This is a genomic window from Mesorhizobium sp. PUT5, from assembly GCF_052216645.1.
Classification (GTDB): domain Bacteria; phylum Pseudomonadota; class Alphaproteobacteria; order Rhizobiales; family Rhizobiaceae; genus Mesorhizobium.
Genome location: NZ_JBQOSO010000003.1, coordinates 3,346,510 through 3,400,011, shown reverse-complemented (window position 1 = coordinate 3,400,011; position 53,502 = coordinate 3,346,510). Strand labels below are relative to the sequence as shown.

General features: G+C 63.7%; 63 protein-coding genes, 1 tRNA gene, 4 pseudogenes and 1 other annotated feature (2 of these 69 cut by a window edge). Of the genes and pseudogenes, 43 read left to right on the top strand and 25 right to left on the bottom strand.

Going from position 1 to position 53,502, the window contains the following annotated elements:
- The 6 genes from ACTDI4_RS18190 to ACTDI4_RS18165 form a co-directional block, all read left to right on the top strand.
- Window positions 1-1,119: the 3' portion of a sensor histidine kinase gene (locus ACTDI4_RS18190; RefSeq protein ID WP_442842484.1), read on the top strand. Its footprint begins 261 nt before the window's first position; only the last 1,119 of its 1,380 coding nucleotides appear in the window; its start codon lies beyond the left edge, outside the window; it ends in the stop codon at window positions 1,117-1,119.
- Window positions 1,120-1,229: 110 nt separating this feature from the next.
- A complete protein-coding gene (locus ACTDI4_RS18185; RefSeq protein WP_442842483.1) occupies window positions 1,230-1,817 on the top strand; it encodes a hypothetical protein in 588 nt (195 codons plus the stop codon).
- A 1-nt stretch (window position 1,818) separates the two neighbouring features.
- Window positions 1,819-2,481, top strand: coding sequence for an ABC transporter ATP-binding protein (locus ACTDI4_RS18180; protein ID WP_442842482.1), 663 nt, complete (start codon window positions 1,819-1,821; stop codon window positions 2,479-2,481).
- Window positions 2,474-3,157 (top strand): ABC transporter ATP-binding protein, encoded by a 684-nt coding sequence (locus ACTDI4_RS18175; protein ID WP_442842481.1) that lies wholly within the window; start codon window positions 2,474-2,476, stop codon window positions 3,155-3,157. The genes ACTDI4_RS18180 and ACTDI4_RS18175 overlap by 8 nt, the downstream gene beginning before the upstream one ends.
- On the top strand, window positions 3,151-5,799 hold the full coding sequence (locus ACTDI4_RS18170) for an FtsX-like permease family protein (RefSeq protein WP_442842480.1): 2,649 nt from the start codon (window positions 3,151-3,153) through the stop codon (window positions 5,797-5,799). The genes ACTDI4_RS18175 and ACTDI4_RS18170 overlap by 7 nt, the downstream gene beginning before the upstream one ends.
- 177 nt (window positions 5,800-5,976) lie before the next feature.
- Window positions 5,977-6,291 carry a DUF1344 domain-containing protein gene (locus ACTDI4_RS18165; protein WP_442842479.1) on the top strand — a complete coding sequence of 105 codons (315 nt, stop codon included), beginning with the start codon at window positions 5,977-5,979 and terminating at the stop codon, window positions 6,289-6,291.
- A gap of 72 nt (window positions 6,292-6,363) precedes the next feature.
- Here ACTDI4_RS18165 and istB read toward each other — a convergent pair.
- Window positions 6,364-7,121: pseudogene (istB, locus tag ACTDI4_RS18160) on the bottom strand (IS21-like element helper ATPase IstB).
- A pseudogene (locus ACTDI4_RS18155) lies at window positions 7,118-7,924 on the bottom strand (Mu transposase domain-containing protein); the annotation flags it as partial. The pseudogenes ACTDI4_RS18155 and istB, both read right to left, overlap by 4 nt.
- A gap of 253 nt (window positions 7,925-8,177) precedes the next feature.
- On the opposite strand from ACTDI4_RS18155, the gene ACTDI4_RS18150 reads away from it, so the two are divergent.
- On the top strand, window positions 8,178-9,407 hold the full coding sequence (locus ACTDI4_RS18150) for an IS110 family transposase (protein ID WP_442841068.1): 1,230 nt from the start codon (window positions 8,178-8,180) through the stop codon (window positions 9,405-9,407).
- Between the two features lie 99 nt (window positions 9,408-9,506).
- Here ACTDI4_RS18150 and ACTDI4_RS18145 read toward each other — a convergent pair.
- Window positions 9,507-9,692, bottom strand: a pseudogene (locus tag ACTDI4_RS18145) (IS21 family transposase); the annotation flags it as partial.
- A gap of 51 nt (window positions 9,693-9,743) precedes the next feature.
- On the opposite strand from ACTDI4_RS18145, the gene ACTDI4_RS18140 reads away from it, so the two are divergent.
- Window positions 9,744-10,972 (top strand): IS3 family transposase gene (locus tag ACTDI4_RS18140; RefSeq protein WP_442843326.1). Its coding sequence is split into 2 segments (ribosomal slippage): window positions 9,744-10,032 and window positions 10,032-10,972, totalling 1,230 coding nucleotides; the frame shifts between segments, so codons are not numbered across the junction.
- Window positions 10,025-10,141: a sequence feature (AL1L pseudoknot), on the top strand. Its footprint overlaps the gene before it by 117 nt.
- Before the next feature lie 35 nt (window positions 10,973-11,007).
- Here ACTDI4_RS18140 and ACTDI4_RS18135 read toward each other — a convergent pair.
- Window positions 11,008-11,142 (bottom strand): annotated as a pseudogene (locus ACTDI4_RS18135) (IS21 family transposase); the annotation flags it as partial.
- Between the two features lie 111 nt (window positions 11,143-11,253).
- Window positions 11,254-11,871, bottom strand: coding sequence for a hypothetical protein (locus ACTDI4_RS18130; RefSeq protein WP_442842478.1), 618 nt, complete (start codon window positions 11,869-11,871; stop codon window positions 11,254-11,256).
- 210 nt (window positions 11,872-12,081) lie between these two features.
- Here ACTDI4_RS18130 and ACTDI4_RS18125 point away from each other — a divergent pair, with 210 nt between their 5' ends.
- The gene (locus ACTDI4_RS18125) at window positions 12,082-13,143 is read left to right on the top strand and encodes an acyltransferase family protein (RefSeq protein ID WP_442842477.1); all 1,062 of its coding nucleotides are present in this window, start codon (window positions 12,082-12,084) and stop codon (window positions 13,141-13,143) included.
- A gap of 282 nt (window positions 13,144-13,425) precedes the next feature.
- Here the strand turns inward: ACTDI4_RS18125 and ACTDI4_RS18120 are convergent, their stop codons facing one another.
- The 4 genes from ACTDI4_RS18120 to ACTDI4_RS18105 form a co-directional block, all read right to left on the bottom strand.
- The gene (locus tag ACTDI4_RS18120; protein ID WP_442842476.1) at window positions 13,426-13,872 is read right to left on the bottom strand and encodes a DUF6641 family protein; all 447 of its coding nucleotides are present in this window, start codon (window positions 13,870-13,872) and stop codon (window positions 13,426-13,428) included.
- An 88-nt stretch (window positions 13,873-13,960) separates the two neighbouring features.
- On the bottom strand, window positions 13,961-15,265 hold the full coding sequence (locus ACTDI4_RS18115; RefSeq protein WP_442842475.1) for a tyrosine-type recombinase/integrase: 1,305 nt from the start codon (window positions 15,263-15,265) through the stop codon (window positions 13,961-13,963).
- 290 nt (window positions 15,266-15,555) lie between these two features.
- Entirely contained in the window at window positions 15,556-16,794 is a 1,239-nt protein-coding gene (locus tag ACTDI4_RS18110; RefSeq protein ID WP_442842474.1) for a tyrosine-type recombinase/integrase, read from the bottom strand.
- A 1-nt stretch (window position 16,795) separates the two neighbouring features.
- Window positions 16,796-17,224: a hypothetical protein gene (locus tag ACTDI4_RS18105; protein WP_442842473.1), complete on the bottom strand. Its 429-nt coding sequence runs from the start codon at window positions 17,222-17,224 to the stop codon at window positions 16,796-16,798.
- Window positions 17,225-17,387: 163 nt separating this feature from the next.
- Here ACTDI4_RS18105 and ACTDI4_RS18100 point away from each other — a divergent pair, with 163 nt between their 5' ends.
- The 27 genes from ACTDI4_RS18100 to ACTDI4_RS17970 all read left to right on the top strand — a co-directional run bounded on the left by ACTDI4_RS18100 (window position 17,388) and on the right by ACTDI4_RS17970 (window position 34,400).
- Window positions 17,388-17,579 (top strand): DNA-binding protein, encoded by a 192-nt coding sequence (locus tag ACTDI4_RS18100; protein WP_442842472.1) that lies wholly within the window; start codon window positions 17,388-17,390, stop codon window positions 17,577-17,579.
- Entirely contained in the window at window positions 17,576-17,980 is a 405-nt protein-coding gene (locus tag ACTDI4_RS18095; RefSeq protein ID WP_442842471.1) for a hypothetical protein, read from the top strand. The genes ACTDI4_RS18100 and ACTDI4_RS18095 overlap by 4 nt, the downstream gene beginning before the upstream one ends.
- On the top strand, window positions 17,977-18,273 hold the full coding sequence (locus ACTDI4_RS18090; RefSeq protein ID WP_442842470.1) for a twin-arginine translocation signal domain-containing protein: 297 nt from the start codon (window positions 17,977-17,979) through the stop codon (window positions 18,271-18,273). Before ACTDI4_RS18095 ends, ACTDI4_RS18090 begins: the two co-directional genes overlap by 4 nt.
- Window positions 18,266-18,466, top strand: a complete 201-nt coding sequence (locus ACTDI4_RS18085; protein ID WP_442842469.1) for a hypothetical protein — start codon at window positions 18,266-18,268, stop codon at window positions 18,464-18,466. The genes ACTDI4_RS18090 and ACTDI4_RS18085 overlap by 8 nt, the downstream gene beginning before the upstream one ends.
- Window positions 18,459-18,689, top strand: coding sequence for a hypothetical protein (locus tag ACTDI4_RS18080; RefSeq protein WP_442842468.1), 231 nt, complete (start codon window positions 18,459-18,461; stop codon window positions 18,687-18,689). The genes ACTDI4_RS18085 and ACTDI4_RS18080 overlap by 8 nt, the downstream gene beginning before the upstream one ends.
- On the top strand, window positions 18,682-19,683 hold the full coding sequence (locus tag ACTDI4_RS18075) for a hypothetical protein (protein ID WP_442842467.1): 1,002 nt from the start codon (window positions 18,682-18,684) through the stop codon (window positions 19,681-19,683). Before ACTDI4_RS18080 ends, ACTDI4_RS18075 begins: the two co-directional genes overlap by 8 nt.
- Window positions 19,680-20,198 carry a helix-turn-helix domain-containing protein gene (locus ACTDI4_RS18070; protein ID WP_442842466.1) on the top strand — a complete coding sequence of 173 codons (519 nt, stop codon included), beginning with the start codon at window positions 19,680-19,682 and terminating at the stop codon, window positions 20,196-20,198. The genes ACTDI4_RS18075 and ACTDI4_RS18070 overlap by 4 nt, the downstream gene beginning before the upstream one ends.
- 135 nt (window positions 20,199-20,333) lie before the next feature.
- Window positions 20,334-20,627, top strand: a complete 294-nt coding sequence (locus ACTDI4_RS18065) for a DUF6074 family protein (RefSeq protein ID WP_442842465.1) — start codon at window positions 20,334-20,336, stop codon at window positions 20,625-20,627.
- Entirely contained in the window at window positions 20,624-20,845 is a 222-nt protein-coding gene (locus ACTDI4_RS18060; protein WP_442842464.1) for a hypothetical protein, read from the top strand. The genes ACTDI4_RS18065 and ACTDI4_RS18060 overlap by 4 nt, the downstream gene beginning before the upstream one ends.
- 298 nt (window positions 20,846-21,143) lie before the next feature.
- On the top strand, window positions 21,144-22,394 hold the full coding sequence (locus ACTDI4_RS18055) for a phage portal protein (protein ID WP_442842463.1): 1,251 nt from the start codon (window positions 21,144-21,146) through the stop codon (window positions 22,392-22,394).
- Complete coding sequence (locus ACTDI4_RS18050) at window positions 22,381-22,773, top strand: hypothetical protein (protein ID WP_442842462.1); 393 nt, start codon at window positions 22,381-22,383, stop codon at window positions 22,771-22,773. Before ACTDI4_RS18055 ends, ACTDI4_RS18050 begins: the two co-directional genes overlap by 14 nt.
- A 2-nt stretch (window positions 22,774-22,775) precedes the next feature.
- A complete protein-coding gene (locus ACTDI4_RS18045) occupies window positions 22,776-24,428 on the top strand; it encodes a phage major capsid protein (protein ID WP_442842461.1) in 1,653 nt (550 codons plus the stop codon).
- Between the two features lie 10 nt (window positions 24,429-24,438).
- Complete coding sequence (locus tag ACTDI4_RS18040) at window positions 24,439-24,828, top strand: hypothetical protein (RefSeq protein ID WP_442842460.1); 390 nt, start codon at window positions 24,439-24,441, stop codon at window positions 24,826-24,828.
- A 1-nt stretch (window position 24,829) separates the two neighbouring features.
- Complete coding sequence (locus ACTDI4_RS18035; protein WP_442842459.1) at window positions 24,830-25,186, top strand: endonuclease; 357 nt, start codon at window positions 24,830-24,832, stop codon at window positions 25,184-25,186.
- Between the two features lie 2 nt (window positions 25,187-25,188).
- On the top strand, window positions 25,189-25,677 hold the full coding sequence (locus tag ACTDI4_RS18030) for a hypothetical protein (RefSeq protein ID WP_442842458.1): 489 nt from the start codon (window positions 25,189-25,191) through the stop codon (window positions 25,675-25,677).
- A 4-nt stretch (window positions 25,678-25,681) separates the two neighbouring features.
- Window positions 25,682-25,831, top strand: coding sequence for a hypothetical protein (locus ACTDI4_RS18025; protein ID WP_442842457.1), 150 nt, complete (start codon window positions 25,682-25,684; stop codon window positions 25,829-25,831).
- A complete protein-coding gene (locus tag ACTDI4_RS18020) occupies window positions 25,831-26,097 on the top strand; it encodes a hypothetical protein (RefSeq protein ID WP_442842456.1) in 267 nt (88 codons plus the stop codon). Before ACTDI4_RS18025 ends, ACTDI4_RS18020 begins: the two co-directional genes overlap by 1 nt.
- 6 nt (window positions 26,098-26,103) lie before the next feature.
- A complete protein-coding gene (locus ACTDI4_RS18015; RefSeq protein ID WP_442842455.1) occupies window positions 26,104-26,421 on the top strand; it encodes a head-tail connector protein in 318 nt (105 codons plus the stop codon).
- Window positions 26,414-26,830 (top strand): HK97-gp10 family putative phage morphogenesis protein, encoded by a 417-nt coding sequence (locus ACTDI4_RS18010; protein WP_442842454.1) that lies wholly within the window; start codon window positions 26,414-26,416, stop codon window positions 26,828-26,830. Before ACTDI4_RS18015 ends, ACTDI4_RS18010 begins: the two co-directional genes overlap by 8 nt.
- Window positions 26,827-27,237, top strand: coding sequence for a DUF3168 domain-containing protein (locus ACTDI4_RS18005; protein ID WP_442842453.1), 411 nt, complete (start codon window positions 26,827-26,829; stop codon window positions 27,235-27,237). Before ACTDI4_RS18010 ends, ACTDI4_RS18005 begins: the two co-directional genes overlap by 4 nt.
- Window positions 27,234-27,548, top strand: coding sequence for a phage head closure protein (locus ACTDI4_RS18000; RefSeq protein ID WP_442842452.1), 315 nt, complete (start codon window positions 27,234-27,236; stop codon window positions 27,546-27,548). Before ACTDI4_RS18005 ends, ACTDI4_RS18000 begins: the two co-directional genes overlap by 4 nt.
- A 29-nt stretch (window positions 27,549-27,577) precedes the next feature.
- A complete protein-coding gene (locus ACTDI4_RS17995) occupies window positions 27,578-29,200 on the top strand; it encodes a terminase large subunit (RefSeq protein WP_442843393.1) in 1,623 nt (540 codons plus the stop codon).
- A gap of 8 nt (window positions 29,201-29,208) precedes the next feature.
- The gene (locus tag ACTDI4_RS17990) at window positions 29,209-31,932 is read left to right on the top strand and encodes a phage tail tape measure protein (RefSeq protein ID WP_442842451.1); all 2,724 of its coding nucleotides are present in this window, start codon (window positions 29,209-29,211) and stop codon (window positions 31,930-31,932) included.
- Window positions 31,929-32,708, top strand: a complete 780-nt coding sequence (locus ACTDI4_RS17985; RefSeq protein ID WP_442842450.1) for a hypothetical protein — start codon at window positions 31,929-31,931, stop codon at window positions 32,706-32,708. The genes ACTDI4_RS17990 and ACTDI4_RS17985 overlap by 4 nt, the downstream gene beginning before the upstream one ends.
- Window positions 32,709-32,719: 11 nt before the next feature.
- Window positions 32,720-33,091, top strand: a complete 372-nt coding sequence (locus tag ACTDI4_RS17980; RefSeq protein ID WP_442842449.1) for a hypothetical protein — start codon at window positions 32,720-32,722, stop codon at window positions 33,089-33,091.
- Window positions 32,992-33,417: a phage tail assembly chaperone gene (locus tag ACTDI4_RS17975; RefSeq protein WP_442843392.1), complete on the top strand. Its 426-nt coding sequence runs from the start codon at window positions 32,992-32,994 to the stop codon at window positions 33,415-33,417. The genes ACTDI4_RS17980 and ACTDI4_RS17975 overlap by 100 nt, the downstream gene beginning before the upstream one ends.
- 62 nt (window positions 33,418-33,479) lie before the next feature.
- Window positions 33,480-34,400 (top strand): hypothetical protein, encoded by a 921-nt coding sequence (locus tag ACTDI4_RS17970; RefSeq protein WP_442842448.1) that lies wholly within the window; start codon window positions 33,480-33,482, stop codon window positions 34,398-34,400.
- Between the two features lie 151 nt (window positions 34,401-34,551).
- On the opposite strand, the gene ACTDI4_RS17965 is transcribed toward ACTDI4_RS17970, so the two are convergent.
- Together ACTDI4_RS17965 and ACTDI4_RS17960 are read right to left on the bottom strand one after the other, a co-directional pair.
- Complete coding sequence (locus ACTDI4_RS17965; RefSeq protein ID WP_442842447.1) at window positions 34,552-34,734, bottom strand: hypothetical protein; 183 nt, start codon at window positions 34,732-34,734, stop codon at window positions 34,552-34,554.
- Window positions 34,735-34,934: 200 nt separating this feature from the next.
- A tRNA-Met gene (locus ACTDI4_RS17960) sits at window positions 34,935-35,011 on the bottom strand.
- A gap of 335 nt (window positions 35,012-35,346) precedes the next feature.
- Here ACTDI4_RS17960 and ACTDI4_RS17955 point away from each other — a divergent pair.
- Window positions 35,347-36,312, top strand: a complete 966-nt coding sequence (locus tag ACTDI4_RS17955) for a Gfo/Idh/MocA family protein (RefSeq protein ID WP_442842446.1) — start codon at window positions 35,347-35,349, stop codon at window positions 36,310-36,312.
- Window positions 36,313-36,319: 7 nt separating this feature from the next.
- Here ACTDI4_RS17955 and mnmA read toward each other — a convergent pair whose 3' ends face one another.
- Entirely contained in the window at window positions 36,320-37,525 is a 1,206-nt protein-coding gene (mnmA, locus tag ACTDI4_RS17950; RefSeq protein WP_442842445.1) for a tRNA 2-thiouridine(34) synthase MnmA, read from the bottom strand.
- 262 nt (window positions 37,526-37,787) lie between these two features.
- Here mnmA and sciP point away from each other — a divergent pair, with 262 nt between their 5' ends.
- Complete coding sequence (gene sciP / locus ACTDI4_RS17945) at window positions 37,788-38,063, top strand: CtrA inhibitor SciP (RefSeq protein WP_019173843.1); 276 nt, start codon at window positions 37,788-37,790, stop codon at window positions 38,061-38,063.
- Window positions 38,064-38,335: 272 nt separating this feature from the next.
- On the opposite strand, the gene ACTDI4_RS17940 is transcribed toward sciP, so the two are convergent.
- The gene (locus ACTDI4_RS17940) at window positions 38,336-38,713 is read right to left on the bottom strand and encodes a flagellar export protein FliJ (RefSeq protein ID WP_442842444.1); all 378 of its coding nucleotides are present in this window, start codon (window positions 38,711-38,713) and stop codon (window positions 38,336-38,338) included.
- 446 nt (window positions 38,714-39,159) lie between these two features.
- On the opposite strand from ACTDI4_RS17940, the gene ctrA reads away from it, so the two are divergent.
- The gene (gene ctrA, locus ACTDI4_RS17935) at window positions 39,160-39,855 is read left to right on the top strand and encodes a response regulator transcription factor CtrA (RefSeq protein WP_442842443.1); all 696 of its coding nucleotides are present in this window, start codon (window positions 39,160-39,162) and stop codon (window positions 39,853-39,855) included.
- A 271-nt stretch (window positions 39,856-40,126) separates the two neighbouring features.
- Here the strand turns inward: ctrA and ACTDI4_RS17930 are convergent, their stop codons facing one another.
- Window positions 40,127-40,495 (bottom strand): response regulator, encoded by a 369-nt coding sequence (locus tag ACTDI4_RS17930; protein ID WP_442842442.1) that lies wholly within the window; start codon window positions 40,493-40,495, stop codon window positions 40,127-40,129.
- A gap of 166 nt (window positions 40,496-40,661) precedes the next feature.
- Window positions 40,662-41,291, bottom strand: coding sequence for a histidine phosphotransferase ChpT (gene chpT / locus ACTDI4_RS17925; protein WP_442842441.1), 630 nt, complete (start codon window positions 41,289-41,291; stop codon window positions 40,662-40,664).
- A 383-nt stretch (window positions 41,292-41,674) separates the two neighbouring features.
- Between chpT and ACTDI4_RS17920 the strand changes: the two genes are divergently transcribed.
- Together ACTDI4_RS17920 and ACTDI4_RS17915 are read left to right on the top strand one after the other, a co-directional pair.
- On the top strand, window positions 41,675-42,211 hold the full coding sequence (locus ACTDI4_RS17920) for a DUF1134 domain-containing protein (protein WP_442843391.1): 537 nt from the start codon (window positions 41,675-41,677) through the stop codon (window positions 42,209-42,211).
- Window positions 42,212-42,318: 107 nt separating this feature from the next.
- The gene (locus ACTDI4_RS17915; protein ID WP_442842440.1) at window positions 42,319-43,512 is read left to right on the top strand and encodes a hypothetical protein; all 1,194 of its coding nucleotides are present in this window, start codon (window positions 42,319-42,321) and stop codon (window positions 43,510-43,512) included.
- A gap of 18 nt (window positions 43,513-43,530) precedes the next feature.
- Here the strand turns inward: ACTDI4_RS17915 and ACTDI4_RS17910 are convergent, their stop codons facing one another.
- The 5 genes from ACTDI4_RS17910 to ACTDI4_RS17890 form a co-directional block, all read right to left on the bottom strand.
- On the bottom strand, window positions 43,531-44,334 hold the full coding sequence (locus ACTDI4_RS17910) for a TrmH family RNA methyltransferase (RefSeq protein ID WP_442842439.1): 804 nt from the start codon (window positions 44,332-44,334) through the stop codon (window positions 43,531-43,533).
- A gap of 59 nt (window positions 44,335-44,393) precedes the next feature.
- On the bottom strand, window positions 44,394-44,762 hold the full coding sequence (locus ACTDI4_RS17905; RefSeq protein ID WP_442842438.1) for an ArsR/SmtB family transcription factor: 369 nt from the start codon (window positions 44,760-44,762) through the stop codon (window positions 44,394-44,396).
- Between the two features lie 162 nt (window positions 44,763-44,924).
- Window positions 44,925-45,710, bottom strand: coding sequence for a HugZ family pyridoxamine 5'-phosphate oxidase (locus ACTDI4_RS17900; protein ID WP_442843390.1), 786 nt, complete (start codon window positions 45,708-45,710; stop codon window positions 44,925-44,927).
- A gap of 82 nt (window positions 45,711-45,792) precedes the next feature.
- Window positions 45,793-46,554, bottom strand: coding sequence for a 3-hydroxyacyl-CoA dehydrogenase (locus ACTDI4_RS17895; RefSeq protein ID WP_442842437.1), 762 nt, complete (start codon window positions 46,552-46,554; stop codon window positions 45,793-45,795).
- 84 nt (window positions 46,555-46,638) lie between these two features.
- Window positions 46,639-47,163 carry a GNAT family N-acetyltransferase gene (locus tag ACTDI4_RS17890; RefSeq protein WP_442842436.1) on the bottom strand — a complete coding sequence of 175 codons (525 nt, stop codon included), beginning with the start codon at window positions 47,161-47,163 and terminating at the stop codon, window positions 46,639-46,641.
- Between the two features lie 270 nt (window positions 47,164-47,433).
- Here ACTDI4_RS17890 and ACTDI4_RS17885 point away from each other — a divergent pair, with 270 nt between their 5' ends.
- On the top strand, window positions 47,434-48,423 hold the full coding sequence (locus tag ACTDI4_RS17885; protein ID WP_442842435.1) for a glutathione S-transferase family protein: 990 nt from the start codon (window positions 47,434-47,436) through the stop codon (window positions 48,421-48,423).
- A gap of 3 nt (window positions 48,424-48,426) precedes the next feature.
- On the opposite strand, the gene ACTDI4_RS17880 is transcribed toward ACTDI4_RS17885, so the two are convergent.
- Window positions 48,427-48,927 (bottom strand): NUDIX domain-containing protein, encoded by a 501-nt coding sequence (locus ACTDI4_RS17880; RefSeq protein ID WP_442842434.1) that lies wholly within the window; start codon window positions 48,925-48,927, stop codon window positions 48,427-48,429.
- A 53-nt stretch (window positions 48,928-48,980) separates the two neighbouring features.
- Between ACTDI4_RS17880 and ACTDI4_RS17875 the strand changes: the two genes are divergently transcribed.
- Window positions 48,981-49,907, top strand: a complete 927-nt coding sequence (locus ACTDI4_RS17875; RefSeq protein WP_442842433.1) for a metallophosphoesterase family protein — start codon at window positions 48,981-48,983, stop codon at window positions 49,905-49,907.
- On the opposite strand, the gene ACTDI4_RS17870 is transcribed toward ACTDI4_RS17875, so the two are convergent.
- The 4 genes from ACTDI4_RS17870 to leuA form a co-directional block, all read right to left on the bottom strand.
- Window positions 49,897-50,517 (bottom strand): hypothetical protein, encoded by a 621-nt coding sequence (locus ACTDI4_RS17870; protein WP_442842432.1) that lies wholly within the window; start codon window positions 50,515-50,517, stop codon window positions 49,897-49,899. The two genes, ACTDI4_RS17875 and ACTDI4_RS17870, sit on opposite strands and share 11 nt — an antisense overlap.
- Before the next feature lie 67 nt (window positions 50,518-50,584).
- Window positions 50,585-51,364 carry an alpha/beta fold hydrolase gene (locus ACTDI4_RS17865; RefSeq protein WP_442842431.1) on the bottom strand — a complete coding sequence of 260 codons (780 nt, stop codon included), beginning with the start codon at window positions 51,362-51,364 and terminating at the stop codon, window positions 50,585-50,587.
- Window positions 51,365-51,369: 5 nt separating this feature from the next.
- The gene (locus ACTDI4_RS17860; RefSeq protein ID WP_442842430.1) at window positions 51,370-53,091 is read right to left on the bottom strand and encodes a tetratricopeptide repeat protein; all 1,722 of its coding nucleotides are present in this window, start codon (window positions 53,089-53,091) and stop codon (window positions 51,370-51,372) included.
- 216 nt (window positions 53,092-53,307) lie between these two features.
- On the bottom strand, window positions 53,308-53,502 hold the final stretch of the coding sequence (gene leuA, locus ACTDI4_RS17855) for a 2-isopropylmalate synthase (protein WP_442842429.1). 1,527 nt of this gene lie beyond the right edge of the window; only the last 195 of its 1,722 coding nucleotides appear in the window; its start codon lies off the right edge, out of view; its stop codon occupies window positions 53,308-53,310.

Sequence of the window (53,502 nt, the reverse complement as noted above, 5' to 3'; positions counted from 1 at the left end):
CTGAACGGGCCGGATGGCCGGCATCTGGCCGGCAATCTCGTCGTCACGAACCTTCCCGCCGGGTTTTCCGTGCTGAACGACGGCATGCCCGGCGTGCCGGCGGAAGCTAGTTATGGCGCCTATACCGGGCCTGTCGGGAAAAACACGCTTACCGTCGCGTTGAGTTTTTCCCAGACCGAGGCGCTGGAAGCTCTCGTACTGGTGAACTTCGGCTGGGCCACGCTGATCGCCGCCGGGTTGGCCGTGGCCTGCGGCACCGTTCTGGCATTGCGCGTCCAGCGCCGGCTCGACGCGATCGCGGCGACAATGGTGGAGATTTCGCATGGCAAGCTCGACGCCCGGATTCCGCTGATTGGCAATGGCGACGACATCGACGGGGTATCTGCGCAGGTCAACGCCGCGCTCGAACGCCTGTCGTCGCTGGTCGAGGGCATGAAGCAGGTTTCCAGCGACATCGCCCACGACCTGAAGACACCGCTCAATCGTCTCCAGATGATCCTCGAAGGGGCTGCGGAAAAAACATCGTCGGGCGAGGATATCGCCACCGATCTCGTCGAGGCGCGCGCCGAGAGCGCGCAGATCAACGAAACCTTCGAGGCCTTGCTGCGCATCGCCCAGATCGAAGCAGGTGCCCGCAAGGCCCGGTTCAGCGACTTCGACCTGGACGATGTGGTCGATACGATAGCGGAAATCTATGCAGAGGTCGCGGAAGACGACGGCAAGACGCTGTCGATCCGCCGGACCCTGGAGGGGCCGGGAGGTCGAATAAGGGGAGATCGGGAGCTTCTCACCCAGTTGCTGGCAAATCTGGTGGAGAATGCGCTTCGGCATTGTCCGCCAGGTACGGTAATTGAACTGTCCGTGCGGCGGCATGGCGACCGCATCGTGGTGACGGTCGCCGACAATGGCCCGGGCATTCCCGCCGAAGAGCGGGAAAAGGTATTCCGGCGGCTCTATCGCCTCGACAAGAGCCGCTCCACGCCCGGCAGCGGCCTCGGCCTCAGCCTCGTGCGCGCCATTGCCGACCTGCATGGGGCGTCGGTCGAACTCCAGGACCGGCAACCTGGCCTCGTCGTGGCGGTGGATTTTCCGAAAAGCGTGGCCTCACCCGAACAGTGACGCCCGCTCGGACTTACTCATAGCTTACCAATCCGTATGTTTCCCGCCAATCGGCCGTAAATCGGCGAGGGTAGGATCAGCGTTACCTTTCGCAAGGAAAGAACGCCAAAATGAGAAATGCCTCCCGTTCCGCCATCGTTTCCATGGCAGGCCTTGTGGTCGCTGCCGGTATATTGGCTCCGCTCTCGACGCTGCCGACCAGCGCCGCTGAAAAACCCGTCCCAGCCGAGAAAAGCCCGCCCGGCGACATACCCGACACGCAGGTTTTCATCGACTACGCCTCGCCGGAGGGGTTCACTCTGAAGGTGCCTGAAGGCTGGGCCCGCTCAAACCGCCCCGATGGCGCGAGCTTCGTCGACAAGCTCGACGGCGTCGTCGTTTCGGTTTCCAAGACAAACGCAGCTCCCACCGTCGAAAGAGCCAAGGCGGACTACGTTCCGAAATTGGAAACAGTCGAACGGGCGGTGAAGGTGACCTCGGTCAGGCCGGTTCAGCTGCCGGCGGGCCCAGCCATCCGCATCGTCTACACGTCCAATTCCGAGCCCAATGCGGTGACCGGCAAGCAGGTGCGCCTCGAGAACGAACGCTATCTCTATTTCAAGGACGGCAAGCTAGTCACGCTTGAGTTGTATGCCCCGAAGGGGGCGGACAATGTCGACCAATGGCAATTGATGTCGCAGTCTTTCCGGTGGAACTGACGTGTCGGTTCTGGTCGCCCACGAACTCTATCGGTTCTACCACATCGGCGACGACGAGACGGCGGCCCTGCGCGGTGTCAGCCTCCATTTGTCGGCAGGCGAGTTCGTCGCCTTGACGGGTCCGTCGGGCAGCGGCAAGTCTACCTTGCTGGCCTGCATTACCGGGCTCGATGAACCGGATGGCGGCCGGGTGGAGGTGGGCGGCCTGCGCCTGAGCCGACGCTCGGAGGCAGTGCGGGCACGCTTGCGCGCCGCCAATTTCGGCATCCTCCTGCAATCGGGCAACCTGTTTGCGCATCTGACGGTGGAAGAGAATATCCGTACCCAGATGCTGCTTGCCCGCAAGCCGGACGCAACGCGCCTCCACCAGCTCGTCGAAATCGTCGGGCTGTCCCGTCGGGCCCACGCCTTTCCAACCGAACTCTCCGGCGGTGAAACGGCGCGTGCCGGCCTCGCGGTGGCTCTGGCCGCCGACCCGCCGATCCTCGTTGCAGACGAACCCACCGCCGAAGTGGATCGCGACACGGAAGCCCGGCTCATCGACCACTTCCAGGCGAGACGCAGGACCGGCCTGACGACCCTGCTGGCGACCCACAGCAAGGCATTGGCGCAACAGGCCGACCGGATCGTTCGCCTGCTGGACGGGAGGATCGTCGATGCCTGAGCCGCTGGTCGTCGGACAAAAACTCGGCCGGGATTTTCCCGACGGAAGCGGCAGCCGGATCGCGGTCCTGCGCGACGTCGATTGCCAGATCGACCACGGCGCGCGCATCGGCCTTGTCGGCCCTTCGGGGTCAGGAAAGACCACGCTGCTGCACATTCTGGGCGGGCTGGATCGGCCGACGAGCGGCACCGTTGAATGGCCGGCACTCGGCGCAATCGACCAGCTTCGGCCATGCGGAATCGGCTTGGTTTTCCAAACCCCCAGCCTTTTTCCCGCCCTCACGGTGGCACAGAACGTCGAGCTGCCATGGATCCTGGCGGGCAAGAAACACGCGACCGGGGAAGTCGGGATCGATTTGCTGGACGCCTTCGACCTTGGCGACCTCGCCGACAAGCTACCGGAGGAACTATCCGGCGGACAGGCGCAGCGTGTGGCAATGGCCCGAGCACTGGCAGTCGGGCCCAAGCTCATCCTAGCTGACGAGCCAACCGGACAGCTCGACAGCATCACCGCACAACTCTTCTTCGACATCGTGCTGGAACGGCTGGCAGGCACCGATACGGCACTGGTCGTGGCCACCCATGACGAAGCCGTGGCCGCCCGTATGGCGACCCGTTGGACACTGGATCATGGTCGACTAGGCCCCAACTGGTCAGGCGTTAGATCGAGATGCTAGTCCTGTTATGGCTTCGTGGTGTGATCGCCCGGCGCTTCCCGCGCATGGCGGGTGCGGCCGCAGGCATAGCACTTACGGTAGCGCTGCTGGCGGCGGTAGCTCTCTTCCTCGCCGAGGCCGCCGCCTCTATGACCGCGCGCGCAATTTCGGCTGTGCCGATCGACTGGCAGGTGCAAGTGGTGCCAGGAGCCAACGCGGCGGCGATCGGCAAGGCGCTGTTTGATTCAACACCGGTCAAGGCTGTGCATCAGGTACGATATGCGGATGTCGCCGGCTTCGAAGCCCGGACCGGCGGCACCACCCAGGCGACGGGACCAGGACAGGTCATCGCCTTCGACAACGGCTATCTCAGCGAGTTTCCGGCCGAAGTCCGGCATCTGTCAGGCAAGGCTGACGGTGTTCTGGTCGCGCAACAGACTGCGGCCAACCTCCACGCCGCGCCGGGCGACACCGTCGCAATCAACCGGATCGGCCTGCCGCCAGTCAACATGACCGTGGCCGGTATTGTCGACCTGCCCGATGCCGACTCGCTGTTCCAGGCCGTCGGGCTGCCGCCGCAGGCTGCCCCTCAAGCTCCCCCGGACAATGTGCTCGTGCTGCGGGAAGCCGAATGGCACCAATTGTTCGATCCGCAGCAAAGCACGCGCCCGGACACGACGCGGCTGCAACTGCACGTGCGGCTTGCACGGCAAGCGCTTCCGCCGGATCCTGTCTCGGCCTTCGCTTTCGTCGGCGGCGCACACAGGAACTTTCAAGCCCGGACAGTCGGGCAGGCACTGATCGCTGACAATCTCGGCGCACGCCTCGACGCTGTTCGAGAGGATGCGCGCTATGCCACGTTGTTGTTCCTGTTCCTCGGACTGCCAGGCGTCGCGCTGGGGGTGGTGCTGACCTTCGCCGTGACGGCGTCCGGCGGCACACGGCGGCGCATGGAACAGGCATTGATGCGCGTTCGCGGCGCCGCCATGTCGACGATTTTGGTTCTTTCGGCCGCCGAGGCGGGCGTGGCGGCGATCGCCGGCACAGTGCTGGGAATTGCGGGCGCGCTGCTGTTCGACACCCTTGTGCTGCACGGGGCCTGGATGCCAAGCTTGTGGGTGCTGGCTCCGGTGGCGTTGATCGGCCTCTCTGTGGGCTTTGTTGCCCATCTCTATCCGGCCTGGCGCGACGCACGCTCCAACACGGTAAGCGCTGCCCGCCGTGCCGTTGCTCGGCCAGAGATACCAATGTGGCGGCGCCTGTGGCTGGATGTGCTCCTGCTGGCGGCAGCCGGACTGTTCTTCTGGCAATCGGCCAGCACAGGATATCAGATCGTGCTCGCGCCCGAGGGTGTGGCCGCGACCGCGGTGGACTACAAGGCATTCATCGCCCCGGCCCTGTTGTGGGCGGGCACCGCACTTCTGACGTTGCGCCTGTCATACAGTGTGATCGCGGGCAACAGTCTATTGCTTCAGGCATTGATGAAACCGGTCGCGGGGCGGCTTGCCCCCATCGTGGCGACTGCGCTGTCGCGGGAGGCCCAGCGCCTGACCCTGGGCATTGCGATGACCGCGCTGGCCATCTCGTTTGCTACATCCAGCGCGATCTTCAATGTCACCTACAACGCTCAGGCGCATATCGACGCCGAACTGACAAACGGCTCCGAGGTCACCGCGTTCGGCACTTCCGAAAGACCTGCCGGCGCGCATCTGGCCGCTCTGGCGGCATTGCCGGATGCTGCGGCGGCGGAGCCAATGCAGCACCGCTTTGCCTATGTCGGCAACGATCTGCAGGATCTCTACGGTATCGATCCCAATCGTATCGGGCGCGCCACGAACCTCTCCGACGCCTATTTCGGCGGTGGCGATGCCAGCGCCGCTCTTGCAGGACTGACTATGACCCCTGACGGCGTACTCGTCTCTGAAGAGACGGTGCAGGACTTCCAGCTTCAGCCGGGCGACACGATCAATCTGCGGCTGACGAATGCCAAGGACCACCAATACCATCCGGCGCCGTTCAAGTTCATCGGCGTCGCGCGCGAGTTTCCCACCGCGCCGAAGGATTCCTTCCTCGTCGCCAATGCTGCCTATATCGCGCGCGTGACCGGTTCTGATGCGGCCGAATATGTCCTGATGCGGGCCAAAAGCAATCCGGCGATGTTGGCCGGCCAGGCGAGGTCGGCGCTGGGATCCGATCCTTCGATCAAGGTCGCCGACATTGGCCAGGCTGCCCACCTGATCGGGTCGAGCCTGACGGCAATCAATCTGGCCGGGCTTACCACGATCGAACTGGCGTTCGCCGTGGTGATGGCTGCCGCTGCGGGCGGCCTGGTTCTGGCGCTCGGCTTCATCGAGAGGCGCCGGAGTTTCGCGATATTGAATGCGATCGGCGCCAAGCCCAGGCAACTCGCCGCCTTCCTGTGGGGAGAAGGCCTTCTTGTCGTTGTCGGTAGCCTCGTCTTCGGACTCTTGTCGGGCGTGGCGACGGCTTGGATGCTGATGAAGTTGCTGACGGGGGTATTCGATCCCCCACCGGAGGCGCTAACAGTTCCCTGGCTCTATCTGGGGATTGTTCTTTCCCTAATGGTCGCGTCCGTCATCGCTGCCATCCTCACCACCGCTCCGCCGTCAACGTATAGCGCTGAATTCCTCAGAGATCTCTGAGCGTTGCGCCCTGGCAACGCTGACTGTTCCCAAGCGGAGCCTTACCGATTTGTATGTTTGCGGCAAAGCGGCCGCAAACAGCGTGTCCCAAACCCCATCAATGTCCGTCGGATCTTCCGGCGGCCACCGTTGGAGCCAGTCTCTCGGCCCGATCAACCGACAACAGGAGCATGAAACATGAAGAAGGCTGTCATCATCGCGGCATTGGCGCTTGCGACCGCCGCGTCCACGGTCGTTTTCGCCAAGGAAATGACCGGCACGATCAAGGCCATCAACAAGAACAATGATTCAATCATGCTTACTGACGGAAAGACCTTGAAGCTGCCGGAAGGCATTGAAGCCGAGACGCTCAAGGCTGGCGAAAAGGTCACGATCGTCTACTCCAGCAAGGCCGGCAAACTGATGGTTTCGGACATCCACGCGGCCAAATGTCAACGGCGGAGCAAAATCAGGCCAAGCGGCGGCGCAAAAGTAGGCCACTTGGCGCCGTAAGCGGGGAACGTCGGGAGGGCGTAGCCCGACCAGAGTTTCCCGCTTGCGGCGTCGGCAATTTTTCGAGGGGTTTCAGCCGGCCTTTCGGGTACGACTTTGGGCGAGACGATAGCTTTCGCCGTTCATCTCGAGGATGTTGACGTGGTGGGTGATGCGGTCGAGCAGGGCGCCGGTCAGACGTTCCGATCCCAGCGTTTCGGTCCACTCGTCGAAGGGAAGATTGCTGGTGATCAGCGTCGCGCCGCGCTCGTAGCGTTGCGAGATCAGCTCGAACAGCAACTCCGTCCCGGTCTTGGAGAGCGGCACGAAGCCCAGCTCATCGATGATGAGAAGCTTGTAGGCGGCCATCTGCTTCTGGAAGCGTAGCAGCCGCCGGTCATCGCGCGCCTCCATCATCTCGCTGACCAGTGCGGCGGCCGTGGTGAAGCCGACGGCCAGCCCCTCTGGCAGGCGGCCAGGCCGAGCCCGAGGGCGACATGGGTCTTGCCCGTGCCGCTAGGACCGAGCGCAATGACGTTCTCGCGCCGCTCGATCCATTCGCAACGCGCCAGTTCCTGCACCTGCATCCTGGTGAGCTTGGGGATGGCGTCGAAGTCGAAGCTGTCGAAGCTTTTGACGATCGGGAACCTCGCCGCCTTGATGCGGCGTTCGACCTTGCGGCGATCCCGCTCAATCATCTCCCGTTCGGCAAGCCGGGTCAGATATCCGACATGATCGACGCCCTCGGCGGCGCATTGCCGGGCCAGCTTCTGATACTCGCGCTGGAAGGTCGGCAGCTTGAGGATCTTGAGATAATGGGAGAGCAGGATCTCGAGCGCCTCGATGCTCATGCCGCTTCTCCCGCATCCGACGACAAGAGGCGCATGTACGCCTTCGCCGATGTCTTCTCGACCGTTGCCCTTGGCAGGTAGGGATAGATTGACAGGTCCAGTCGCGGCGGCCGCCGCTCCACCCGGCACAGGAGCAGGTGCTTGACCGCATCGAAGCCGATCGCACCGAGATGCAGGGCCTGCTTCACCGCCGCATGCAGGTCAGCAAGGTCGAAGCTTTCCAGCAGGCGGAGAACCTGCACATACTCGCGCCGGCCGTGCTTTGCCATGCGCGCCTCCATCAGGCGGCGCAGCGTAGCAAACTCCTCCGGCAGGTTCCAACCCTGGAGAGGGGCAGCCTGATCCAGCGCATTGATCTTCTGCTCGATCAGCGGCAGGTAATGGACGGGATCGAAGACGATGTCCTCACGATCCCAGCACCGCGGATGGCGGGCAATGATCTCGCCACGGTAGCCGATCACTACCTCATCGACATAGCCTCTGACACAGACGTCCTGATGGCCATAGGCGACCGGCACGGATAGTCGTTGGTCTTGTAGCGCACCAGCGACTGGGCCGTGACACGGGCGCTGGTCTGGTCGCAGGCATTGAAGGGCGAAGCCGGTAACGGGCGCATGGCGGGCGAGATCGCGCTGCAGCCGCTCGCCGATCGTCTCGCTCTCGCCCCGTAATCTGTCGCGCTGGCGCTTGCGACATTGCTCTTCCAGTCAGGCGTTGAATGCCTCCCATGTCGCGAACCGCGGGATCGGCACCATGAAGTTGCGACGCGCATAGCCGACAAGCCCCTCGACGCTTCCCTTATCTGGCATGATCGCGCTGACGCCTCGATATCTTTGCCGCACTTCGGTGGCAGGCGCTATGGTGAGACCATTCGGGATGTGGGGCGTCGGGAGCACGCGAGTGCGGGCAGGCCGAGCGAAAGACATGGGCTGCGAGCCCGAGCCTTTATATGGTCGCCCCTGCGGCTTACCCGAATGCGCTGCGAGCGCGGATCCGTAGTTGCCGTGTAGCCCGCCAGCTCCTGAGAAGAGGGATGACATAGCGAAAGGGGTAGATATGCGCATCATCGGCATGGATATCCACCGCGTCTTCGCCGAAGCGGTGGCCCTTGAAGATGGAGAAATCAAGCGACTTGGCCGGATCGGCATGACGCGGGAGCATCTGGAAGACTTTGCCAGAACACTTCTGCCGTCGGATCATGTCGTGGTGGAAGCGACCGGCAATGCGACCGCGGTTGTGGAGATCCTCGCTCCGCGCGTGGCAAGGGTGGCCGTGGCAAATCCGTTGCAGGTCCATCTGATCGCCAAGGCGAAGATCAAGACCGACGCGATCGACGCGCGCGTCCTGGCGCAACTCTATGCCGCAGGTTTCCTGCCCGAGGTCTGGATTCCCGATGGCGCAACCTTGGCTCGCCGACGTCAGGTGACGCGCCGAACGCAACTTGTCCGGCAACGGACCCGTCTAAAATCGATCGTCCAGTCGATCCTGCACGCGAACCTGATTCCACCCTGCCCATTTGCCGATCTCTTCGGCGGCAAGGGGCGGATCTGGCTGCGGGCCCAGTATCTACCGGACGACGAGCGGGAGGCCATTGAACGGCACGTCGAGGAATACGACCGCCAGTCCGATGCACTCAAGGGAGTGGAGCGTGACATTGCACGCGCCGCCTTGTCCGATCCGAACGTGACACGATTGATGACGATCCCGGGCATCGACATGGTGGTTGCTGTCGGATTGATGGCGGCGATCGGCAAAATCGAACGTTTTGACAACCCCGACAAGCTGGTCGCCTATATAGGTCTCAATCCAAGCGTCCATCAATCCGGTGAGGGACCGGCCCATTATGGTCGGATCACCAAACGCGGACGCGCAAATGCCCGCCATCTACTGGTCGAGGCGGCCTGGCAGACCGTTCGAAGCCCCGGGCCGCTACACGCTTTCTACGAGCGCGTGCGGGGCAAACGCGGCAATCACATTGCCGCAGTTGCGGTCGCCCGCAAGCTGGCGGTGATCATCTGGCATCTGCTGACGAGAGGTGAAGATTACAGCTGGGTCCGCCCCTCGCTACACGCCAAGAAACTTCGCGACCTCGAACTGCGCGCCGGACATCCGCCGCGACGCGGCCAGAAAGGCGCCGGCTACGACTACAACATCACGCAACGTCGCCGGGAGGAGCGCAACCGCGCTCAGCAGGCCGAAGGCGCATATCGGCGAATGACGGCCGGATGGCGACAAAGAGGGCCCCGCTCAAAACCCACGGACGCCACAAATGAGGAGCGACAATGATCAGGCTGCGCCGCAGGGCTTGAACCTCATGCCCTGCCGTTCACCACGTGGTCGCCCGTGGGCCTGAAGAAAATATCACAGATTCCGTCAAAAGGGCTATTCGATCTCATCCGTGTCATTGCCCTTGCCGGGGCGGCCATAGCGATCCCGGATCAGGTAATGGGACAGGAAGCCGCTGGACAGCGCTGCCCGTTTGCGCGGGCCGTCGGGCAGGATCTTCGCCACCAGGCAGCGGTCGTTGTCGTAGACGATCGACTGCGGCACCGTGCCGAAGAAGGAGAATGAACCGCCCCGGGTTTGCCGGAGGCTCCAACTTCCCAATAGGATGGAGCCATGATGAGCAAAACGACGAACAAGTTTTCCCCTGAGGTGCGCGAGCGTGCGGTGCGGTTGGTATTCGATCACGAGGCTGATCATTCTTCGCGCTGGACTGCCTGCCAGTCGATAGCGGCAAAGATCGGCTGCTCGGCGCACACGCTGCTGGATTGGGTGAAGAAGGCCGAGATTAATGCTGGCAAGCGAGCCGGCGTTCCGACAGACATGGCCGAGAAGATGAAGGCTCTTGAGCGGGAGAACCGGGAGCTTCGGCAGGCCAACGAGATACTGCGCAAGGCGAGCGCTTATTTTGCCCAGGCGGAGCTCGACCGCCCATTCAAACGATGATCGCGTTCATCGACGATCACCGCGAGGCGCATGGGGTCGAGCCGATCTGCAGGGTGCTGCCGGTCGCCCCGTCGACCTACCACGATCATGTCGCCAAGCGCGCCGATCCCGAGAAGCTGTCGACGCGGGCGAAGCGGGACCTCGCGCTGAAGCCGGAGATCGAGCGCGTCTTCGCCGAGAACTTCGAGGTCTACGGCGCGAGGAAGGTCTGGCGGCAGATGCTGCGCGAGGGCTTTGATGTCGCGCGCTGCACGGTCGAGCGGTTGATGGCCGACCTCGGCCTTCACGGCGTCATTCGCGGCAAGCCGATCCGCACCACGGTGCAGGACAAGGCCGCGCCGTGCCCGCTTGACCGCGTGAACCGGGTCTTCCACGCGCCGGCCCCGAACATGCTCTGGCTTTCGGATTTCACCTATGTCAGCACCTGGTCGGGCTTCGTTTACGTGGCCTTCGTCATCGACGCCTACGCCCGTCGTATTGTCGGCTGGCGGGTGAGCAGGACCGCCCATGCGAGCTTTGTGCTCGACGCTCTCGAACAGGCCTTGCACGAACGCCGACCCGTTCATCGCGGTGGTCTGGTTCATCATTCGGACCGCGGATCGCAATATGTCAGCATCCGCTACACCGAGCGTCTCGCCGAAGCCGGCATCGAACCGTCTGTGGGCAGTGTCGGCGACAGCTACGACAACGCACTGGCCGAGACGATCAACGGCCTCTACAAGGCCGAGGTCATCCATCGCCGGGGACCATGGCGAAGCTTCGAGGCGGTCGAGTTCGCCACGCTGACCTGGGTCGACTGGTTCAACAATCGCCGGCTGCTGGAACCCATCGGCAACATCCCGCCGGCCGAAGCCGAGGAACGCTACTACGCCATGCTGGAAGAACCGGCCATCGCGGCATAACTTAAACCAGAAGGCCTCCGGCAAACCCGGGGCGGTTCAGTCTCGTCCGAGCGCAGCACCTTGCGGACCACTTTCCGCGAGATCTTCAGCTCCCGGCAGATCGCCTTGATCGACTTCCCCTGCACCAGCGACAGCCGGCGTATCTTTGCAATCGTCTCCACAACCAACATCCAAAACACAAATGCCTCCGATCAAACCGGAGGCACTTTGATGACCCCACGTTAAGGGGTCCCGTTTGGACGAAAATTACCCCTCAAACAGGGTCCTCATTCCACGAAAAATCACATTGACTGGAATACGGGGCCTGCCTCGGTGAGGTTGTGCAGGACATCGACGGCATGGCCGAAACATCGGCTGCGGGTCAGAATTAATTCTGCCGATCCATTTGGGTCGTAGAACCGTGCCACCGGCAGCAGGTCACGCCGAGCATTGGCATTCCAGTTCAGCCGGACCTTGACCTCTGCCGGGAACAGCCGGGCGAGCCTGCCGCGCTCGTCCATTTCGTGAACCGTCGCGGTCTTACGGTCGAGAAGCGCATACAGCATCAATGCTCGCCACGACATCACCGACAGATAGGTTCTATCCTGCACCCAGCCATCGATCTCGTAGCGCACCCAAAATGGCTTCGAACGGGGCGTCTTCAGCCGCTGGATCGGCGTGTCGCCGATGTAGAAGCCGGTCGTGAATAACAGAGCAAGATCGGCGATGGACGAAATGTCGTCGGTGTTGTTCTTGTCGGCGCGCTGCATCGGCTCCCCCTGTGTTGGCAGCGGCAAGCAAGCGCCGTTGCAGCCAAAGAGCGAGCAAAGGCTGGCCGCCCGGGAGCAATGGAGGGAACGGCTGGCGCGCAGGGCAAGGCACGCTTTCCAGCGCTTCGTCCAGAAGTAGAGAAGCATCAAGGAACGCGGCCAATAGGGCGAGCGCAGCCATACAGCACCCGACCGCAGGCGCTTATCATTGACGCTCTACGGCGACATCAGAACCACAAGAAACCCGAATGCGGCGACCTGTCCCTCGCTCGCGGAGCCTCGCGCCGATTTTAGTCCTCGCAGTAAGCCGAAATTATCGTTTGCATGCAACTGTCAGGCCCCGAAGGACACGGTCGCATCATGAAATACAACCCCGCATTGGACGGTGTCAGGGCGATTTCCATCATCGTCGTTGTTGCGTTTCACGCCTCCTTGCCTTTCGCGCAAGGCGGCATGATCGGTGTCGACATATTCTTTGTCTTGAGCGGATATCTAATCACCACGATCCTGCGAAACGAACTACGGAGTTTTGACAGGATTGACCTAAAGCGATTTTACCTTCGCAGGGCGGCACGTCTCATGCCGGCGTTGGTGGTCAGCATGGCGGTGACCTACACCGTCTTTGCGGTGATCGCCCCCGACCTCAACATCACATGGGACATCGCGACCGCATTGCTCTACGTGTCGGACTATGGCGCTGCGTTCTGGGGCGTTCCGACGTACGTTACACACACTTGGTCTCTCTCGGTCGAAGAGCATTTTTACATTCTTTGGCCACTTTTCCTGATCGCCACCCGAAATATGCCAGGAAGAGCATTGGCAAAACTGCTGATCACCATGTTCGCGGTAGCGACGGCATGGCGCTTTGTCGACGCGCTCGTTTGGAACGACTGGGTGCGAACCTACTACCGCTTCGACACGCGCTTGAGCGGCATGATCCTCGGCGGCGTGCTGGCGGTAGCACAATGGCGCGTAACAGAAGACACGGCACGGAAATTCGGCAAAACAGGCCTCTACATGCTGGCCTTGCTGGTCGTGTGCTTGCGCTGGAAGTTCATGCCGTCCCTGCTGATCGGCGGGTTCTTGGCCGAGATCGCAACGGCTCTGCTGATAGTAGCCTTGACGTCTGGACATCAAACATCGATCGGCAACGCGGTTTCGCACCCGTGGCTTGTCCGTATCGGGGTGCTATCCTACTCGATTTACCTGTTTCACTACGGCTTTGCCTTCTTGCTGCGAGACGTACTCGATCCGTTTTCGACTTTCGCCCTCTCGTTCGGGGCCGCATTCCTGCTCGCGGCGGTGTGCAACCACTATGTGGAAAAGCCGGTCAGATCGTGGGCAAACCGCGCCCGCCCGTTGCTTTCGTCTCAAGCCAAGCCCGGGCGAATTGGCAGCGTTCCGCGGAGCGCCGGAGGGTGAAGCGCCGTTGCAGCCGAAGGGCGGGCAAGGCTGGCTGCACAAGGCATTGCCGGTTACGGGAAGCGCGCAGAGGCGGTGCAAGCTTTCCGGCGCTTCGTCCAGAAGCACAGAAGCATCAAGGAACGCGGCGCAGCCGGAAACTGTGCCGCACAGCGCACCCTACCGACCGCGTGTCCATGGCGCTCATTGACAGCGTTGCGGCAACGCCGGAACGCACGAAGGGCATGGGATCGTTCGATCCCATGCCCTTCTGATGCTAGCTCCTTGTGAAAACTGCGCGGTTTATCCGGCCTTGCGCAACTGCTTGCTGCGTTCGGCCGCTGCTGCGGCAAGCTGCGGGTCGAGTTCGCCGGCCTGCACGGCCTCGATCAGTGTGTCGATGACGCTCGGCAGCGCGTCCAGCTGGCCGACCTCAATGGCGTTCTTGTCCTTGGCGAATTCGATCGCCTTGCCGGCATAGCGCAGGCCGAAGAAGACCTTGCGATAGGCATCCTGGAACCAGCCCTGACGAATGCGCTTGGGGGCTTCCACCAGCACGCGCTGGCCCGCCTCGTTTTTGCGCCAGACCTTGTGCGTCGGTGCGTAATGCTGGCCGGCGAGCTTGGCTTCGGCCATCGCCTTCTGCGCGGCAAGCGCCTCCACGACCTTGTCGCGGGCGCGCTGGATCGGGTCGGAATGAACAGCCGGAGGTTTGGCGTTGGCGAGCTTGAGGGCCTTGAGATGGGACATGCTGGCATCCTTTCGGGTCGTTGAACTGCCTTCCCGACTACAGCCAGAGGCCAAAAGGGCGAGCGAAGAGTTCACACCGCTTGCAGCATCACCATTCGGTCTGCCCCGGCCTCAGATTGTCCTTGATCTGCTCGACGCTGACCTGGGCATAGTGCTTGTCGATCATGGCGATCGAGGTGCGGGTGTTGCGGGCAACGTCGTGCACCGAGACGCCCTGGGCGATCAGCGAGGAGATGTAATAGTGGCGCAGCGAATAGCTGGTGCGCCGCACGCCGCGATGATCGGTGACCAGATTGCAGGCCTTGAGCAATTCGCCAAAGCCCTTTTTGAACGACTGGATGCGATTGCCGCGATGATCGGCGAAGACCGGATCGTCATCGACGGGTTCCCGTTCGCATTCCTGCTCGAACAGGTTCCATAGTTGCAGGAACCAGGGGATGGCGCCAAAGAGCGGAACCAGCGTGCCGCTCTTGCCCTTGCCGCGCACCCGAAGCCGGATGTCCATCTCGCCGATCGGCTTGTCCTTGACCTCACGGAAGCCGAGAACGTCGCCCCAGTTGAGGTTCTTCATCTCCGTGGGGCGCATGCCGGTATGGGCGGCAATCTCGATATAGGCATGCAACTTGGTGCGGTCGCTCGTGGTGTGCCGATCCATACGCGTCAGCGTCCATTCGCGGCCGTCCTTGGCCTTGATGTGCTTCGTCGTCGCGACCGTTTCGTAGATGCGCCGTTCGCTGGCTTCGATCAGCTTTGCATATTCCTCGGGGGTGAAGCTCGGCCGCCGGTTGTCGATGCGCCGCAGCACCCGGATCTCCGGCATCTCCATTTGCCCGACATAGCCCCACTTGGCCGCCTGCCGGAACAGGGTGCGCAGGATGACGAGTTCGCCGCGCTGGCGGCTTAGGGAAGGCACCGCGTGCTTCACCGCGCGGGCAAAAATGCTGCCCATGCGCTCGTAGCGGATTTTGTCGATGTCCTTGCCTGGCCCGGTCACCCAATATTGGCGCCGCCAGTCGAGATAGCGTTCAAGATCGGCTTCGCGGATGTTCTCCATCGCGCGGTTGCCGAAGAAGCCGACGAAGTAGCGACGGATGACGGGTGGCCAGTGCTGCGGATGATAGGGGCTGCGCTCGCCGCGCGCGCTTTCCTTGGCGACATGGTCGATGAACTCTTCGGCCACCACCGCGAACGGCTTGGCCTGCGGCAGCAGGCCGTTCTTGTTGCGATAGTTCGCCTCGTGCCAGATCTCGGTTGCCAGCCGCTGCGCTTCGATCTCGTCCTCGGTGCCAAGGCTTTTCCTGATTTGCTGGCCGCCCATGGAGAAGCGCATGGACCAGTTTCTGGTGCCGGTCCGCTGGAACAGGACAAAGGGCTGCTTGTTGCGCTGTAACACGGAACCAGGTCTCCAATGGTGTTACGTCGATAGCGCATGCTGCGCTAAGACTGTGCTAACGCGCCCGTAGCGCAGCAGGGCCGGCCATTGAAAACAAAGAGCTTTTTGGGGGACTGTGCTAGGGCTGTGCTAGCTTATTGCCAGTGGGAACAGGTTCAACCTGTTTCAGAAAACCCAGCAAAATCAAGGGGTTTGATGGTAGCGGAGGACGGATTTGAACCGCCGACACAAGGATTATGATGCCCAGGGCTATCATTGAAAAGAAAAAGCTTTTCGTCTTCGTGTGACGTTTATGTGCCGTGGAGTTTTGCCGCAAGCCTACCTGCTCGGGCCTTCTGGCGCCTCTCGGTGTCCTCGTCTTTGAACAAACTGCCGTAGATATCGAACGTCATCTGGATCGAGCTGTGGCCCATTTCGACCTGGACCTCTTTCGGATTGGCGCCGTCGGCGATCAGCATTGAGGCGTGGAAATGCCGGAGGTCATGGAAGCGATAGCGCGGTTCCATCACCGGCTTGCCCTCCTTGTCGAGTTCCACCTTGCCCTTGGCATTCTTCACGAGGTCGCAGACGCCGGCCGCGATCTGGATCGGCTTCCAGGCCCTATTGTAGATGTTCGATTGCGACTGCGGTCGCCCTTCCTCGCTGGGGAATGCGAGATCGCCGGGTGGGCATGCGAGCTTCCATTGCCGCAGCATGGAAACCAGGGCAGGGGGGATCGGTATCGATCGGCGACCGGCCTTACTCTTGGGCGCTCCGATTACACCCCATTCGTCTGCCCGCTGGCGGACGTGCACGAGCGCGTTGGCGAGGTTGACGGCATCCCAGGTCAGGCCGCGCAATTCGCTCGCCCTCATGCCTGTATGGATCGCCGTGCACAGAAGCACACGGCGCCGGCTCCATGCCTTCGATGTCACCAAACCTATCGGCGTCCCATCGGGCTCCGATAGCTCGTCGAGCTTGGCGAGGATCGCCTTGATATCAGCTATGGCCGGCACCTCGGCGGCCCCGTCCTCGTCGCGCGTGGCGTTGCCGATCTTGACCTTGGCGGCATGGTTCGTGGCGACCTTCCCGCGGTCGTGCATCTCGCTCAGGATGCCCTTGAGGCTTGCCAGAACTTTCTTTGCCAGCGACCGGGAAAGCTTCTCCAGAAGCTCATCCCGAAATGCCATGACGCGCGCCTGGTTAAGCTGCCCGAGCTTCACCGTGCCGAGCATCGGCACGAGGTAGGTATCGCGGTGATACTCGTACTGGCGCACGGTACTGCGTTCGGCTGGCGGCCTGTCGCCCCTGCCTGCCTTCACGGCCTTAATCCAGATGTCCGCCGCGTCCTCCAGGGTGATGTCTTTGTTCGGGGCGACGTGGGTGCCGTCCCTGACCTCGACGCGCACCGTCGTCTCAAAGGCAACTGCTTCGGCCTTCGTGTCGAAGCTCTTGCGCTGGCGCTCGCCGTGCTGGTCGACGTAATCGAGTTGCCAGCCTTCGCGCGGCTCGCCCTTGCTCGTTTTCCATCGGCGCTTGCGGATAGCCATTCTAGAACGGGATCTCGTCGTCAAGCTGCCGTGGCGAACTTCTGGACGGCTTGGGATCAAGCTCAATCGGATTCTGATAGTCATCTATCGCGAAAGTCGTTCCGTCCTTGTTCACGGTAACAGTTTCGCCGGTGGTCAGTTTGAATGTGATGGAGTCGGAAGCAAAGTTGATGCCTTCCACCAAGGGATGCCCGACCAACACTTCCCCTGCGATATCAGTTAGCATTCGGGTTTCTTTGAGTTTCTCCTGAAACCGCCGTGTGATTGCGCGCCAGTCATCACGCCTCTTCAAAGCCTCGTCCAGAAGCTTCCGCGCGGCCTCAACTTCCGACTGCAGGCCCATATCCTGCTGGAAGGCCGTAATGCGCTCTACCAACTCGACCGGCAGGACGTAGACACGTCGCTGTGTCTTCTCCTTCTCATCGGCCATCACAGTTTTCCCCAGAAAATTCGCAAATCATGAACACATGATTGCACAGGGGTTGAAACACGGCAATTGACCTTGTAATGGTAACGTTAATGGTAACTGATTCGCACATGAACGAATGAGGAAACCAGATCGGGAAATCGGCACAAAGGAAATCGGTATGGACATGACCACTGACAAAGACGAAGCCCAGGACCTCCTATGGGGAGCCGAGGAAATCAGCAAGGTGATCGGCAGGACGGTCACGCAGACGCAGTATCTGCTGCGCACCGGGAAGCTTCCGGCAAAGCGCGTGGGCGAACGTTACGTCGCCAGCAAGCGGAAGCTGATTGCATATCTGCTGGAGGACGCGGCTTGAGCACCCTCCAGCAAAAGAAAGGCCCGGCAGAGGCGGCAACCTCTCCGAGCCACGGTTCCAGCAACCCCTCTCAAGGAAACGAGAACATGCAGACAGATAGCATGCCCGCGCCGGCGGCGCCAGAGTTCCCAATCCCGTACGCGATGCAAGGGCCTTACGACGACCTGCGCGATGCGCTCGCTCTACTCGACCTGATCGACCGGTTCTTCGACGACGGCTGGCATCACGGCATCAGCAAGGAGAATGTCGCCAATCTCTCGGTCGCATTCGCGATGGCTCGGAGCAACCTCAGAACGGTTGCCGCCTTCCTGGAGGCGGACAAGCGGGACGACACGCGTGATCTCTATCGCCGGGTACGCCGCGAACAGATCAGCGCTTGCTACGAGAGGGGCATGGCATGAGCATCACCCGTCGCATCTTCCTTCGCCATACCGCCGCAGCCGGTGCCGCTGTAGCCGTCACGGCTCCGGCAGTCGCCGCCGAACCGGAAATGTCGCCACGCGATCAGGCAATTTGGCATCTGCGCGAACTGGAACGTCTTCTCCGTGAAGATGGGGGCACGGCCGTCACGGTCATGGCGGTTGCCACATATGGCAACGATGCCAAACTGATCGGGATCCAGCACACCAGACGCCTGATTGACCGCGACGGCATGTTCGCCTCGGACACGAAGGGAGGGCCGCGCAATGCCTGACCCGATCACCCTGCCCGACAGTCTCACCAAGCACATGCAGCCTGTCCCGGATATCGAGATCATCCGCGAGGCCGCCCAGGTCATCAGCCACGCCATGGAACGGGTGCATCGCGCGCCCTTCAAGTTCATGGTCGGCCACGATTGCAGCTTTGTCTTCGTGCACCGCGTCCGCGATGGAGGCGCCAATGGATGACACCAGCGTCGAGCGTCGCCTTCGTCATCTAGCGAAGGCCAGCGGCTTCAACTTCAAGAAGTCGACTACATCCAAAGGGCCGGATAACCGCGGCGGCTATCAGCTTTTTGAGACCGCAACGAATGCCGTCGTCGATGGTATTCACTACGAACTGGACTTGCGAGCGGTTGCGATCCGCCTTCAAAGGCTTGGTGTTCTTGGGGGAGGTCGGGTCGATGGCTGATCCCCTCGAAATATTCAACGAGCTGTTCGAAGGCGTCTTCAATTCTACGGCAAGCCGTGAAAACAAAATCACGGCAAGCCGTAAAACTCGCAGCGGGAGGCATCGGGGCTACATCGTCGAGTATCGTCCGCAGAAGAAAACCCTGCGCTTGCTGGCCGATGTGCAAGCGGTCCTGGACGAATATGAAGCCTACTGGCCGCTGACGTGCCGGCAAATCTATTACCGGCTGATCGGTGCGCACGGCTACCCGAAGACGGAGGACTTCTACGCCCGGCTTTGCGAGCACCTTGCCAACGCCCGCCGCGCCAAGGTCATCCCCTTCGATGCCATCCGCGACGACGGCGTGACAACCTACACGCTCGAACACTTCGATGGCGAGGAGGACTTCCTTCGCCACGTCCGCGAGCTTGGCGAGGGCTACAAGCGCAACAAGATGGCGGCCCAGCCGGTCCATGTGGAAGTGTGGTGCGAGGCGGCGGGAATGCTGCCTCAGCTCTATCGTGTGGCCGAGCGCTATTCGATCCCGGTCTATTCGTCTGGCGGCTTCGACAGCCTCACCGCCAAGAAGCGCCTCGCCGACCGGATATGCGAGAAGGGCAAGCCGGCGATCATCCTCCACCTGGGAGACTTCGACCCGAGCGGGCAATCGATCTTCGACAGTGTAGCAGAAGATGTCTCTGCCTTTGTCGAGGCGGATCGTCCGTGGGCCACCGTGTCAGTGAAGTTCCGACGCGTAGCCCTGACCGCTGAACAGGTCGAAGCCTACGGCCTGCCGACCGCGCCGCCCAAGGCCACGGACTCCCGCACAAAGACATGGCAGGGCGGCACCTGCCAGCTGGAAGCCCTGCCTCCCGACGAGATCGCCAACATCCTCCGCAAGGCGATCGTCGACAGCATCAGCGTGTCGATGTGGATTGACGAGTCGGAAAAGGAGAAGCTGGACAGGGTGAAGATCGCAGGATCGCTGCCATCTCCGGGGAGGGCTGGCCAGTGAAGCAGCGCTATTCACCCGGTGAGCACTTTACGAAGCTGATCCGTAACGCGATGGAGGAGCCTGCTTGGCGGGCTCTCTCCTCGACGGCGCAAGCCCTTTATCCGTGGCTCAAACTGGAATGGCGCGGGCCGGATGCGAACAACAACGGCAAGATCAGCTTGAGCGTCAGGCAGGCAGCGGCTGCAATGGGTGTTACGCCAGTGACGGCATCCAATGCTTTCCACGACCTCCAGCGCAAAGGCTGGATCGTCGTCACCCAGGCGGCACACCTCGGCATCGATGGCGCGGCGAAGTCAGCGACATATGAACTCACCGAACTGAGGATGCCCCTAGCCGAAAAAGGACAGGACGGCCGCAAGCTCTATCGCGAGTGGCGTCCAGGGCACGACTATCCGGTGCAGACCGTCAGCTCAAATAACCCGCGAGGAAACAACGGCCGGAAAACAAAACCCTGTCATAGAAACTATGACGCCACTGTCATAGAAACTATGACGAAAAAGCGGAGACTGTCATGATTTCTATGACGCCCCGTATCGAAAACTATGACGGTTTTGACTATTTTGAGCTTCCGACTGTCATAGAAACTATGACAACCTTAATCTACCATACCTATCAGGCGAAGCCGGAGAGCAGAGCCGAGGGAGGCGAGCATGCAAGGTAGCCTGTTCGATTGGACCCCGCCGTGCCGAATGATCGTCTTCCCCATGAGCAGGCGTGTCGGCCGAATTCGCGATGTCGCGGTGAAAATGCTCGACAAGCCAACTGACCGAGCGGCCACGTTCTACCGGGACCAAGTGACCGATGGCATCCTCAAGCAGATGGTCAAAGCCCGTATCTCGGAGGCGGAACAGGATGAGCAACTCGGCGCATTCTGGCAGGCGGTTCAGGCCGAGATGATCCGGCTGACATACTGCGGTCATGGCACCGGAGGAGGCGCAGCGTGAGCAACGTGTTCGCCTTCCCGCGCCCGTTTCAGGAGCGCATCGAAATCACGGCTGGCATGGATATGGACACGGGCAGACAGGTATTCCTATTCGACCTCAAGATGGCGGACGGGAGTTGCATCATCGACGATTGCGCGACCTTGGAGGAGGTGGAGCGGAAAGCACTCGACTACCAGCGGGAAGGCTATGCCGTTTCGTTCCTGGGGCTGCGCTTATGACGCGCCACGTCACGGCAGCGGAGTTCGACGCGATAGTGAAGCCGAAGCGGATCGATCGACTATGGGGCCGGCCAGCCATCGCGCGGGCCCTTGGTGTGTCTGAGGACACTGTTACGTCATGGGCGAAGATACCTGGCGTTCCGATCTACGAGCCGCTGCCGGGGCGGTATCTGGCCTACCGATCCGAGCTTGAGCCGTGGCTTCGGACCAAACAACCCGGCGGAAACCCCTGATTTTCCGAGGTTCTCGGCAACTGGCCGAGTAGGAATTCAAATCCGCGCGGGCGATAAACTCGTCGATGCGGATCTGGCCCTTCAAATCTGAGCGGAAAGCTCTGACCGACGAAGAAATCCTCGACATGCTCGGGGGCAGCGTCGGCACTTCCTCCGGCATCGCCGTGTCGGCGGATACCGCGCTACGGGTGCCGGCCGTCGCCGCTGCGGTGCGCACCATCTCGGAAGCAGCCGCCTGCCTCGACGTGAAGGTGGTCGAGATCGACGGCCGAACCGAAACCGAAGTCCCCGACCATCCCGCCGCGGCACTGCTGAAGCACGACGCCAACGACTGGACCTCCGGCTTCGAGCTGATACGCCAGCTTGTCGTCGACGCGCTGACCCGCGACCAGGGCGGGCTTGCCTGGGCGAACTGGATCAACGGCGAACCTGCCGAGATCATCCGCTACCGGCCCGGCATCATCGCGGCGGAATACGACAAGGACGGCACGGGGGAGCCGAGCTACCGGATCAACGGCCGGCCAACGCCCTCCCAGCAGATCATCCATCTCAAGAGCACCTTCGAGAAGTCGCCCCTGACGCTCTGCCGGGAAGCCATCGGCGTGGCGCTGGTGATGGAGAAGCACGCCGGGCGGTTGTTCGGTCGTGGCGCCCGCCCTGGTGGCGTGATCGAGACGGCCAAGTCTGTGGGCGATGACGGCGTCGTCAAGATGCTGAAAGGCTGGAAGGCTGCCCACGATGGCGCGGACAATGCTGGCCGGACTGCCGTTTTGTGGGACGGCGCGCAGTGGAAGCAGATGACGCTAACCAGCGTCGATGCGCAATTCCAGCAGCTTCGCCTTTTCCAGCTTCAGGAAATCGCCCGCGCCTTCAATATGCCGGCCTCCATGCTGGGCGACCTATCCCGCGCCACATGGTCGAACTCGGCCGAGATGCAGCGCCAGTTCCTCATGCTCTGCCTGGAGCCGTGGCTGAAGGCGCTGGAAAGCGCGTTCCGGCGCGCGCTGTTCTCGAAAGAAGACCGCAAGCGCTTCGCCGTCCGCTTCGATCGCGACGACTTCACCAACGTCGATCTGACCGCCCGCGCCACGGCGATCAACAGCCTCGTCGCCTCCCGCGTCCTCAACCCCAACGAGGGCCGGGCCTGGCTCGACATGCCGCCGTACGAAGGCGGGAACGAATTCGCGAACCCCAACACCGGCGCCAGTCAGCCGGGCGGTGTCCCCAAACCTGGGGAGACCCCCAGCGGCACCGACGCTGCCACGATCGATGAACTTCGCGCCGAAATCGAAAGGCTCAAAAATGGATCTGAGTGAGATCGTCAAGTCCACCTCGGCGCAGGACGCCGGCCACGAGTTCGAACTGCTGGACCCGGTGCGGGGCGACCCGACCGGCATCAAGCTTATCGTCGCCGGCCCTGACTCGGAGATCGTGCGCAAGGCCCGCCACGAGATGACGAAGGAAATCTCTCGGCAGTCGGCGCGGCGCGGTGGCCTGACGCCCGAGGGGCAAGAACAGATCATGGACGAGTTCCTCGCCGCCGTCGTGCTCGGCTGGACCGCCAAGGAAGGCGGCAAGGCGGTGCCCTACTCGAAGGAGGCATTCCTGCGGCTGCTCAAGGCCGGCACGTGGGTGCGCGCCCAGGTCGACGGCTTCGCCGGTGACCGCAGCCCCTACTTCAAGACGAAGGCCTGACCATGGATCATCTTGAGGTCAAGGCAGCATTCACGACGGGAGAGGCCGGCCAGATCGCCGGCTACGCCTCCCTGTTCGGCCGCCCCGCCGACGCGGTGAGCGACATCATCGCTGCCGGCGCCTTCAAGAGCAGCCTGGCCTCTGGTCTTCCCAAGATGAAGGCCGAGCATGACGGCCCCGACGTCGGCGTGTGGGAGGAAATCGTCGAAGACGACATGGGCCTGCGCGTGAAGGGCCGGTTCGACCTCAAGAGCCAGGCCGGCAAGGCCGCCTACGCCGCCGTTCTGTCGGGCCGGAAGGATGGCCTCTCCATCGGCTACTTCGCCACGAAAACCGCCCAAGAGCGCGACGGCTCGCGGGTGCTTCTGGAAATCGACCTGAGGGAGATCAGCGTCGTGCGCGAACCGGCATCCAGCCGCTCGCGAATTCTCTCCGTCAAATCGGCTGCGGCCGGAAAGGAAGGCACCATGCCTGAGAACGAACAGGGCGCCGCGCCTGAGATGGCGGCACTGCAGACCGAGGTGAAAAACCTCGCCGAGGCGATGAAGGGCTTCAAGCCCACCGACGTCGCCTCGCTGGAATCGCGGCTCGCCGAACTGGAAAAGAAGGCGAACCGACCCGGCGGTGGCGGCGATGACGCCAAGCAGCACGAGATCACCGAGCGCAAGGCGTTGGCCTCCCTGATCCGCTCCGGTTCCACCGAGGAGATCAAGTCCGTCGGCGGCACGTTCGAGATGAAGGCAGCGGCTTCGGACAACGATCCGGCCGGCGGCTATTTCGTCCTGCCCACGGTGGACCTGACCATCCGTGCGCTGATGACCGACCTCTCGCCGCTGCGCGGCCTGGCCGAAGTCGTCTCCATCTCCACCGATCGCTATGAGCGCTTCTACAGCTTCGGCAAGCGCGGCGCCCAGTGGGTATCGGAGCGCGATGATCGTCCCCAGGACACGGCCCGGCCCGAGCTGGTCAAGCACTCCTATGGCGTGGCGGAACTCTACGCCGCCCCGGCAGCGACCCGCCATCTGCTGGACGATGCGGCCACGGACATCGCCTCCTGGCTGATCAACAACGCCGTCCACGACTTCGCCGAGACCGAAGGCGACGCCTTCCTGGAGGGCGACGGGATCGACGGTCGTCCAAGGGGCCTGCTGACCTATCCCACGTCCAAGGAGAAGGACTTTGAGCGCAACTGGGGCAATTATCAGTACGTCCCCGCTGGTCATGCTTCGGCGCCGACCGACAAGAACCTGACCGATGCCGCGATCCGGCTCGTGGCCAGCCTGCGCAAGCCCTACAAGGGCAACGCCTGCTTCTACATGAACAGCAACACCGCCGTGCGCTTCCGCACCATCGTCGACGAGATCGGCCGTTACCTGTGGGCTCCCACCGGCAACCTGATCGAAGGCGTCGAGCACCCGCTGCTGGGCTACCGCGTCGAGATCGACGAGGGCATGCCGGACATCGGCGCGGACGCGCATCCGGTCGCCTTCGGTGACTTCCGCCAGGCCTACGTCATCGTCGATCGGCAGGGCGTGCGCATCACCCGCGATGAAGTCACCCAGAAGGGCCGCATCCTGTTCGACACCTACAAGCGTGTCGGCGGCGGCGCGGGCGATTTCAACGCCCTGAAGTTCCTCAAGATCGCGGCCAATTAAGGAGGCGCACATGCGAAAGGACAGCTATTCCAACGTCGCCGTCGCGGCGTCCCTTGCCCCGGCCGTACAGGCGGCCACGGCCAAGGGCGCGACCGTCAACACGTCGGGCTTCGGCACGGCGCTGCTGGTGGTCAACACCGGAGAAATCGCCGGATCGGGCGACTACAGCCTGAAGATCCAGGAGAGCGACACCACCACCGACGGCGACTTCGCCAACGTGGCGGCCGATGATCTGATCGGGGTTCTCCCGGCCACGCTGGAGGCCAGCAAGGTCTACCGGCAGGCCTACATCGGCAAGAAGCGCTACCTGCGGGCGGTCATCACGAAGGCGGGCGGTACGTCCATCGCTGCCGGCGCCGTCTTCGTGCTCGGTACGCCTGCCCTGGCACCGGTGGCCTGACATGCCGGTCAGCGCTCCCCGAGTGTGTGGTCATTGCGGTGGCGTTCACCAGTCAGGTGAGCGCTGCCCCAAGGCTGCCGCGCGCGACAGGGAGCGCAAGGCTCGTTTCGACAGGAAGCGGCCAAACAGCAGCCAGCGCGGTTACGACCGCGAATGGGAGAAGGCGGCGAAGGAGTTCCTTGCACAGCAGGAGAACTGGTGGTGCGCGTGTGGCGCTCCTGCAACCGTCGTCATGCATCGCCGCAGCATACGCACGGCGCCTCACTTGCGAATGGAGCGGGCCAATTGGCGGCCCGGCTGCCATCGCTGCAACGCAATCGATGCCGCCGCCGAGCGGCGCAAATTGAAAGGAAAGTAGCTATGTCCAACCTGATCGGGACAGCAAAGACCAAGCTCTACATCGGTACGGCGAAGGCATTCACCGGCACCGAGTTCGTTGCCTCGGACTTCACCACGGAAACGTGGACGGAGATCGACGGCACCACCAATCTCGGCGGCGCCGGTGATACGGCGGAGCTGATCACCTCCAACCAGATCGGCCAGGGCCGCACCCGCAAGATGAAGGGTGTGGTGAACGCTGGCCAGATACAGGTGGTGTGCGACCTCGATCCCGCCGATCCTGGCCAGATCGCCCTCATCGCCGCCCAGAAGTCTCGTGAGAGCTTCGCCTTCAAGGTCGCGTTCAACGACGCTCCCGCCGGCGGCACGCCTTCGATCCGCTACTTCGCCGCTTACGTGATGAACTTCACCGAGCAGTGGGACGAAGCCAACTCCATCATGAAGCTGAACACGACGCTGGAGATCGACTCCAACATCGTCCGTGTCGCGGCAGCCGAAGCGGAGGGCTGATCGGATGGATGAGAAGGCTTTCGAGGCCCTCACCCAAGCCGTCCGCGAAAGCAAGGAAGCGCTCGAGGAGTTCGGGCGCAACCTTCAGGAGAGCGTAGCCGCGCTGGAAGCCCTGGTCGCGCTGATGCTCGCTGCACAGGCTGGAGGGAAATAGTGGCCAAGTCCGCGAAGCTCGATGTCCTGCTCGCCCATGCCAGAGCCCACTGTGACCGCGAGGGCATTCGCCTGTCCACGTTGTCCACGCGGCTGTTCAACGACGGCAAGGTGCTGGCGCGCATCGAGCGCGGCGCTGACATGACCCTGCGGCGCTACAGCCGAGCGATGACGATGCTCTCCGAGCCCCCGGGGGTGGTCGACAACTTTCGACCGCTTCTGGGGACCAGCGCGGGGGGCATCGCGCGCGATTTGCAACAGAGGTGAAGGCTGATGGCACTGACTGTCGAAGACCTGAAGGCGCATTGCAACGTCACCGACTCGGCCGATGACGGCGTCCTGACGCGCCTCCTGGGCGCGGCCACGGCCCATATCGAGCGGCTGCTGGGCTTCAAGGTCGACGATGCCGAGGAGTTCCCTGCCGGCACGCCTGCGGACCTGGAACTGGCGATCCTGATGCTCGGGGCAGAATGGTATGCGAACCGGGAGGCCACGATCACCGGCACGATCATCAACGCCATCCCGATCGGTGTGGAGCAGATCGTCAACGAGCATCGCCGGTACACCTTCGGAGTGTGCGGCAATGGCTGACGATGGCGGCATCGGACGGCTGCAGGCGCGGCTTGCGGCAATCCCGAAGAATGTGAAGGCGGCTGTGCAACCTGCCCTCGTCAAACAGGGCGAGGCCATGGCCGGCACAATGCGCAGTTTCGCGCCGGTGGATACGGGCAAGCTGCGGGACAGCATCGCCGTGACGCCTCCCGACGCCTCGACGCCCGCCTATTCCACTCCGGGCGGCAGGATGATCGTTCCCGAAACCTCCGTGGCCATCACCGCCGGCAACAGCGATGTTCGATACGCTCACCTGGTCGAGTACGGCACGGTGAAGGCCGAGGCCGAGCCGTATTTCTGGCCAGCCGTCCGGCTCCACAACAAGAAGGCCAAGCAGGCGATCAAGCGCGCCATCTCCACGGCCGTGAAGAAGGAGTGGGGCAAGTGAGCGCCGACCTCGCCCTACAGAAGGCTCTCCGCGCCCGTCTCGTGGCCACTGGCGCGGTTACGGCGCTCGTGCCTGCCGCGTCCATCCTCGACGCAAACCAGCGCCCAGCGCCTTCCCCGTCGATCATTATAGGCGAGGGTCAGGCCATCGAAGGCGACCGCCTGGACAGGCGCGACCAGCGCCTCGTGCTGACCCTGCATGTGTGGAAGAAGGAGCCCGGTATCACCGGCGTGAAGGCCATCGCCGGGGCGATCCGGGCGGCACTTTCCCTCAAGTTTGAGGAAAACGACGGCTACCACTTCGCCGACTGCCGCGTCTCCTCCATGCGCTTCCTGCGCGATCCCGATGGCGAGACCGCCCACGGCGTCGTCACGGTCGAAGCGCTCGTCTGCGAGGTGGCGCCGTGAGGGCAGGCAAGCTCGATCGCACCATCACCATCCAGAGCTTCACCTCGACGGTGGACGATTACGGCACGCCGGTTAAGGCGTGGACCGACGTCGCCACCGTGCGCGCCGAGGTCGTGCAGGCCAGCACCGAGGAGTTCATTCGCGGCTGGGGCGCCAGTGACGAAACGGTGATCATCTTCCGCATCCGGTGGCTGGACGGCCTCTCCAACGCCGACAGGTGTTGCCATCATGGCAATACCTTCAACATCAAGGAGATCAAGGAAATCGGCCGCCGCAAGGGGCTGGAGCTTCGCTGCGAGGCCCTGTCGTGACGAAGCCGCGCCGCCGCAAAGGTGTGGCCATGATGGCCATACCCTCTGACGTCCCCGATCCCTTCGGCTACGGCCAGCGCGCCGTCGACTTCCTGCGCTCGTTGAAGCATCCGAAGTCCCGCCTGCCGGACAGGGCTTTCCAACTCGACCCATGGCAGGAAGATATCGTCCGGCGCATCTACGGGCCTTGCGACGAGCACGGCAACCGCGTCGTGCGCAACGTCGTCATCATGCTTCCGCGCGGCAACCGGAAGACCAGCCTCGGCGCGGCCCTTTCCCTGCTCCATACCGACGGCCCCGAGGCAACTCCCAACGGCGAGGTGATCTTCGCCGCTGCCGACCAGAAGCAGGCCAAGATCGGCTTCCGCGAGGTCGAGGGCATCATCTCGGCCGGCGGTTATATGTGGCGCAAGGGGCAGGCCAGCCGGCGCTTCGATGCCAAGAACATGGTCAAGCTGCAGGAGTATCGGAACAAGATCCAGTTCCCGAACGGCTCCTTCCTCGAAGCCCTGTCGAACGATGCCGGCACCCAGCACGGCCGCACGCCCGTCTTCGCCCTGATCGACGAAATCCACGCCTGGAGGAAGCGCGACCTCTGGGACGTGATCCGCACCGGCCTTGTGAAGGTGCCGGGCTCGCTCTCCGTCGTCATCACCACGGCCGGCCGAGGCCAGGAGAACATCGCTTTCGAGGTGATCGACTATGCCCGCAAGGTGGCCAAGGGCGAGATCGATGATCCGGCCACGCTGCCGATCCTGTTCGAAACCGACCCCGATGCCGACTGGGAGGACGAGGAGGTGTGGAAGGCCGCAAACCCTGGCATGGTCCATGGCTATCCCGACCTCTACGGCCTGCGCCAGCTTGCACGGGAGGCCAAGCACCGGCCGGCCGACAGAGATGCCTTCCGGCAACTCCATCTCAACGTGTGGCTCGACTATTCCGATGCTCCGTTCGTCGAGATGGCGATCTATGACGAAGGCGCCGGGGGCGTCGATCTGGACGCGCTGGAGAGCGATCAGGAGCCCTGCTGGCTCGGCGTGGACCTTTCCAGCAATTCGGACCTGACGGCCGTTGTCGCGGCCTGGGGCAACCCGGATGACGGCTACAGCGTCCACCCGTGGTTCTTCTGCCCGAAGGACAATCTGCGCAAGCGCGCCGACAGGGACCAGGTGCCCTATCCCCAGTGGGCCGAGGAAGGTTTCATCATTCCGACGCCGGGCAACGTCGTCGACTTCTCGGCGGTCGAGGATCACATCCGCGAACTGTGCGCCCGTTTCAACGTGCAGGAGATCGCCTTCGACCCGCACCTCGCCCGGGTGATGATGTCCAACCTGGCCGAGGATGGCTTCCCGGCCGTCGAGATGCGGCAGGGCTGGATCACGATGGCGCCTGCGGTGAAGGAACTGGAGCGCGCCATCATCGGCCGCAAGTTCCGCCACGGCGCGCACCCCATCCTGCGCTGGCACTTTTCCAACATCGCCATCGAGCAGGACAAGGCCGGCAACATCAGTTTTCACAAGGGCAAGAGCCGCGACCGCATCGACGGCGCCGTGGCAACCGCCATGGCCGTGGCGCGGTGCGCGGCCGGGGATAGCAACCGCTCCAGCTACGACACCGTCAAGGGCTGGGACGATGATTGGTTTACAGCGTGAGGTGAGAAATGGCTGACGATACCGAACGTCTTGTTGTCCTGCTGGAAGCCCGCATGCGGGACTTCGAGAACAATATGCTCAAGGCTGCCGGCATCTCGCAGCGGAACTTCAACGCGATCAAGCGCAACAGCAAGTCCGCATCCGCGCAGATGGAGGCAGACTGGGCTCGCACCACGCGGCGCATCAACGAGGCACTGGCGTCCAGTTCCTTGAAGATCGGAGCTTACGCCAAGGCGTTTGGCGGTGGCTTTCTTGGCGGCGCCCTCGGAGGCGGCCTAGTCACCACGCTCGGCCGAATCTCGCGTGGTGTGGCTGAAGTCGGGGATGCTGCAAAGCGCGCCGGTTTGGATTTTAAAACCTTCCAGGAACTGTCCTTCGTCGCCAAGCAAAACCGGATCGAAGTTAACGCGCTCACGGACGGCATGAAGGAACTGCTCAGCCGCGCCGATAAGTTCGTCGAGACGGGGGCCGGCAGCGGGGCAGAAGCATTCAGGCGGCTTGGTCTGAACGCAAAGGATCTGGCGAAGAAGCTGAAAGACCCTTCCGCCCTCTTCACGGAAATCATCGGCAAACTGCAACGGTTCGATCGCGCGGCGCAACTTCGCATATCCACAGAGCTATTCGGCCGCCTTCCGGGCGAACAGTTCATCGGGCTCGTCGAGCGTGGCGCCGACGGTATTCAGGCTCAGATTGCGGCCGCTCGCAAACTTGGCCTTGTGTTGGACGATGACGTCATCCGCCGGGCGCAAGAGATCGACAGGAAGTTCGGGGAGATTGGAGACTCGATTGCGGGATGGGTACAGCCAAAGGTTATTGCGTTCTTGGACGACGTGCTGGCCCTGATCGATCGGATGAAGCCTACGGCTGCTCAATCGGATGACACGCTTGACCAGAAACTGGCCGACATCGGCGAGCGCAGGCTGGAGATCGAAAACCAGATACTCCGTCTCCAGAACGAGCAGCGAGACGCGGCCAAGAATTGGAACCCATTTGCCATGGTCGACAATGACCAGGCGATCAAAGACCTTCGGGAAGAGAACGAGGAGCTTGCCGAACAGGAGAAGCGCATCCTTGCCATCGTAGCGGCAAGGCAGCAGCTCACCACGACGGACAATCGCGCCACTTTCCGAGATGTCGAAAACGCCTCCATGGAGGCCTACCGCTCCATGAAGGAGCAGACCGACGCCTTTATCAAGGAAGCCCAGCGCCGCGCCGCACTGACCAAGGAGCAACTGGCCCTCGAAACCGAGATCGCCAAGGTGCGCAACGATGCCCTGAAGGAGGGCGTCAACCTCACCGAAAAGCAGATCGAGGCCATCGCCCGCGCCAACATTGAGGGCGAGAAGGCCCGCAACACCACCGCCAAGGAAAGCGACTACCAGCGCCTGACCAAGCGCATCCAGGAGGCCACGGCAGCGCAGGTGGCCCAGACCGAGGCCATGCGCGGGGTCAATCCCCTGATCGAAGACTACGGCTATGCCGTCGAGCGTGCTCGCGTCGAGTTCGACCTCCTCAATGCCGCCCAGAAGGAAGGGCTGGAGATCACGCCCGAACTGGCGGCCGAGATCGAACGCATGGCAGACGCTTATGCCTCGGCGGCGGCGGGCTCTCGGCAGCTTGCCGATGAACAGGAGAAGGTTCGCCGGGAGGCTGAGGAGAGCGCTTCCATTATCCGCGAGGCCATCGGCGGCGCGCTGGAGGACGTCTTCCTCGGCGGCATGTCCAGTTCGGACAAGTTCTTCGATCACCTCATGAAGAGCCTGGCCGGCATCGGCAAGGAGTTCGCCCGGCTGGGAATGAACAAGTTCATGGACTCGATCACCGGCAAGGGAACGACCTCCTTCCTCGGCGGATCGGCATCGGTAGGCGGCGGTGCATCGGTGGTCAACGCCAATATCGTCGGCCGCGAGGTCGGGCGGGCGATGGCCCAGCCGATCAGCGACCGGTTCTCCTCCATCGGCAACGACCTGGCCGACAACATTCGCGTCGCGGCAAACACCCTGGGCGTCTCGGCGCGCGATCTGGCCACCGTAATTTCCTACGAAACGGGCGGAACATTCAGCACGTCCATTCGCGGCGGCGCTGGAGGTCGTCATATCGGCCTGATCCAGTTCGGGCCTGAGGAGCAGCGGAAATATGGCGCGGCCATCGGGCAGGCGCTCAACGATCAGATGCAAGCCGTGGTAGGCTACCTCAAGGATCGCGGCCTCAAGCCGGGCATGGACCTGCTGGACCTCTACAGCACGATCAACGCTGGTCGGCCCGGCCTCTACAACCGCTCCGACGCCGCCAACGGCGGGGCGCCTGGCACCGTCTACGACAAGGTGACCGGGCAGATGGCAGGCCACCAGGCCAACGCCGACCGCATCCTGAGCACGAGTGTGAAGGATGGCGTGGTCGCCGGCATCCGGCAAACCGCCGCAGCGGCCGCGCCCGCGAACGTCCCGGCTGCTGCAGGCCCGAGCGTTATGGGCGGAATGACCCGCATGGAGGGCTTCATGGGCGTCGGCGGGGCTGCCCTTGGCGCCTTCGCCAACGGCTATTCCAGCGGCGATCCGCTTATGGGCGGCATCTCCGGGGCATTCTCCGGGTTCGGTGCGGCTGGCGCTATCGGCGCCGCGTTCCCTGCTCTTGCGGGTATCGCCGGACCCGTCGGCATCATCGGCGGCGCAATCGTAGGGCCGTGCGGCGGGCGTCTCGCCAAGGCAAAGAAGAAAGGAACCGGAATATGACAGCGGTAAATGTGTTTCTGCGGCGCGACCGCGGTTTCGTGATGACGGACGCCGCAATGTATCTGTCGGATGGCACAGTCGTCGGCTTCGGGCAGAAGGCCGTGGCAATGCCCGGACTGAATTCCGTAATCGCCTGCAGAGGCTCGCAGATGGCCACGGCCCTGATTGCAATGGATCTTGCGATCCAATTCCGGACGTTCGACGAGATGGCTGAAAGTGCCTCCGTCTTTCTGAGGAACTGGCACGATTCAAATCTCATCGCCCTCGCAAACATCGGGGCCCAGGACATCAACGTCATTGTCGCCGGATGGTCGGAGGAGTTTGGCCGCCCCATGGGGTTCTGTTTCGATAGCAGGACCGACGACTTCGACACCATGGATAGCGCCGACGACTGGTGGGTTACCTCTCCCTGCGTTTCAGACGAAGAGGAGCGGAACCTTCATTCGATCGGTTGCGAACTTGAGGTCGATGTGAGGGGGGCGAATTTCGATCCCATCCGGCACGGCATTCCCTACATGGAAGCCCAGCGCCGCATGAAGATCGATGGCTATTCCGACATCTCCGAGGACGCGATCAGCCTCGTCGGCGGCAACATCCTCCTCTCGGAGATCACCCAGCACGGGATTTCCCAGAGAGTTATCCATAGCTGGCCCGACGAGATTGGCGAGCCTATCGCGGCCCAACCCTTCCGCTCGACGGCACAAGGCACTGTCGTTTCGATGTCCCGTCAACAGCGCCGCGCCATGGAACGCGCCCAGCGCAAGATCAAAGCATAGGAGAAATCATTATGGATCTGGCAGCAATCAAGCCGAACACCTCGAAGGTGGAGATCATCCATCCCGGCTCCGGCGATCCCACCGGCCTCGTCATCGAGGTCATGTCTCAGGAAAGCCCGGCAGTCAGGAAGATACTGCGCCGGCAGACAGACAGGATGATCAAGCGCCGCGGCAAGAAGATGACCGCCGAACAGATCGAAGAGGATGCGATCGAGCGCCTGGCCGCTTCCGTCGTCGGATGGGAATGGAAGGGCAATGCGGCCTTCGGCGGCAAGAAGCTCGACTGCACGCCCGAGAACGTCGCGACCGTGCTTGGCGTGTCCTGGATCAAGGGCCAGGTGCAGGAGGCGGTCGCGGACGAAGCCGAGTTTTTTACGGCCTGAGCGAGGAGTTATGCGAGGCCGTCCGCAGGACCGTTGCCGGAGGCGAGCCGGAGATAGAGCCGGAAGCCGAGCACGTCTGGCAATGGTTCTGGGACGCGCACCGTGGGCGCCAGGCCGGCATGTCCGGCTGGCTCCCCCTGTCCGCTGCGGAGCTTTTGGCGTGGGCGCAAATTTCAGGAGCGATCGTGAACCCGGAAGAATGGCAACTCATCCGCGACATGGACCTCGCCTTCCTTCAGGCCTCGGCCAAGCGCGGCGATGGTGAAGGCGGCCGTCAGTCTGACGAGGAACTCACCCCGGCCCTGTTCGATGCGATGTTCGGCTGATGGCGAAGAAACGGAAGCGCAAGAGACTAGCGAAAGGGCGTCAGCACGGATGGTCGGCCGGCATGACGCTCTACCGCTATGGCGTGATCAAGATTGATGGCGAGGAACATTCCATCAAATCCCGCATCTCCCTAGCAGGGGCGAAGCCGCCGCCATCCATCTTTGTCGGGAAGAAGCGTGAAGCGCTGATCGACAGGGTGTTGGACGAAATGCGCGACTGGCGGGCCACTCCGCTGGAGAATGAGGCAGACATGCGCCACGGCCTAAGATCGGCGCTATGCCTCACTGGCTACACATGGCCCAGGTCTGACGCAGAGGCGGCCTCTCTTGTCGGGACCGCCCTCCGCCGCTTGGGCGCAGTCCGACCCGATCACAATGAGGGCCAGCGAGAATATACGGGAAGGCGGGAGCAATGCGCCCGCTGCGGCGTCGAGCTTGTCGGGTCGCAGACTTTCACCGGATACCGCTTTTGCAGCGAAGAATGCGCTCGCCTCACGCTGGAGCAGAGAGATTTCTATCGACGCGATCACACTGACCGGATGTACTCAGCCGCAAAGCGAATGATCATGCGCGAGAAAACCCCTGCGCGAAACTGCGCATGGTGCGGGACTCCCTTCCACCCCGAGAAGGCGACGAGAAAGCAGATCTGCTGTAGCCGCCGTTGCTCATTGCTGCTCCGAATGCAGACGCAACCGCTCGCGATGCGCATGACCGAACCGGTGACGGCTACCTGCATATTCTGCGGAGAGGGGTTCTCAACCCTGTCGGCCAAAGCGATCTTCTGCTCCAAGGCATGCAGCCGTATGGTCGAGAAGATGAGGGGCGGCCACCAGCCGGAACAACTGAAGCGTCACGTCTTCGACCACTTCTTCACCGTCCCCGTCAACGAGCAAATCCGCCTCCGTATGACCCCGCAGAAATTCGACTGGATGATGATGGAGCGGGGCCTGAGGATCACCGGAGAGGTGCGGGTGCCACCTTGAAAAGCAAAAGCCCCGGTGTCCCGGGGCTTGCTTCGCGGCCTCTTTCGGCTCTGGCCTGTGTCGTTGCCTGCTGGCTGACTGTGGCCCTGGCGCTGGTCGAGGAAGACCCGCTCGCGCGATAACGAATGTTTGCCACATCGGGCACCGAATTTCAACTCTTGAGCTTCGCGTATTTGTCCATCCGCTCGATGATCACCCCGAGCGCAAAGGCGATCACGCCCATGCCGAACATCGTCGCGGCCAAGATTTCATGCATGGCCGACCGGGCGAGGACGTAGACGAGGACGCCGCCAAGAATTTGAAGTGCGGCCAGAATGCCAACCACTGCAGCCATGATCCCCTCCGTTGATGCACCTTCGCGCGGGCGGGCTGGGCCGTCAATCCATGTTGCGTTTCATGTGCCAGCCATGTGACGTCTACTCAATTCAATGGTTTGTAACCCATTGAATTTGCTTGTCACACGTTCCGCCGTTTGTCACATGAAAATCGGCGATTTTGAAAGGGTGATTTGCTGCTAAGTGCTTGATTTTAAAGTGGTAGCGGAGGACGGATTTGAACCGCCGACACAAGGATTATGATTCCTCTGCTCTAACCAACTGAGCTACTCCGCCACGGCGCCGGGAGAACGAAACCGCTGCGCGCCGCGCTGCGGTCCCGCGGCTCTCGCCAAGGTCGCGCGGATATAAGGTGGAGGCGGCGATCCTGTCAAGCGCGCAAGCCGGCCAAAAAAATTGAGCCGTTCGGGCGTTTCCGGGCGAACCCGGGCGCGGGCGGTCATGGCGGGCCGCGATACCGAATGCGCCGGGTCGGACGCCAGGGTCCCGATCGGTTGATCTGCCTGAAGTGCGGGCGGTTCATGCCGGACCCGCTGCGGCACGCTGGCGGGGTTGAGTTCGGGCCGGCGCGCCGCTATGTCTCGCCCCAGACATCTCGAGTTCGAAAACCGATGAAACCGCGAATTGCAGTCCTTGGGTGCGGCTATTGGGGCGCAAACCACATCCGCACGCTGAAAGGGCTCGGTGCGCTGCACGCGGTCTCCGACGCCAACCGCGCCCGCGCCGAGGGCTTCGCCAGCGAGCAGGACTGTCTGGCCGTCGATCCCGACGAACTGTTCGCGCGCGATGACGTCGACGCCGTCGTCATGGCCCTGCCGCCGCAATTCCATGCCGAAACGGCGGTGCGCGCGGTCGAAGCCGGCAAGGACGTGCTGGTTGAGAAGCCGATCGCGCTCACCGTGGCGGATGCCGAGCGCGCCGTGCAGGCCGCGCAGGACAACGGCCGCGTCTTCATGGTCGGCCACGTGCTGCGCTTCCATCCCGCCTTCGAGAAACTCAAGGCGCTGGTCGACGAGGGCGAGCTTGGCGAGGTCCGCTACATCCACTCGCACCGGCTCGGCCTCGGCAAGTTCCACACCGAAAACGACGCGCTGTGGGACCTCGCGCCGCATGACCTGTCCATGATCCTGGCCATCACCGGCGCCGAGCCGACGGAGGTGCGCGGCGAGGGGGCGGCGCTGCTCGACCATCTCAGCGATTTCGCGCATCTGCACATGCGCTTTCCCAACGGCGTGAGCGGCCATCTCTTCGCCTCGCGGCTCAACCCCTATCGCGAGCGGCGGCTGACGGTGGTGGGCGCCAAGGCGATGGCGGTGTTCGACGACGTCGAGCCGTGGGAGCGCAAGCTCGCCGTCTACCGCCATGCGGTGTGGCAGGACAGCGGCCATTGGGCCTTCACCGCCAACGAGCCCGCCTATGTGCCGGTGGAGCACGGCATGCCGCTGACGCGCGAGCTGGAACATTTCATCCACTGCGTCGAAACGCGGCAGACCCCGCGCACCGATGGCGAGGAGGCGGTGCGGGTACTGCGCATCCTCACCGCCGGCACCGTCACCCACGACGGCTTCAGAAAGTAGGGCCGGCCTATTCGGCGGGCATGGGGGCGGGGCGCGCGGCAAGCCGCGACAGCATGGCCTCGGCCTCGGCCCCGCGCTCCGAGCGCTCGATGAAGCCGCCGCCGAAGACGCGTGCGTCGTTGCCGTCGTCGGAATAGAGCACGCAGGCCTGGCCGGGCGCCACGCCGGACTCTCCCTGTGCCAGCTCCACCCAGGTCGCGCCCGCCTCGTGGTGCAGCACGGCGGGGCGGGGCGGCCGCGTGGAGCGCACCTTGGCGAACAGTTCCATGCCCGCGGCCGGAACGTCCGACAGGGGGCCGTCCCCCAGCCAGTTCATATCGCGCAGGTAGATCTTGTGTGTTTCCAGCGCCTCGCGCGGGCCGACGACCACGCGCGCATGGTCGGCGTCGAGATGCACCACGTAGAGCGGGTCGCCGGACGCGACGCCGATGCCGCGGCGCTGGCCGATCGTATAGCGTAATATGCCCTCGTGGCGGCCGAGCACCCGCCCGTCAATATGGACGATCTCACCGGGCGTTGCCGCAGAAGGTCGCAGCTTGGCGATGATGTCGGAATATTTGCCTTGCGGCACGAAGCAAATGTCCTGGCTGTCGTGCTTGGCGGCGACCACAAGCCCCATTTCCTCGGCAATGGCGCGCACTTCGGATTTCGGCAGGCCGCCCAGGGGAAAACGCAGATAATCGATCTGCGCCTGGGTGGTGGCGAAGAGGAAATAGCTCTGGTCGCGGTCGGCGTCGACCGGGCGGTAGAGGGCCCTATGTCCGCCACCGTTGGGTGCGCCGTTGGCGCGGCTGCGAATATAGTGGCCGGTGGCCAGCGCATCCGCGCCCAGTTCCTGCGCGGTCGCCAGAAGGTCGGCGAATTTCACCGTCTGGTTGCAGGCCACGCACGGAATGGGCGTCTCGCCATGCATGTAGCTCTCGGCGAACGGGTCGATGACGGCCTTGCGGAAACGTTCCTCGTAGTCGAGCACGTAATGCGGAATGCCCAGCGTTTCGGAAACGCGGCGGGCGTCGTCGATGTCCTGTCCGGCGCAGCAGGAGCCGGCGCGGTGGGTGGCCGCGCCATGGTCGTAGAGTTGCAGCGTGACGCCGACGACGTCATAGCCCTCGCGTTTGAGCAGTCCGGCCACGACGGATGAATCGACGCCGCCCGACATGGCGACGACGACACGCGTATCCTGCGGGCGTCCGGGAAGGTCGAGGCTGTTCATTTTGTCCGTTCCGAAATGCCGCCGCTTGTCGCGGCAGGTCAAATATAGGGCAGGCTCCCTATGCGCGCCAGCCGTGTCGGTCCGCGGTCCCTGCCTGCCGGCCCTGGAGGGAGATGTTCGGCAATTGGCTCAAATGCTTGGCGAAAACCTAACGTGACGTTCACAAAGCTTACCTATCTCTTAGAGACCGCTTAGGCAATTTTTAAAGCTGTGGCGGTAGTGTGGCGGGGATTGGGTCTGTGCGTTTTTAGTAGAGAGTATGATGACCGATCTGGTTAGACCGCGAGTCAAATACGTTATCGGGCCCGACGGCAGCCCGCTTACAATTGCCGATCTGCCGCCGTCCAATACGCGCCGCTGGGTTATCCGGCGCAAGGCGGAAGTGGTGGCGGCCGTGAGGGGAGGGTTGCTGAGCCTGGACGAAGCCTGCCAGCGCTACAAGCTGACCACGGAGGAATTCCTGTCCTGGCAGGCATCCATCGACGAATATGGCCTTGCCGGGCTGCGCACCACGCGCATCCAGCAATACCGGCACTGAAACGCGCAAGGCGTTTTGCTGAATCGATGAGGGCGCGGGGTTTCCGCGCTCTTTTCACGAGGCGGGTCCCGATGGCGACGCCGCTTCGCCTGTCGGACTGGTGTGGTTCGGCTGGTACGCGTTTTCGAGGCTGGCGTTCAGGCTGTTGCCCGCCGCGCGTCTTCGCGCTGACTTTCAGGCGGTAGGATTTCTCCGCCTTTCCGGCCTCGCCCTGGCCCTTTCCCGTCTTCGAGGCAGTTGCCGGCTTGCTTGCGCCCGCCGGCGTGGCCGAGCTAGCCGATCATGGCGCTGCGGCCGCCGGTCTCCACCTCGCGCGCCCGGCCGTCGCGTGATTCCAGCATCTCGGCCTTCGCAAGCTCCGCTTCAGCCTCGGCAAGTAATGATTCGGCTGCTTGCCGCTGCTGCGCGAGGTCGGCCAGAGAATCCCTGAGGTTGTCGCAACGCAGACGCGCGGCCTTGGCGAAGGTCGGATAGGCGAAATGATTGACGTCGGTAATGCCGGCCTTCTTTTCCTCGGCGGTGATCTGAAGCTCCAGTTCGCCGGCCATGCGCTCGAATTCGGCAATCATCATGTCGAGCTGCAGCAACTGCCGCCGCTTCTCATTCACCTGAAACTGCTTCAGACGAACGAGGTTTTGACGTGACTTCATAACTCGGCACTCCCGCTAGCGCATATTTGCACTTGATCGTCCCATCGGCTTTGCCCGGCCTGGCCGTTCCGCGTCCTGCGCAGCGCGGCTGGCAATGGGAAACAAACTCCTAAAGTTTTTTGCGCCGGTAACCTTTCGTTTACGGGCATTGTTAATCATAGGCGGCAGGGCTTAAGGCGGGGTAAAAATTCCAGACCCGGTCGGCACGGCAAGCGAAGAGTCGGTTGAGTCGCTTAACGCAATTTCTTAATGCGTCACATGAGGTGACGGGTCGGCAGATTCGCCAAAGGATTCAAGTGTGTGTGGAAAACGGTTAAAAAACCTGCTATCGACCGGAGTGGGGAATCAGGTTTTGTTAACCAATCAGTGGCAGCTTCGGTCAGGCAATCACTGCTCCGGTTCCGGACGGGTCGCGAGATGGTCCGGCAGCAGAAAAGGGGATTAAAATGCGTGTTCTGCTGATAGAAGACGACAGTGCAACCGCACAGAGCATCGAACTGATGCTGAAATCGGAGAGCTTCAACGTCTACACGACGGACCTCGGCGAGGAGGGCGTCGACCTGGGCAAGCTCTACGACTACGACATCATCCTGCTCGACCTCAACCTGCCCGACATGTCGGGCTACGAGGTGCTGCGGACGCTTCGCCTGTCCAAGGTAAAGACACCGATCCTGATCCTGTCCGGCATGGCCGGCATCGAGGACAAGGTGCGCGGGCTCGGCTTCGGCGCCGACGACTATATGACCAAGCCGTTTCACAAGGACGAACTGGTCGCGCGAATCCATGCCATCGTGCGTCGCTCCAAGGGCCATGCCCAGTCGGTCATCACCACGGGCGATCTCATCGTCAATCTCGATGCCAAGACTGTCGAGGTCGGCGGCCAGCGCGTGCACCTGACCGGCAAGGAATACCAGATGCTGGAGCTGCTTTCGCTGCGCAAGGGCACCACGCTAACGAAGGAGATGTTCCTGAACCACCTCTATGGCGGCATGGACGAGCCGGAGTTGAAGATCATCGACGTCTTCATCTGCAAGTTGCGCAAGAAGCTCGACGCGGCGTCCGGCGGGCAGAACTATATCGAGACGGTCTGGGGACGCGGCTATGTGCTGCGCGAGCCCGAGGATATCCGCGAAAGCGCGTAACTACCCGTCGCCGTGGCGCATCGGGCGTCCTTTCCAGAGATGGCCACCTGATATAACTATCGGATCGGAAAGGCTTTTTCGGAGCCGCTGCGTGCTTTCCGATCGGCGGCCTGACAAAAAGCCCGGCGCAAGGCCGGGCTTTTGCTTTTGCGCGCTACAACCGCGATGGCGGATCACCATGCGTCCTGGCGGACGCTTGCTGCGGCTTTTTCCTTAGCCGGCGCATAGGATTTTCTGAAGCCGGCTTCCGATTTTCGGTTCGATGCTCTGGTCAGGCTGCGGCTTGCAGCGTGCGGAAGCGCTCAAGAAGCTGCGGACGGTTGAACGGCTTGAGCAAATAGCCATGCGCGCCGGCGCGTTTGGCGCGCATGATGGCAGCGACCTCCACTTCCACCAGCGAGACCAGGATCTGCGGCGGGAACTGCCCGGCGGCGGCGCGAATCCTGCGGATCAGCTCCGTCGCCGGCATGTCCTCCAGATTGCCGTCGACAACGATCACGTCAGGCATCTCGAAGGCGCACATGTCAAGCGCTTCCTGCCCGGAAGATGCCTCCGTCACGATCATGTCGGGACCGTTCAGGATGCGTTTCGCAACCTTGCGGATGACACTCGAATCGTCGACGAACATGCAGCGCTTCATTTCCCGGTCCCCTTCACCGTCCCCCATGCCGGAAGCCCCGGACATCTGACGCGGAGCTTAGGGGCTGGCCGTAAAGAAGCCGAAAAGGCTTTGGGTAAAATTTTTGCAAAGAACGGTCCCGGCGCCGGGCTTTCCGTTCAGGCCGCTGCGCACCCTGGTCGACGCCTCATGCCGCGGTAAGGGTGATCTCCTCGGGGGTGGCATGGATCGAGATCGTCATGCCGGCCTCGCGTGCCAGCAGCAGCGTGTAGTAGGGCTGCACCGCATGGGCGTCGATCGGCTCTTCCGGCACCGCGCCGGAATGAAGCTCCAGGAATTTCGGCGGCACGCGCAGCATCGGGCCGCTCACGGCGAGCGTGAAGCGCGGCTCCGTCTCCACGTCCTGCAATGCCACGCCGAGCTTGCCGCCGCGCGGAATGGCGGCATTGGCGACGAGCACGAGGTTGAGCAGCAGCTTGACCTTGTTCTTGGGAAGCAGCGCGCGGTTGCCGGTCCAGGTCAATTCCGGCTTCTCGTTCTTCAGGAAGGCGGCGGCCACGGCTTCCGCGTCGCCCGTGTCGATGAGCATGCCGGCCGAGCCCGCCGCGCCGAAGGCGATGCGGGCGAACTGCAGCCGCGCCGAAGCGTTGCGGGCGCTCTGGCGAATCAGGTTCATGGCGTCCTCGTCGGCGCCCCCTTCATCGAGCAGTTCGAGGCCGTTGTTGATCGCGCCGACGGGCGAGATGATGTCGTGACAGACCCGGCTGCACAGCAAGGCGGCGAGATCGGTGGCGGAAAGGGTGAAAAGCTCGGCCATGGCCCCTCTCAAAGTCTTGCATCCATCGGCCGGCGGGACGGGGCGGGCCGATGGTGCGAATCATGCTTGCCCGTTCGATTCTGGATATACGGCCGGTGCGGGTACGGCAACAAACGGTGCGAATTCCGGTGCACGCATTGTCCGCTCCTGTCGGGAAGGCGACCGCGCGCGTGTGCGCGGGCGGCAGCCTTCTAACGGCCATCTTCATGTGAAGGGTAGTTAATGCTTGAAAAAGAATTACGGCTTAGTTTGCGTTAAGAAAGTCATATAAGCGGCCGGCAAGAGCCGCGTCCCGAGGCGCCGGCGAAGGGCTCCCTGACGGAGATTTGAAAAGCATGCTATCCCGTTTTTGCGACCGGCGCGGCCTGTTCAGCGCCATCGCCATGATGTTGGCGCTCGCAGGCGCGCTCGTTCTTTCCGCTTCGCCTTCGCGGGCGCAGGAATACACGGCACAGGAGATCGTCGATTCAGGTCACCGCTTCTTCGGTTCCGCCTCCGGGGGGTTGGCCACGGTGGTGGAGAAGATCTTCGCGTCCTACGGCCTGCCCAACGGCTATCTGCTGGGCGAGGAGGGCTCGGGCGCGCTGATCGGCGGCCTGACCTATGGCGAGGGCACGCTCTACACCAAGAATGCCGGCGACCATAAGGTGTTCTGGCAGGGGCCTTCGCTGGGCTGGGATTTCGGCGGCGAGGGGTCCCGGGTCATGATGCTGGTCTACAATCTCGACGACGTGAGCAGCCTCTACAACCGTTTCGGAGGCGTGGCCGGGTCCGCCTATGTGGTGGCGGGCGTCGGCTTCAACGTGCTCAAGGCCGGCAATCTGGTGCTGGTGCCGATCCGCACCGGCGTCGGCGCGCGGCTCGGGATCAATCTGGGCTACCTCAAGCTGACGCAGGAGCCGACCTGGAATCCGTTCTGAGCAGGCGCCTGCGCATTTGCAGGCTCTTGCCGTGCGGCCGGTTTTCCGTCATGCGAAGACGGTGCAGCTTGGCGGCGGTCGTCATGATCCGGAACGGGTAGGTCGTCTTGGTCCAGTCGGTCCTGTTCTTCATTCTCGGCTTTCTCGCCGCCACCTTCCTGGTTGTGCTGGTGGGGCCGGCGGTATGGCGGCGCGCGGTGGTGCTGACGCGCCGGCGCATAGCCGCGGCGGCCCCGCTGACGCTTGCCGAGATGCAGGCCGACAAGGACCGCATCCGCGCCGGCTTCGCGTTGACGGCGCGAAAGCTGGAAATGGAGATCAAGGCGCTGAAGGACCGTGTGGCGGCGCAGATGGTCGAGCTGGGCCGTGCCGGCGAGGAGCTGAAGACGCTGGCGGCTGAGCGCGACTCGCAGGGGCAGGCCCTGGCCGCCGAGCAGGCCAGGGATGCCGAACTGGAGGCGATGCTGGAGGAGCGCGGCGGGCAGGTCCGGACCCTTACCGAAAAGCTTGCCGAGGCGGAAAGCCTGCTGGAAGAGCGGGCCCTGGAACTGAAGAAGCTCGGGAACCTCTACGAGGAGGCCAGCTTTTCCTCCAGCAACCGGCAGATCGAACTGGTCGCGCGGGAGTCGGAGCTGGAAAAGCTGTCGAACGACATCGCCGTGCTGCGTGCCCAGCGCAAGGAGGCCGACAAGCGCCAACGCGACTTCGCCGCCGAGAGCAGGGCGGTGGTGGAAGCGCTCAAGAACGAGAGAAAGAAGGTCACCGGCCTCGACCGCAAGCTGGAGAAGCTCATGGCCACGCTGGCAGACCGCGAGGACAAGCTCGACCGCCGCGAAGGCGAGTTGGCCAGGCTGCGCCAGAAGCTGGAAGGCCGGGAGCAAGCTGCACCCTCGCCTGACACTGCTGTCGGGCCGGAAAGCCGCGATGCTGCTGCGCCGGCGGGAACCCAGGGCAGCGAGATCGACAGGGCGGTCGCCAGGCTGAACGCCGATCGCGAGCAACTGGAGGCGCGCCTCATCGCCCTTGCGCGTGAGAACAGGCAGCTCAAGACCGATCTCGCGACCATCGAAGGGCCGGCGAACGGCCGGTCGGGCGCTGAGCAGCGGGACGGCGAATTGCGCGAGCAGATGAGCGACCTCGCTGCCGAGGTCGTCCATCTGGCGGCCATGCTCGAGGGGCCGGACTCGGCGATCGCGAAAGCGCTGGCGGCGCCCGAGCCGGACGGCGGCCTGCAGGCCGGGCGCATGCGCAGCCTGGCGGATCGGGTGCGGGCGCTGCAGAAGGCGGCGCCGCCCGGCTGAGCCGCGCGGGGGCCGGCTTCAGGGACTGCCGGCGCGGAAATGATGCAGCGCGATGGCCGAAGCGGCGGCGACGTTCAGGCTGTCGAAGCCCTCGGCCATGCCGATCCGCAATCCATGGAGCTGCGACAGCAGGCTTTCGGGCAGTCCTTCGCCCTCCGTCCCGAGATAGAGCGCGGCCCGGGCGCCGCCCGGCGCCTGGCGGATGTCGGTGCGGCCACGCGGCGAGAGCGCATATTGCGCGAAGCCCAGGCTTTCCAGTGTTTCGGCAAAGGCATGCGTATCGGAGAAGGTGGCGAACGGGACCTTCAGCGCCGCGCCCACCGACACGCGGATGGCCTTGCGGTAGAGCGGGTCGCAACAGGTCTGATCGATGAACACGGCGTCGGCGCCGAAAGCGGCGGCGTTTCGGAAGATCGAGCCGATATTGTCGTGGTTGGCGATGCCCACGAGCACCAGCACGAGCGCCCGGGCCGGCAGGGCGGCAAGCAGAGCCTGCGCCGGCAAAGGATCGCCCCTGCGGCCGATCGCCAGCACCCCGCGGTGCATGTGAAAGCCTGCGATGCGGTCCATGACCGCGCCGTTTGCCGCATAGACCGGCACATGCGCCGGCACCTTGCGCAGCACGTGGTCAAGGCCGGCCAGCCTGTTCTCCAAGACCAGCACGGATTCCGGCGCGAAACGCCCGCTGCCCAGCAAGACGTCGAGCACCACCTTGCCTTCCGCGATAAAGCGGCCCTGTCTGCCCACCAGGTCGCGCTCGCGAATGTCGAGATAGGCGCCGACGCGCGGGTCTGCGGGGTCGTGGATGCGGACGGGTTCCATCAGGCGCTCAGTAGCCTAATGCTTCTTTCGAAGTAAAGGCGAGCCTCCCGCAGGGATGCTCAGTCCTTCGCGCCAACCAGCATCTCTCCGCTGCGTCGGTCGAGCTTGCCGTCCATCTGCGCCTGATGCAGCCTGCTTGTGCCGAAGAACTCGCTGAGCATGGACAAAAGGCGCCGCACCGCCTCGGCGTCGCAGGAATAGTAGATCATCTGCCGGTCGCGGCGCGTCTGCACCAGCCCCGCCGCCCGCAGCTTGGCCAGATGCTGCGAAAGCGCCGACTGGCTGAGTTCGACCTTGTCGGCAATGGCACCGACCGACAGTTCCGTGTCCATCAGATGGGCCATGATGGCGAGGCGCTTTTCGTTGCCCATCAGTGTCAGGAATGTCGCCGCTGCCTCGATATCGGCAATACGCTTGTGTAACATCATTTGTGCCCCATGGGCTCCCCACCGAGCGGCGCCATGGGGGCAATGGCACCGGCACGTCCGTCAATCTTAAAATGATCCGATGCAATCACCGGCTGTATAGATCAAACTAGGACATTCCGGCTAAATCGCAAGTCCCGGAACCGCCGGAGGGCTGCAAAAGCCTCAGGGCTGTTGCCCTTGTGCCGCGCGGCCGTCCTTGGCCATGAGGACGAGGATGCGCCGCAGTTCGTCGGCAGCGGCAAGCGGTGCGGGGAAGAAGACGCGCCGCACTTCGTCGCCGGCGGCAAGGTCCATGCCGTCGGCGTCCAGGCCGGTCAGGACCCAGCCGTCGCCCTGCGCCCTGGCGTAGTGACGGGCATAGACGGCGACCGCGTCGAGATGCTCGGCGTTCATATGGTCCAGCGCCGGCTGCTCGGCCGCGGCAAGTCTATCGTTGATCTCGCCGGTGGTCAGGAGATCGGGACGGTCGAGCAGATAGGCTTTGCCGAAGCCGCCGTTCAGGCTGGCGTGCTCCAGTTCGAGGCGGAAGATCGCGAAGTCGCCCAACCCGGCATAGAGCTTCGCCTTGGGATTGCGATTGAGGTAGCGCCGCTCGGCGCGGGCATGGTCGGGTGTGCCGCGTTCCAGCCGCCTTGCCCGGCACACCAGCGTGATGCGCGCATGCGCGAGCGCATCTCCCTTGCCAGGCTCGCCCAGCAGCAGCGAACAACGCGGATCGGCAACGATCGCGCCGGTATGGGCCGACAGCGCCGAGACCAGGATCAGCGGCGTGCCGTCGATGTCGGTGGCGACGCCCACGCGGCTGGCCAGCGGGCCGCCGGTGGCCGGGTCCAGCACGGCGAGCGCGCCGAAGCGGGCAGACCGCAGCAAGGTCTTGCCAAGGCGGATCGCCTCCGCATCGGTCTGCCGGATGACATCCTTCTTCGGCTGTTCCACCTTGCCCACCATAAGTTGATTTATCTTGTCCACTTATTGGCCGAACAGGCGGGGTTTGACAAGGCCGCAGGCGGCCCTGTCCTGATCCCAGCCCTTATTTCGGGGCCATGCGGATGGCGCCGTCCAGGCGGATGGTTTCGCCGTTCAGCATCTGGTTTTCCACGATGTGCAGGGCCAGCGCGCCATATTCGGACGGCTCGCCCAGGCGGGGCGGGAAGGGAACGGCAGCGCCGAGCGAATCCTGCACTTCCTGCGGCATGCCGGCCATCATCGGCGTCTTGAAGATGCCCGGCGCGATGGTGCACACCCGGATGCCGGAGCGGGCGAGATCGCGCGCGACAGGCAGCGTCATGCCCACCACGCCGCCCTTGGAGGCGGAATAGGCGGCCTGGCCGATCTGGCCGTCATAGGCGGCCACGGAGGCGGTGTTGACGATGACGCCGCGCTCGCCGCCCTCCAGCGGGTCGAGCTTCGCGGCGCGGTCGGCCATCAGGCGGATCATGTTGAAGCTGCCGATCAGGTTGATCTCGATCACCCGGCGGAACTGGTCGAGAGGATGCGGGCCGTCCTTGCCGACGGTCTTTACGCCGATGGCGATGCCGGCGCAGTTGACGAGGATGCGCGGCACGCCGAGCTTGTCCACGACCTCTGCCACCGCCGCCTCGCCGGCTTCGGCGCTGGAGACGTCGCATTGCACGGCAATGCCGCCGATCTCGGTGGCGACCTTGGCCGCGCGGTCGAGGCCGATGTCGAGGATGGCGACCTTGGCGCCCTTGGCGTGCAGCGCGCGCGCCGTCGCCTCGCCGAGGCCGGAACCGCCCCCTGTCACGATCGCGATCTGGTTGCTGGGGTTCATGGGCCGGCCTTTCTGTCCACGGTAGGTGTCTCGTCTGCGCCCGCTCTTACGGGGCGCGGCGGCAAAGCGCAACGGCGGCCTTTTTCAGGCGGGCTCCACGGCATTGGCGCAATCGGCATGGTCGACCATGCCCGACAGGGCGGCCACCGCGCCGGGCACGATCTCGTGCGCCAGCACCCGGTTGTAGTCCACCGGGCGGGGCATGGAAAGCTGGCCGTATGGAACCTTGTCGAAGCCGAGCGGGCCGTAATAGGGCGCGTCGCCCACCAGCAGCACCGCCGGCCATCCGCCGTCCCTGGCAGCCTTCAAGGCCATTGCCACCAGCTTGCGGCCGATGCCGAGGTTCTTGTAGGCCGGCCGCACGGCCAGCGGGCCGAGCAGCAGCGCGCGGCCTGCGCCGGCGGTAACGCGGGTCATGCGCACCGAGGCGATCACGGTGTCGCCGTCCACGGCCACGAAAGACAGCGCCTGCTCGTGCGGCCCGCCTTCGCGGATCTTGTAGGCGGCACGCGCGAAGCGGCCCGGTCCGAAGGCTTCCTCGTTGATGGCTTCGATTTCGGGATCGTGCGCCGGGGTTTCCGGCATAAAGGTCACGTCGGCAAGGCTCATGGTCTTTGCAATCCGGTATGCAGAAAAAGGATGCCGCAAGCGGCAATGTTCGCCAGCAGGCGCCTGATCAGGCGCGGGCGTCCTTTCGTCGTCGGTCGAACCGGATGGTGGCCATGGAGTCCAGCATGATGGGCTCCCCGCTAGCATCAAATCCCTTGCCCGGCAACGGGGCTTTTGCCGCGACCGGCCAATTGACGCTCTGTTCAGCGCATTGCCGTTTCCCCGGACCTCACGGGCGCCTACATGGGTGGAGACGAAAAGGAGCGCGAAATGGGACTGTTGGTCGAAGGCAAGTGGCAGGATCGCTGGTACGATACGAAGCAGAGCGGCGGACGCTTCGTGCGCGGGCAATCGCAATGGCGCGACCAGGTCACGGCCGACGGCAGGCCGGCCGAGGGGCGCACGCGCGGCTTCAAGGCCGAGCCCGGGCGCTATCACCTCTACGTATCGCTGGCATGCCCCTGGGCGCACCGCACGCTGATCTTCCGAAAGCTGAAGAAGCTGGAGGACATCATCTCGGTTTCGGTCGTTGACCCGTTCATGGGCGAGAACGGCTGGACGTTCCAGAAGCAGGACGGCGCCACCGGCGACACGCTGTACGGGTTCGAGTTCCTGCACCAGGTCTACACCAGGGCCGACCCTGCCTATAGCGGCCGGGTGACGGTGCCGGTGCTGTGGGACAAGCAGGGGCAGACCATCGTCAACAACGAATCATCCGAGATCATCCGCATGCTGAACTCGGCCTTCGACGCATGGGGGGATGCAAGCCTCGACTTCTATCCGCAGGCGCTGCGCGCGGAGATCGACGCGCTCAACGACCTGATCTATCCGGCGGTCAACAACGGCGTCTACCGGGCCGGCTTCGCCACCACGCAGGAAGCCTATGAGGAGGCGTTCGGCGAGCTTTTCTCGACGCTCGACCAGTTGGAGGAGCGGCTGTCGCGCCGGCGCTATCTGACGGGCGAACGCATCACCGAGGCGGATTGGCGCCTGTTCACGACGCTGGTGCGCTTCGATCCGGTCTATGTCGGCCACTTCAAGTGCAATTTGCGCCGCATCGCCGACTATCCAAACCTGTCGAACTACCTGCGCGATCTGTATCAGGTGCCAGGCGTGGCGGAGACGGTGAACCTGTCCCACATCAAGCAGCACTACTATCGCAGCCATCCCACCATCAACCCCACCCGCATCGTCCCGCTCGGGCCGGAAATCGACTATGGCGCGGCGCACGACCGCGACCGCTTCCGCAAGGCGGCGTGAGGCCTACCAGTAGGGTGACGGCGGCGCCTCGCCGAACACTTCGGCGATGCGCCTGAGCGTGGCCGGCGTCACGCCGTCGGGCAGGGCGTCGAGCGCAAAGAAGCCGGCCTCGGCGATCTCGCCGTCCGCCAGCTTTGGCGCGGTCTGGCGGAAGCCTTCGATCAGGTAGAGGCCGACATGATCGCGTCGGCTGGCCATCCGGTTGAAATGCATGGAGCGCAGCATGGGCGGCGCGGTCAGCACGATGTTGCCTTCCTCGGCCATCTCGCGCGCGAGCGATTCCTCCATGGTCTCGCCGGTCTCGACGCCGCCGCCCGGCAATTGCCAGCCCGGCACATAGGTGTGGCGGATGAGGAAGACCGAGTTGGCGGCGCGGTCGTGGACGAGCCCGCGCACGCCGAGCGTCATCGGCCTGCGCAGCACGAAATAGGTGTGGAACAGCCTCGCCCGCAGGCCGGGCCAGCCGGTCTGGCGAAATGGCCGTTCGGGATCGGCGGCGCTCATCGCTCGCGAAACCATGAGTGGAAAGGCGCGCGCCCGTCACGTAATAAGACTAAATGTTCCGGCTTGCGCATCTGTCCGACGTCCATCTTGGGCCCTTGCCCGATGTAACCTATCGCGATCTCGCCTCCAAGCGCGTGGTCGGCTACGTCAACTGGCAGCGCAACCGCCGCCGCCACATGCACGATGCCGTGATCGACACGCTGGTGGGGGACCTGAGGGCAAGCGAGCCCGCCCATATCGCCGTGACCGGCGACCTTGTGAACCTGGCGCTGGACGGCGAAATCGAGATGGCGCGGCTGTGGCTGGAGACGCTGGGCGCGCCACGCGACGTCTCGGTGGTGCCCGGCAACCACGACGCCTATGTTCCCGGCGCCTTCGACAAGATTTGCCGGTCCTGGGGGGCATGGATGACTGGCGACGGCGCCAACGGACCGGTGGACCGGCATTCCTTTCCATATCTGAGGGTGCGCGGGCCGGTGGCGCTGATCGGCGTGTCGACCGCGCGTGCCACCGCCCCCTTCATGGCCAACGGCTTCTTCGAGGCGGGGCAGGCGGAAAGGCTGGGCCGGCTGCTGGAAGCGACGGGCCGCGACGGGCTGCTGCGCGTGGTGATGATCCACCATCCGCCGGTGCGCGGCGCTGTGGCCCAGCACAAGCGGCTTTTCGGCATCGGCCGCTTCCAGAAGATCGTGCGGCGCCACGGTGCCGAACTGGTGCTGCACGGACATTCGCACGAGCCGACGCTCTATTGGATCGGCCGGGGCACCAAGGTCCCGGTGGTGGGCGTGGCTGCCGCCGGCCAGGCGCCGGGCGGGCGGCACACGGCGGCGCAATACAATCTCATCGATGTCGGCGAGGGACAGGGAAGCTGGCGCATCCGCATCACCCGGCGCGGGCTGACCGGACCCGCCATGCCGCCCGTCGACCTGGAAACGCAGGAGTTCCGGGTGGCGGCGCCGGGGGCGCTGGTCAAAAGCTGATGTTCATCTCCGCCAGGCGGTTCCACAAAAGCACGATGGAGAGCGCAAGTCCGACCAGGGCGCCGGCTGCCACCAGCGCCAGCGCCGAGAAGAAGGCCCCCCATGCCTTCCTGCGCCGGGAGGTCGCGCTGAGCGGCGGCTCGGCCTCGCCTACCACCGGGCGGGCGACGCTGGCCACTGCGGGCTCGCCGAGCCCCTCCATCAGCCGCTGGTGCTCGACCACGCGCTCGGCCACGTAGCGCGTGACATGGTCGACGATCGGCTTCATGTCGGTGGATTCGGCCATCACCACGCGCCCGATGCGGGTGTCCTTGAGAAAACGATAGGTGCGCCGGTCGCGGCCCATGGCGACATGGCTCACGGCGTCTATCCACAGGCGCGGCTGCAGGCCGGAGGAAACGGCGAAATCGAAATTGTCGATCTCTGCCGGCACCTCGGCAAAGACGGGCGCCAGTTCCGCCGCCAGCAGGTCGAGCCGCATGCGGTGCGCCTCGCGCATGTCGACGACCACGTCGTCGCGGTCGGCCAGCGCGTTCTTCACGTCGCGGATGGCGGCGGACAGGGCGCGCGAGGGCGGCGCGGGGGGCAGGTTTTCGCCGGCGTTTTTCATGGGGTGCCTCGAAAAGTGGTTAACGAGGATTTACCACAACGGCGAAAGAATTGCATCCGGCCGAACGTCAGCGGCCTTCGCCTTGCGTCCGCTCCATCGCGGCGAGGATCAGGCCCGCCACCAGACCAGGCGCCTCGTCGATCAGCATATGACCGGCGCCTTCCACGCGATGCAGCCGGAAGGCCGGCGGCAGGTCGTCCGCTTGGGAGACGGGCAGCACGCGGTCGTGGCTGCCCCATGCCACCGAAACCGGCATGGAAAGGCCGGCCAGCATCTCGCGCGGAATCCTGCCTTGCCGGTCGCCGCGCGTCATGGCGGCGGCGATCTCGACCAGCTTCTGCGCCTGTCCCGGCAGGGCGCGCATGGCCACGCGCATATCCACCGCCCGCTGCGGCACGTCGTGGCCCGGCCCCGACATCTCGGCCAGACAGGAGCGGATATCGGCCGGCTCCGTGGCGGCGGCGTAGCGGCGCAGCAGCGGGGCATTGATCTCCTCGCCGAAGCCGCCGGGCGCCAGCAGCGTCAGCGAGGCCACGCGCTGGGGCGCTGCCAGCGCCATCAGCACCGCCACCGCGCCACCCATGGAATGGCCCGCGACATGGGCGCTGCCGATGCCGCGGGCGTCCATGTCGGCCAGCACCGCAGCGGCGGCAAGCTTGGCCGGCCCCGCGCCGGGATAATCCAGGGAGCGGCCATGGCCGGGCAGGTCGAAAGCCACCACCCGCGCCCCTTCTGCAAGGCTGGGGACCAGACCGGCCCAGTCGGCATGGGTGCCCCCGAAACCATGCAGCAACAGCATGGCCTGCGTGCCGGCGCCGTTTTCCTGTACATGAAGGCGTGCCGTCATGGCGTTCAACTCCCCGTGCCGACGCCGGCGGCCCGCAATGCCTGGAGCAGGTGCTCGGTCAGGTCGGGCGGGTACATGCGATGCTCGAAAATGGCGCGCGGATTGACGGTGAGCTGGGGAAAGTGATTGGCCAGTTCGTCACGCAGATCGACCTTGGCCGTCTCATCGCCGGCAAGATCGGCGGCGATGAGGCGCGCGGCGAGATAGTGCGGCTTGATGCCCGCCGGATGCAGGGACATGGCGGCGCGGATCGCCTGCGCCTTGTCGCCAAGGGAAAGGGCGGACGCAAACAGCCCGAAATCCCACCATTGCGGATGGGCGCTGGACAGGTCCACGGCGCGCGCCATGATCGGGGTTCCTTCCTCGTACCTGCCGGCGAAGATCAGGCCATAGGCATAGGCTGCCGCCATCGAGAGGTCGTAGGTGTTCAGTTCATAGGCCTTCTTCATCCACCGGATGGACTCTTCCGAATTGCCGATGCGGGAATTGAGGAAGCCGCTCGCCCGGTAGACATAGGGGCTGGCGGATGCCATCTGCAGCGCCCGGTGCGCAAGGGCCGTCGCCTGGTCGACGGTGGCGCCGGGCGGATATTTGTAGCCGTCGGTGACGGCTTCCATGTGCAGGGCCGACATCTCGGAATAGATCAGCGCCGATTTCGCCTGTTGCGCGATCAGGGCTTCGAAGCACCTGTAAGCCGCCTGATGGGTGCGCGAATTGGGGTCGAGGTAGTAGTTGTCGTTCAGAAGCAGGCAATGGGTGAGGCCGCGGTCCTGGCCGATCTGATCGAGATAGGTGTAGATGGTTCCCGAAGCCGGGATGGTCGCGCTCAGCACGCTTGCGACGATGTCGTCCGCTTCGCCCGACCCGGCCTGCCGGGCGGCGGCGACGCGCGAAAATAAAACCCGGCCGGAGCCGATGCTCTGCAACTCGATCGACACGCTGCCGGCATCGGAGCCTGGCGCCACATGGAAGACGAAGCTGATGGGATCGGCGGCGGCGTCCGGCTTGACGGGCGGCGCGCGGCCGATGAACTCGATGGTGTCGAAGCCGGAAAGCCCGCTGCGCATGGCCGAGCCAAGCCGCAGGGTGGCCTCATCCTCGCTGCTCAAGGTCATGTAGACGATGGGCAGTTCGTCCGGCGTCGACACGTGGACGCTGCTTGTCACGATGTCCGGCGCCGCCGGCGCCGCGATCCGGCTCAGAACCGGACCAAGCGGTGCGGACAGCAACAGCGAAAAGCCGAGGACCACGGCGACGAGCGCCAGCGCCACCCACCAGGAAGGGAAGCGGCGAGGAGCGGCCACCGCGGAGGGTGTGGCAACCGCCGGTGCGCCGGCCGGCGGGGCCTGCCGGGTATCCGTGGCCTGCATGCCGCCGTCCGCGCCAGGGACAAGCTCATATGCCGGCACATAGCTGCCGCGCGGGATGGAGATGCGAAGCGGTTCGTTCTCCCCTTCGGTGGAGAAATATTGGTCGAGGAGGTTGCGCAGGCGGCGCGCCTGCACCCGCACCACGGCGTCTGTCGAGGAATCGAAATCGGCGTTCTTGCCGAAGACGTCCATCGCGATCGAATAGCCCTTGAGCCGGTCGGCCTCGCCGGCCAGTTCCTTCTCGACCAGATAGGTCAACAGATTGCGGGATCGTTCCGAACGGCTGAAAGTCTGGCTGGCAAGCAAGCGCTCCAGCGTTTCGCGCACTGCGGGGGCGGCAGGCGTGGAATGCTGCAAGTGTCGAAACCCTTCAAGTCGGCACAAGTCGAGTCGATCATATCGTCCATGCGTTGCCGCACAAGCCACAACTGCTGTTTGCACGTTTTCAGCGGCTTGCGAAACGCCGGAACGGCCGTTTCGTTGCGTTTATGCCGCTGTAAGGGGAGGTTGCGCGCGCCTTTGGGGGGCGAACCCGACCGAAACGGTGCGGTCGGGTTCGTCCGTTCGCTTGCGTCAGCCCGCCGTGGTGCCGACGATTCGGTTGGCCGCAGACACCACGGCCTCCAGCGAGGCGGAGGAAATGTTGGTGTTGATGCCGACGCCGAACAGCTTGCCGCTGCCGTGCTCCATCTCGAGATAGGAGATGGCCGAGGCGTCGGAGCCCCGCTGCAGCGAATGCTCGGAATAGTCGAGCACCGACATCTCCAC

Bases quoted from the DNA above. Each gene is read 5' to 3' on its own strand.
- ACTDI4_RS18185 (WP_442842483.1), top strand. From the start codon at position 1,230: ATGAGAAATGCCTCCCGTTCCGCCATCGTTTCCATGGCAGGCCTTGTG.
- ACTDI4_RS18175 (WP_442842481.1), top strand. From the start codon at position 2,474: ATGCCTGAGCCGCTGGTCGTCGGACAAAAACTCGGCCGGGATTTTCCC.
- ACTDI4_RS18170 (WP_442842480.1), top strand. From the start codon at position 3,151: ATGCTAGTCCTGTTATGGCTTCGTGGTGTGATCGCCCGGCGCTTCCCG.
- ACTDI4_RS18165 (WP_442842479.1), top strand. From the start codon at position 5,977: ATGAAGAAGGCTGTCATCATCGCGGCATTGGCGCTTGCGACCGCCGCG.
- ACTDI4_RS18150 (WP_442841068.1), top strand. From the start codon at position 8,178: ATGCGCATCATCGGCATGGATATCCACCGCGTCTTCGCCGAAGCGGTG.
- ACTDI4_RS18125 (WP_442842477.1), top strand. From the start codon at position 12,082: ATGAAATACAACCCCGCATTGGACGGTGTCAGGGCGATTTCCATCATC.
- ACTDI4_RS18120 (WP_442842476.1), bottom strand. From the start codon at position 13,872: ATGTCCCATCTCAAGGCCCTCAAGCTCGCCAACGCCAAACCTCCGGCT.
- ACTDI4_RS18110 (WP_442842474.1), bottom strand. From the start codon at position 16,794: ATGGCTATCCGCAAGCGCCGATGGAAAACGAGCAAGGGCGAGCCGCGC.
- ACTDI4_RS18105 (WP_442842473.1), bottom strand. From the start codon at position 17,224: ATGGCCGATGAGAAGGAGAAGACACAGCGACGTGTCTACGTCCTGCCG.
- ACTDI4_RS18100 (WP_442842472.1), top strand. From the start codon at position 17,388: ATGACCACTGACAAAGACGAAGCCCAGGACCTCCTATGGGGAGCCGAG.
- ACTDI4_RS18090 (WP_442842470.1), top strand. From the start codon at position 17,977: ATGAGCATCACCCGTCGCATCTTCCTTCGCCATACCGCCGCAGCCGGT.
- ACTDI4_RS18085 (WP_442842469.1), top strand. From the start codon at position 18,266: ATGCCTGACCCGATCACCCTGCCCGACAGTCTCACCAAGCACATGCAG.
- ACTDI4_RS18080 (WP_442842468.1), top strand. From the start codon at position 18,459: ATGGATGACACCAGCGTCGAGCGTCGCCTTCGTCATCTAGCGAAGGCC.
- ACTDI4_RS18075 (WP_442842467.1), top strand. From the start codon at position 18,682: ATGGCTGATCCCCTCGAAATATTCAACGAGCTGTTCGAAGGCGTCTTC.
- ACTDI4_RS18065 (WP_442842465.1), top strand. From the start codon at position 20,334: ATGCAAGGTAGCCTGTTCGATTGGACCCCGCCGTGCCGAATGATCGTC.
- ACTDI4_RS18055 (WP_442842463.1), top strand. From the start codon at position 21,144: ATGCGGATCTGGCCCTTCAAATCTGAGCGGAAAGCTCTGACCGACGAA.
- ACTDI4_RS18050 (WP_442842462.1), top strand. From the start codon at position 22,381: ATGGATCTGAGTGAGATCGTCAAGTCCACCTCGGCGCAGGACGCCGGC.
- ACTDI4_RS18045 (WP_442842461.1), top strand. From the start codon at position 22,776: ATGGATCATCTTGAGGTCAAGGCAGCATTCACGACGGGAGAGGCCGGC.
- ACTDI4_RS18040 (WP_442842460.1), top strand. From the start codon at position 24,439: ATGCGAAAGGACAGCTATTCCAACGTCGCCGTCGCGGCGTCCCTTGCC.
- ACTDI4_RS18035 (WP_442842459.1), top strand. From the start codon at position 24,830: ATGCCGGTCAGCGCTCCCCGAGTGTGTGGTCATTGCGGTGGCGTTCAC.
- ACTDI4_RS18030 (WP_442842458.1), top strand. From the start codon at position 25,189: ATGTCCAACCTGATCGGGACAGCAAAGACCAAGCTCTACATCGGTACG.
- ACTDI4_RS18025 (WP_442842457.1), top strand. From the start codon at position 25,682: ATGGATGAGAAGGCTTTCGAGGCCCTCACCCAAGCCGTCCGCGAAAGC.
- ACTDI4_RS18015 (WP_442842455.1), top strand. From the start codon at position 26,104: ATGGCACTGACTGTCGAAGACCTGAAGGCGCATTGCAACGTCACCGAC.
- ACTDI4_RS18010 (WP_442842454.1), top strand. From the start codon at position 26,414: ATGGCTGACGATGGCGGCATCGGACGGCTGCAGGCGCGGCTTGCGGCA.
- ACTDI4_RS17995 (WP_442843393.1), top strand. From the start codon at position 27,578: ATGATGGCCATACCCTCTGACGTCCCCGATCCCTTCGGCTACGGCCAG.
- ACTDI4_RS17990 (WP_442842451.1), top strand. From the start codon at position 29,209: ATGGCTGACGATACCGAACGTCTTGTTGTCCTGCTGGAAGCCCGCATG.
- ACTDI4_RS17985 (WP_442842450.1), top strand. From the start codon at position 31,929: ATGACAGCGGTAAATGTGTTTCTGCGGCGCGACCGCGGTTTCGTGATG.
- ACTDI4_RS17980 (WP_442842449.1), top strand. From the start codon at position 32,720: ATGGATCTGGCAGCAATCAAGCCGAACACCTCGAAGGTGGAGATCATC.
- ACTDI4_RS17970 (WP_442842448.1), top strand. From the start codon at position 33,480: ATGACGCTCTACCGCTATGGCGTGATCAAGATTGATGGCGAGGAACAT.
- ACTDI4_RS17965 (WP_442842447.1), bottom strand. From the start codon at position 34,734: ATGGCTGCAGTGGTTGGCATTCTGGCCGCACTTCAAATTCTTGGCGGC.
- ACTDI4_RS17955 (WP_442842446.1), top strand. From the start codon at position 35,347: ATGAAACCGCGAATTGCAGTCCTTGGGTGCGGCTATTGGGGCGCAAAC.
- mnmA (WP_442842445.1), bottom strand. From the start codon at position 37,525: ATGAACAGCCTCGACCTTCCCGGACGCCCGCAGGATACGCGTGTCGTC.
- sciP (WP_019173843.1), top strand. From the start codon at position 37,788: ATGACCGATCTGGTTAGACCGCGAGTCAAATACGTTATCGGGCCCGAC.
- ACTDI4_RS17940 (WP_442842444.1), bottom strand. From the start codon at position 38,713: ATGAAGTCACGTCAAAACCTCGTTCGTCTGAAGCAGTTTCAGGTGAAT.
- ctrA (WP_442842443.1), top strand. From the start codon at position 39,160: ATGCGTGTTCTGCTGATAGAAGACGACAGTGCAACCGCACAGAGCATC.
- ACTDI4_RS17930 (WP_442842442.1), bottom strand. From the start codon at position 40,495: ATGAAGCGCTGCATGTTCGTCGACGATTCGAGTGTCATCCGCAAGGTT.
- chpT (WP_442842441.1), bottom strand. From the start codon at position 41,291: ATGGCCGAGCTTTTCACCCTTTCCGCCACCGATCTCGCCGCCTTGCTG.
- ACTDI4_RS17920 (WP_442843391.1), top strand. From the start codon at position 41,675: ATGATGTTGGCGCTCGCAGGCGCGCTCGTTCTTTCCGCTTCGCCTTCG.
- ACTDI4_RS17910 (WP_442842439.1), bottom strand. From the start codon at position 44,334: ATGGAACCCGTCCGCATCCACGACCCCGCAGACCCGCGCGTCGGCGCC.
- ACTDI4_RS17905 (WP_442842438.1), bottom strand. From the start codon at position 44,762: ATGATGTTACACAAGCGTATTGCCGATATCGAGGCAGCGGCGACATTC.
- ACTDI4_RS17900 (WP_442843390.1), bottom strand. From the start codon at position 45,710: ATGGTGGGCAAGGTGGAACAGCCGAAGAAGGATGTCATCCGGCAGACC.
- ACTDI4_RS17895 (WP_442842437.1), bottom strand. From the start codon at position 46,554: ATGAACCCCAGCAACCAGATCGCGATCGTGACAGGGGGCGGTTCCGGC.
- ACTDI4_RS17890 (WP_442842436.1), bottom strand. From the start codon at position 47,163: ATGAGCCTTGCCGACGTGACCTTTATGCCGGAAACCCCGGCGCACGAT.
- ACTDI4_RS17885 (WP_442842435.1), top strand. From the start codon at position 47,434: ATGGGACTGTTGGTCGAAGGCAAGTGGCAGGATCGCTGGTACGATACG.
- ACTDI4_RS17880 (WP_442842434.1), bottom strand. From the start codon at position 48,927: ATGAGCGCCGCCGATCCCGAACGGCCATTTCGCCAGACCGGCTGGCCC.
- ACTDI4_RS17875 (WP_442842433.1), top strand. From the start codon at position 48,981: ATGTTCCGGCTTGCGCATCTGTCCGACGTCCATCTTGGGCCCTTGCCC.
- ACTDI4_RS17870 (WP_442842432.1), bottom strand. From the start codon at position 50,517: ATGAAAAACGCCGGCGAAAACCTGCCCCCCGCGCCGCCCTCGCGCGCC.
- ACTDI4_RS17865 (WP_442842431.1), bottom strand. From the start codon at position 51,364: ATGACGGCACGCCTTCATGTACAGGAAAACGGCGCCGGCACGCAGGCC.